This window comes from Mycobacterium sp., from assembly GCF_039583785.1.
In the GTDB taxonomy this organism is placed as follows: domain Bacteria; phylum Actinomycetota; class Actinomycetes; order Mycobacteriales; family Mycobacteriaceae; genus Mycobacterium.
In genome coordinates, this window is the sequence record NZ_JAVKSG010000034.1 from 1 (window position 1) to 40,648 (window position 40,648).

General features: G+C 66.1%; 40 protein-coding genes and 2 pseudogenes. 11 read left to right on the forward strand and 31 right to left on the reverse strand.

What is annotated here, in order from left to right; all coding sequences use genetic code 11:
* From ABDV69_RS11970 to ABDV69_RS11980, 3 genes are all read right to left on the reverse strand, one after another.
* The coding region (locus ABDV69_RS11970) for a hypothetical protein (protein ID WP_343574542.1) at nucleotides 1-299 on the reverse strand (299 nt) is incomplete at its 3' end.
* A gap of 126 nt (nucleotides 300-425) precedes the next feature.
* The gene (locus ABDV69_RS11975) at nucleotides 426-1,664 is read right to left on the reverse strand and encodes an MFS transporter (protein ID WP_343574617.1); all 1,239 of its coding nucleotides are present in this window, start codon (nucleotides 1,662-1,664) and stop codon (nucleotides 426-428) included.
* Nucleotides 1,665-1,708: 44 nt separating this feature from the next.
* On the reverse strand, nucleotides 1,709-1,999 hold the full coding sequence (locus ABDV69_RS11980; RefSeq protein ID WP_343574545.1) for a metal-sensitive transcriptional regulator: 291 nt from the start codon (nucleotides 1,997-1,999) through the stop codon (nucleotides 1,709-1,711).
* Between the two features lie 195 nt (nucleotides 2,000-2,194).
* On the opposite strand from ABDV69_RS11980, the gene ilvD reads away from it, so the two are divergent.
* Nucleotides 2,195-3,901, forward strand: a complete 1,707-nt coding sequence (gene ilvD / locus ABDV69_RS11985; RefSeq protein WP_343574546.1) for a dihydroxy-acid dehydratase — start codon at nucleotides 2,195-2,197, stop codon at nucleotides 3,899-3,901.
* Between the two features lie 3 nt (nucleotides 3,902-3,904).
* Here ilvD and ABDV69_RS11990 read toward each other — a convergent pair whose 3' ends face one another.
* Complete coding sequence (locus ABDV69_RS11990) at nucleotides 3,905-4,561, reverse strand: O-methyltransferase (RefSeq protein ID WP_343574549.1); 657 nt, start codon at nucleotides 4,559-4,561, stop codon at nucleotides 3,905-3,907.
* A gap of 103 nt (nucleotides 4,562-4,664) precedes the next feature.
* Here ABDV69_RS11990 and ABDV69_RS11995 point away from each other — a divergent pair, with 103 nt between their 5' ends.
* Nucleotides 4,665-4,805 (forward strand): metallothionein, encoded by a 141-nt coding sequence (locus ABDV69_RS11995; protein WP_343574550.1) that lies wholly within the window; start codon nucleotides 4,665-4,667, stop codon nucleotides 4,803-4,805.
* On the opposite strand, the gene ABDV69_RS12000 is transcribed toward ABDV69_RS11995, so the two are convergent.
* From ABDV69_RS12000 to ABDV69_RS12010, 3 genes are read right to left on the reverse strand one after another with little or no spacing between them, the layout of a single operon-like run.
* Entirely contained in the window at nucleotides 4,802-5,302 is a 501-nt protein-coding gene (locus tag ABDV69_RS12000; protein ID WP_343574551.1) for a TIGR04338 family metallohydrolase, read from the reverse strand. The two genes, ABDV69_RS11995 and ABDV69_RS12000, sit on opposite strands and share 4 nt — an antisense overlap.
* Nucleotides 5,299-6,048 (reverse strand): DUF2786 domain-containing protein, encoded by a 750-nt coding sequence (locus tag ABDV69_RS12005; RefSeq protein WP_343574552.1) that lies wholly within the window; start codon nucleotides 6,046-6,048, stop codon nucleotides 5,299-5,301. Before ABDV69_RS12005 ends, ABDV69_RS12000 begins: the two co-directional genes overlap by 4 nt.
* A 43-nt stretch (nucleotides 6,049-6,091) precedes the next feature.
* Nucleotides 6,092-6,931: a lysophospholipase gene (locus ABDV69_RS12010; protein WP_343574554.1), complete on the reverse strand. Its 840-nt coding sequence runs from the start codon at nucleotides 6,929-6,931 to the stop codon at nucleotides 6,092-6,094.
* 188 nt (nucleotides 6,932-7,119) lie between these two features.
* On the opposite strand from ABDV69_RS12010, the gene ABDV69_RS12015 reads away from it, so the two are divergent.
* The 3 genes from ABDV69_RS12015 to ABDV69_RS12025 all read left to right on the forward strand — a co-directional run bounded on the left by ABDV69_RS12015 (nucleotide 7,120) and on the right by ABDV69_RS12025 (nucleotide 10,420).
* A complete protein-coding gene (locus tag ABDV69_RS12015) occupies nucleotides 7,120-7,842 on the forward strand; it encodes a pirin family protein (protein ID WP_343574557.1) in 723 nt (240 codons plus the stop codon).
* 27 nt (nucleotides 7,843-7,869) lie between these two features.
* Nucleotides 7,870-9,219, forward strand: coding sequence for an ABC transporter permease (locus tag ABDV69_RS12020; protein ID WP_343574559.1), 1,350 nt, complete (start codon nucleotides 7,870-7,872; stop codon nucleotides 9,217-9,219).
* 82 nt (nucleotides 9,220-9,301) lie between these two features.
* A complete protein-coding gene (locus ABDV69_RS12025) occupies nucleotides 9,302-10,420 on the forward strand; it encodes a phosphodiester glycosidase family protein (protein WP_343574561.1) in 1,119 nt (372 codons plus the stop codon).
* Here the strand turns inward: ABDV69_RS12025 and ABDV69_RS12030 are convergent.
* From ABDV69_RS12030 to fadD5, 13 genes are all read right to left on the reverse strand, one after another.
* Complete coding sequence (locus tag ABDV69_RS12030) at nucleotides 10,417-11,118, reverse strand: mammalian cell entry protein (RefSeq protein WP_343574619.1); 702 nt, start codon at nucleotides 11,116-11,118, stop codon at nucleotides 10,417-10,419. The two genes, ABDV69_RS12025 and ABDV69_RS12030, sit on opposite strands and share 4 nt — an antisense overlap.
* Nucleotides 11,085-11,639, reverse strand: coding sequence for a mammalian cell entry protein (locus tag ABDV69_RS12035; protein ID WP_343574563.1), 555 nt, complete (start codon nucleotides 11,637-11,639; stop codon nucleotides 11,085-11,087). The genes ABDV69_RS12030 and ABDV69_RS12035 overlap by 34 nt, the downstream gene beginning before the upstream one ends.
* Nucleotides 11,636-12,610 carry an RDD family protein gene (locus tag ABDV69_RS12040; protein ID WP_343574565.1) on the reverse strand — a complete coding sequence of 325 codons (975 nt, stop codon included), beginning with the start codon at nucleotides 12,608-12,610 and terminating at the stop codon, nucleotides 11,636-11,638. The genes ABDV69_RS12035 and ABDV69_RS12040 overlap by 4 nt, the downstream gene beginning before the upstream one ends.
* Complete coding sequence (locus tag ABDV69_RS12045) at nucleotides 12,607-13,260, reverse strand: hypothetical protein (RefSeq protein ID WP_343574567.1); 654 nt, start codon at nucleotides 13,258-13,260, stop codon at nucleotides 12,607-12,609. The genes ABDV69_RS12040 and ABDV69_RS12045 overlap by 4 nt, the downstream gene beginning before the upstream one ends.
* Nucleotides 13,230-14,780: an MCE family protein gene (locus tag ABDV69_RS12050; RefSeq protein WP_343574570.1), complete on the reverse strand. Its 1,551-nt coding sequence runs from the start codon at nucleotides 14,778-14,780 to the stop codon at nucleotides 13,230-13,232. The genes ABDV69_RS12045 and ABDV69_RS12050 overlap by 31 nt, the downstream gene beginning before the upstream one ends.
* Complete coding sequence (locus ABDV69_RS12055) at nucleotides 14,774-15,898, reverse strand: virulence factor Mce family protein (RefSeq protein ID WP_343574572.1); 1,125 nt, start codon at nucleotides 15,896-15,898, stop codon at nucleotides 14,774-14,776. Before ABDV69_RS12055 ends, ABDV69_RS12050 begins: the two co-directional genes overlap by 7 nt.
* A 50-nt stretch (nucleotides 15,899-15,948) precedes the next feature.
* Nucleotides 15,949-17,580 (reverse strand): virulence factor Mce family protein, encoded by a 1,632-nt coding sequence (locus ABDV69_RS12060; protein WP_343574575.1) that lies wholly within the window; start codon nucleotides 17,578-17,580, stop codon nucleotides 15,949-15,951.
* Nucleotides 17,577-19,166, reverse strand: coding sequence for an MCE family protein (locus ABDV69_RS12065; RefSeq protein WP_343574578.1), 1,590 nt, complete (start codon nucleotides 19,164-19,166; stop codon nucleotides 17,577-17,579). The genes ABDV69_RS12060 and ABDV69_RS12065 overlap by 4 nt, the downstream gene beginning before the upstream one ends.
* Nucleotides 19,163-20,203, reverse strand: coding sequence for a virulence factor Mce family protein (locus tag ABDV69_RS12070; RefSeq protein ID WP_343574580.1), 1,041 nt, complete (start codon nucleotides 20,201-20,203; stop codon nucleotides 19,163-19,165). Before ABDV69_RS12070 ends, ABDV69_RS12065 begins: the two co-directional genes overlap by 4 nt.
* Nucleotides 20,200-21,510: an MCE family protein gene (locus ABDV69_RS12075; protein ID WP_343574581.1), complete on the reverse strand. Its 1,311-nt coding sequence runs from the start codon at nucleotides 21,508-21,510 to the stop codon at nucleotides 20,200-20,202. Before ABDV69_RS12075 ends, ABDV69_RS12070 begins: the two co-directional genes overlap by 4 nt.
* A gap of 2 nt (nucleotides 21,511-21,512) precedes the next feature.
* Nucleotides 21,513-22,382: an ABC transporter permease gene (locus tag ABDV69_RS12080; RefSeq protein WP_343574582.1), complete on the reverse strand. Its 870-nt coding sequence runs from the start codon at nucleotides 22,380-22,382 to the stop codon at nucleotides 21,513-21,515.
* Nucleotides 22,379-23,185 (reverse strand): ABC transporter permease, encoded by an 807-nt coding sequence (locus tag ABDV69_RS12085; RefSeq protein ID WP_343574584.1) that lies wholly within the window; start codon nucleotides 23,183-23,185, stop codon nucleotides 22,379-22,381. The genes ABDV69_RS12080 and ABDV69_RS12085 overlap by 4 nt, the downstream gene beginning before the upstream one ends.
* 215 nt (nucleotides 23,186-23,400) lie before the next feature.
* Nucleotides 23,401-25,041 (reverse strand): fatty-acid--CoA ligase FadD5, encoded by a 1,641-nt coding sequence (gene fadD5 / locus ABDV69_RS12090; RefSeq protein ID WP_343574621.1) that lies wholly within the window; start codon nucleotides 25,039-25,041, stop codon nucleotides 23,401-23,403.
* A gap of 179 nt (nucleotides 25,042-25,220) precedes the next feature.
* On the opposite strand from fadD5, the gene ABDV69_RS12095 reads away from it, so the two are divergent.
* The gene (locus ABDV69_RS12095) at nucleotides 25,221-25,871 is read left to right on the forward strand and encodes a GntR family transcriptional regulator (protein ID WP_343574586.1); all 651 of its coding nucleotides are present in this window, start codon (nucleotides 25,221-25,223) and stop codon (nucleotides 25,869-25,871) included.
* On the opposite strand, the gene ABDV69_RS12100 is transcribed toward ABDV69_RS12095, so the two are convergent.
* Nucleotides 25,868-26,305, reverse strand: a complete 438-nt coding sequence (locus ABDV69_RS12100) for an SRPBCC family protein (protein WP_343574587.1) — start codon at nucleotides 26,303-26,305, stop codon at nucleotides 25,868-25,870. The two genes, ABDV69_RS12095 and ABDV69_RS12100, sit on opposite strands and share 4 nt — an antisense overlap.
* 21 nt (nucleotides 26,306-26,326) lie before the next feature.
* A complete protein-coding gene (locus tag ABDV69_RS12105) occupies nucleotides 26,327-26,806 on the reverse strand; it encodes a thioesterase family protein (RefSeq protein ID WP_343574589.1) in 480 nt (159 codons plus the stop codon).
* Between the two features lie 14 nt (nucleotides 26,807-26,820).
* On the opposite strand from ABDV69_RS12105, the gene ABDV69_RS12110 reads away from it, so the two are divergent.
* Nucleotides 26,821-27,927 carry an alcohol dehydrogenase catalytic domain-containing protein gene (locus ABDV69_RS12110; RefSeq protein WP_343574591.1) on the forward strand — a complete coding sequence of 369 codons (1,107 nt, stop codon included), beginning with the start codon at nucleotides 26,821-26,823 and terminating at the stop codon, nucleotides 27,925-27,927.
* Between the two features lie 141 nt (nucleotides 27,928-28,068).
* Here ABDV69_RS12110 and ABDV69_RS12115 read toward each other — a convergent pair.
* Together ABDV69_RS12115 and ABDV69_RS12120 are read right to left on the reverse strand one after the other, a co-directional pair.
* A pseudogene (locus ABDV69_RS12115) lies at nucleotides 28,069-28,522 on the reverse strand (hypothetical protein).
* Between the two features lie 79 nt (nucleotides 28,523-28,601).
* Complete coding sequence (locus ABDV69_RS12120) at nucleotides 28,602-29,771, reverse strand: CoA transferase (RefSeq protein ID WP_343574593.1); 1,170 nt, start codon at nucleotides 29,769-29,771, stop codon at nucleotides 28,602-28,604.
* Between the two features lie 34 nt (nucleotides 29,772-29,805).
* Between ABDV69_RS12120 and ABDV69_RS12125 the strand changes: the two are divergent.
* A pseudogene (locus ABDV69_RS12125) lies at nucleotides 29,806-29,986 on the forward strand (hypothetical protein); the annotation flags it as partial.
* A 72-nt stretch (nucleotides 29,987-30,058) separates the two neighbouring features.
* Here the strand turns inward: ABDV69_RS12125 and ABDV69_RS12130 are convergent.
* From ABDV69_RS12130 to ABDV69_RS12140, 3 genes are all read right to left on the reverse strand, one after another.
* Nucleotides 30,059-30,940 (reverse strand): acyl-CoA thioesterase domain-containing protein, encoded by an 882-nt coding sequence (locus ABDV69_RS12130; protein WP_343574594.1) that lies wholly within the window; start codon nucleotides 30,938-30,940, stop codon nucleotides 30,059-30,061.
* A 38-nt stretch (nucleotides 30,941-30,978) separates the two neighbouring features.
* A complete protein-coding gene (locus ABDV69_RS12135) occupies nucleotides 30,979-31,899 on the reverse strand; it encodes an LLM class F420-dependent oxidoreductase (protein ID WP_343574596.1) in 921 nt (306 codons plus the stop codon).
* A 152-nt stretch (nucleotides 31,900-32,051) separates the two neighbouring features.
* Nucleotides 32,052-32,666, reverse strand: a complete 615-nt coding sequence (locus tag ABDV69_RS12140; protein ID WP_343574598.1) for an SDR family NAD(P)-dependent oxidoreductase — start codon at nucleotides 32,664-32,666, stop codon at nucleotides 32,052-32,054.
* Between the two features lie 106 nt (nucleotides 32,667-32,772).
* Here ABDV69_RS12140 and ABDV69_RS12145 point away from each other — a divergent pair, with 106 nt between their 5' ends.
* Complete coding sequence (locus ABDV69_RS12145) at nucleotides 32,773-33,309, forward strand: helix-turn-helix domain-containing protein (protein WP_343574601.1); 537 nt, start codon at nucleotides 32,773-32,775, stop codon at nucleotides 33,307-33,309.
* Here the strand turns inward: ABDV69_RS12145 and ABDV69_RS12150 are convergent.
* Complete coding sequence (locus tag ABDV69_RS12150; protein ID WP_343574604.1) at nucleotides 33,306-34,658, reverse strand: FAD-binding oxidoreductase; 1,353 nt, start codon at nucleotides 34,656-34,658, stop codon at nucleotides 33,306-33,308. The two genes, ABDV69_RS12145 and ABDV69_RS12150, sit on opposite strands and share 4 nt — an antisense overlap.
* Before the next feature lie 35 nt (nucleotides 34,659-34,693).
* Between ABDV69_RS12150 and ABDV69_RS12155 the strand changes: the two genes are divergently transcribed.
* Nucleotides 34,694-35,581, forward strand: coding sequence for an alpha/beta fold hydrolase (locus tag ABDV69_RS12155; RefSeq protein WP_343574607.1), 888 nt, complete (start codon nucleotides 34,694-34,696; stop codon nucleotides 35,579-35,581).
* Between the two features lie 58 nt (nucleotides 35,582-35,639).
* Here the strand turns inward: ABDV69_RS12155 and ABDV69_RS12160 are convergent, their stop codons facing one another.
* The 3 genes from ABDV69_RS12160 to ABDV69_RS12170 are packed head-to-tail and all read right to left on the reverse strand — an operon-like array spanning nucleotide 35,640 to nucleotide 39,972.
* A complete protein-coding gene (locus ABDV69_RS12160; RefSeq protein ID WP_343574609.1) occupies nucleotides 35,640-36,533 on the reverse strand; it encodes a crotonase/enoyl-CoA hydratase family protein in 894 nt (297 codons plus the stop codon).
* Nucleotides 36,530-38,422 carry an acyl-CoA dehydrogenase family protein gene (locus ABDV69_RS12165; protein WP_343574611.1) on the reverse strand — a complete coding sequence of 631 codons (1,893 nt, stop codon included), beginning with the start codon at nucleotides 38,420-38,422 and terminating at the stop codon, nucleotides 36,530-36,532. The genes ABDV69_RS12160 and ABDV69_RS12165 overlap by 4 nt, the downstream gene beginning before the upstream one ends.
* Nucleotides 38,419-39,972 (reverse strand): 4-hydroxyphenylacetate 3-hydroxylase N-terminal domain-containing protein, encoded by a 1,554-nt coding sequence (locus ABDV69_RS12170; protein ID WP_343574613.1) that lies wholly within the window; start codon nucleotides 39,970-39,972, stop codon nucleotides 38,419-38,421. The genes ABDV69_RS12165 and ABDV69_RS12170 overlap by 4 nt, the downstream gene beginning before the upstream one ends.
* A gap of 149 nt (nucleotides 39,973-40,121) precedes the next feature.
* Here ABDV69_RS12170 and ABDV69_RS12175 point away from each other — a divergent pair.
* Nucleotides 40,122-40,648 (forward strand): helix-turn-helix domain-containing protein (locus ABDV69_RS12175; protein WP_343574615.1); only part of this gene is annotated, 527 nt, incomplete at its 3' end.

Consider the following 40,648-nt stretch of genomic DNA (forward strand, 5'->3'; position numbering starts at 1 on the left):
GGACCGGCCGGTCCGGCCGGTGCGGCGGCCGGAACAGCCGGCGGCACTGCGGCCGGGTCGCCGGGCAAAAGCGCGGGCGCCCCGGGCGGCGGTGGTGCGGGGGCGTCGGGCGGCGGGCCGGCCAGCGGGTCGGCGGGAGGCGGTGCCGGGTCGCCGGGTGGCGGCGGGGCCGGGGCGTCCACTCCGGGCGGCGGTGGCTCCGGATCGGCGAGCGCCACACCGCTTCCCATCATCAGCGCGGCAGTCACTCCCACCGCGCTGAACGCAGCGGCCAGAGGAACCTTGGGCCATCGCGACATCTGATCCCCTCCAAGTCACGGTCTGATACCAGTATGCCGTAGCGCAGCGGCCAGCTATTAATCCAGTGCGCGCCGCCCAGCCGGAAAGGGCGCCTCACAGAGGTCGCTGAGCTGGAGTTTCACCTTTCAGGGCCGGTCGTCGGCCGGGACGTCGAAGAGGTGCCGCTCGGCCGTCATGCCGGCCGCAGCAAGGCCGATCAAAGCCGCCGACGCGGCGAACATCGCCAGCACACCGTGCTCGTAGAACAGGCCGCCGGCGAACGACCCGGCCATGATGCCCCCTTGGAAAGCCGCCATGTACAGGCCGGACGCGCCGTCGGGATCGTCGGCACCGGCTCGCATCGCAGCAGCCTGCAGCATCGGCGACACCGCGTTCGCGAAGGCGCCCCACAATGCGATGGTGACGACCCCGACCAGGGCCGTCGCCAACGCCGGCAACCGGTGGAAGGTCAGCATGGTCAACACGAGCTGCGTCAGGTAGAGCCCGACCATGCAACTGATCGCCGCGGCCCGAGGATGGTGATCCAGCGGCCGGGCCACCAGCGGCATCGCGAGCAGTCCCGCGATCCCATAGATGGACAGCAACCAGGCGATATCCGGTCCGCGAATGCCCACCACGTCGCGGATGATCACCGCTATGAATGTGAATGAGATGTAGTGGCCGGTGACCGCGACCATGGTGAGCAAGCTCACGATCACCAGCCGCCGGTTGCGGTGATGCCGAGCACCCCGGCCGACCGAGGCCAACTGCTGGTCACGCAGCGTCATCGGCGGCACGACGACCCGCGCCGCGACGGTCACCACAGCGGCCACCGCGGTCACCGCCACAACGGCGACCCGCCAGTTCCACGCCAAGCTCATCGCCGCCGTCGCCGGGCTACCGACCACCACGGCCAGGCTGATGCCCACGTAGATCGATGTCGTGGCACGCCCGGAGTGGCTGGCCGGGACCAGCCGGATGGCGATCGGCGCAATCACCGAGAGCATCAGACCGTGGGTCACCGCCGAGAGTGCACGGGCGCCGGCGAGCACCACGAAATTGGGTGCAAACGCGGAGATGAGCTGAGAGACGGTCAGGCAGGTCAGCGACAGCAGCAGCGCGCGGCGGCGCGGCCAGTGCGCGGTCCAGCGGACCATCGGAATTGTCGTGACGGCGGCGACCAGCGCATACCAGGCCAGCAGGGTGCCGACCATGGGGATGCTGACGTGCAGGCTCCGCGCGATTGCCGGCAACGCGCCGACCGGCAGCAGTTCAGCCGTGACGTAGGTGAAGGCCGCGGCGGCCAGCACTGCCAGCTGGAGGGCAATTCGGGGAGTCCAGGGCCCGCTGGTAGCGGTTCGCCCTTCGGCGGCACGAGCAGGCACCACGGGCACTACTCAACCACGCGTGGCAACCATCCCGTGAAAGATCAGGACCGGACGAGTCGCGCAATCGCCGCCGATGCCTCGGCGAGCTTCTGGTCGGCCTCCGAACCGCCTTGAGCCACCGCGTGGGTGACGCAATGCCCGAGATGCTCGTCGAGCAGGTTCAGCGCCACCGACTGCAGCGCGCTGCTGGCCGCGCTGATTTGGGTGAGGACGTCGATGCAGTACTTGTCGTCTTCGATCATCTTGGCGATGCCGCGCACCTGGCCCTCGATACGCCGCAACCGTTTGGCGTAGTTGTCTTTCTGGGACGAGTATCCGTGTGCGGGTGCCATCTGCCCCTCCAACATTCCGTCGTGAAGATCGAGCTCGGGGCCATCGGGACGGCGCCGGTGTCCTCACCATTGTCAACCATTGGGCCGTCTGCGCGCCACGCAGGTAAAAAAGCGTCTCGCGTCCAGGACGGATATACCCCACAGGGGTATATTAATGATTTTGGCCGATCTACCGCCACACGCAATACTTGAGTGATGACCGACCAGAGTCCTGCCATCGACATCAAGCCCCGCAGTCGCGAGGTCACCGACGGCCTGGAAAAGGCCGCGTCGCGCGGAATGTTGCGCGCGGTCGGCATGGACGACGACGACTTCGCCAAGCCGCAGGTCGGGGTGGCCTCGTCGTGGAACGAGATCACCCCGTGCAACCTGTCGCTGGACCGGCTGGCCAAGGCCGTCAAAGAAGGCGTGTTCACCGCCGGCGGCTATCCCCTGGAGTTCGGCACGATTTCGGTGTCCGACGGCATCTCGATGGGCCACGAAGGTATGCACTTCTCGCTGGTGTCGCGGGAGATCATCGCCGACAGCGTCGAGACCGTGATGATGGCCGAGCGCCTCGACGCCTCGGTGCTGCTGGCCGGCTGCGACAAGTCGCTGCCCGGAATGCTGATGGCCGCGGCGCGACTGGATCTGGCCGCGGTGTTCCTCTACGCCGGGTCGATCCTGCCCGGCCGCGCCAAGCTGTCCGACGGCACCGAGCGCGACGTGACGATCATCGACGCGTTCGAGGCGGTCGGCGCCTGCGCCCGCGGGCTGATGCCACGCGAGGACGTCGACGCGATCGAACGCGCCATCTGCCCCGGCGAGGGCGCTTGCGGCGGCATGTTCACCGCCAACACGATGGCCAGCGCGGCCGAGGCATTGGGCATGTCGCTGCCCGGGAGCGCGGCGCCGCCGGCGACCGATCGCCGTCGCGACGGGTTCGCGCGGCGCAGCGGCGAGGCCGTCGTCGGGCTATTGCGGCGTGGGATCACCGCCCGCGACATCCTGACCAAGGAGGCGTTCGAGAACGCGATCGCGGTGGTGATGGCATTCGGCGGCTCGACCAACGCGGTGCTGCACCTGCTGGCGATCGCCCATGAGGCCGACGTGAAGTTGTCGCTGGCCGACTTCAGCCGGATCGGCGCCAAGGTGCCGCACCTGGCCGACGTTAAGCCGTTCGGCAAGCACGTGATGTTCGACGTCGACCGCATCGGCGGGGTGCCGGTGGTCATGAAAGCACTGTTGGACGCCAGTCTGCTGCACGGCGATTGCCTGACCGTGACAGGTAAGACGATGGCCGAGAACCTCGCGCACATCGCCCCGCCGGACCCGGACGGCAAGGTGCTGCGGGCGCTGGACAATCCGATCCATCCCACCGGCGGCATCACGATCCTGGGCGGATCACTGGCGCCCGACGGCGCGGTGGTCAAGTCCGCCGGCTTCGACTCCGACGTGTTCGAAGGCACCGCAAGGGTTTTCGAGCGCGAGCGGGCCGCACTCGACGCCCTGGAGGACGGCACCATCACGCACGGCGACGCGGTGGTGATCCGCTACGAAGGCCCCAAGGGCGGCCCCGGAATGCGCGAGATGCTCGCCATCACCGGCGCGATCAAGGGCGCTGGCCTCGGCAAGGACGTGTTGCTGCTGACCGACGGCCGGTTCTCCGGTGGCACCACCGGCCTGTGCGTCGGGCACGTCGCCCCCGAGGCGGCCGACGGCGGACCGATCGCCTTCCTGCGCGACGGCGACCGGATCCGGCTCGACGTCGCCAACGGCACCCTCGACGTGCTGGTCGACGCCGACGAGTTCGCCTCTCGTCGTGAGGGTTTCACCCCGCCGCCGCCGCGCTACACCACGGGCGTGCTGGCCAAGTACGTCAAGCTGGTCGGTTCGGCGGCCGACGGGGCGATCTGCGGGTAGGAGCTACTTCACCCGCGCGAACGCCAGTCCGTCCCAATGCTTGGCGCCGACGGTCTGCAGCACCGCGGTGTCGAGCCGGGGGTGCCGACCCATCAGCTCGAGAACCTTCCGGGTGCCGACCAGCACCGGATCGTCGCCCGGTGAGAGGATCTCCCCCTCGCGAATCACGTTGTCCACCACGATTATCGAGCCGGGATGGGTGAGCTTGACGGCCCAGTCCAGGTAGCCGGGGTTGTTCTCCTTGTCGGCGTCGATGAACACAAAGTCGAACGGGCCGTCGGTCACGGTCGGCAGGGTGTCCAGGGCCGCGCCGACGAGCACCTCGACCCGGTCGCCGACACCGGCGCGGTCGATGTTGGCGCGGGCCACCCCGGCGTGCACAGGCTCGTATTCCAACGTCGTGACTCGCCCCTCCGCGCCGGCGCCGCGGGCCAGGCAGATCGTGCTGTAACCACCCAGCGTCCCGATCTCCAAGATGCGACGCGCCCCGGTGGCGGCGACCAGCAGGTTCAGGAACTTGCCCTGCTGCGGCGAGACGGCAATCTGCGGCAACCCGGCCGCGTCGCTGGCCTCCAGGGCGGCCGTCAACGCCGGGTCGTCATCCAGCACAGTGGCATCCAGGAACTCGTCAACCTCGGCGGGAGTCGGCTGTTGGCTCATGGGTCAAGACTAGCCCGCCCGCCACCGCGTCCAGCTCCTTGCCATATACCCCCCTGGGGTATAGAGTGAGCGCTGTCCGGTACGAATTCCGAGAGGTGGAAAGATGTCCAACGAAGCGGGCACCCTGTTGAGCTGTGGTCACGACGGCTGCGGATGCCGGGTGCGTATCGAGGTGGCCTGCCACTGTTCAGGCGACCACGCCTACATCTGCAAGTGCGGCGACGAGATGGTCGAGGTCAGCTAGCGCACGCCTTCTTTCGCGTAGACCACCCGCAGTACGTGCCCGACTTCGGGCCCCATGACCAGTTCGGCCAGGGTGCACAGCGTCGTGACGTACTGCGGCCCGTGCGCCGGTTGCGCGTGGCAGAGGTGATGCGCGATTTCATGCAGTACGACCAGTTCACGTAACGCCCAGTCGGCGTCCCGATCGTCGGGAACCGCGATAACCGCTGTGCCGCCATGGTTTTCGTAGTGTGCCGCGGTCGACGCACGACGGGCGCGCACGTGCAGCGGTGCCGGGTCGCCCCACTGCCGCTGCACCGTCGACATGGCCAGCACCTCGTCGACGTAGCGTTGCACGGCGCCCAGCGACCCGAACTTTGCCTCCGGCGGCAGTGTCAACTGCGTGCCGAAGAAATCCACACTGCTCGAACCGTGTTCGGCGGCGCGGTCGAACAACGTCCGCACGAACGCCTCGGCGGCATAAACCCTGGAGCGCTGCGAGTCGCGCTCGACGTTCACCGTTCCAGGGCGGTCCGCGCTCCGGACAACTCTGGGCCGCTCCCCAGTCGTGCCCGCTTACCGGCCCGGTCCCCCGCCCGTCGCGCCGCCGACGAATACCCTGCGGCGGCCCGGCTGGACTGCCAGGTGCCGCGGGCCCTCGACGCGGTGCGGTAATAATCGCGCAGCTCTAATTCTTTGTCTCGCAGGGCAATCGCCGTTCCTGGCGGGCGGTGCCGATCATTCTTCGCTTCGCGTCGGGTCTGCTCACGGGCCTCGCCCAGCCGCTGGCCGACCCGCGCACCGAACGCCAGCTGAAAGTTGAGCCGGGCGGTGATCGTCGGGGTGGGTCGGTGCTCCCCCGACGAGATGTAGGAATCCGACGCGCGCACCATCTGCACGACCAGGCTGGCATACAGCGCGTGGGTGGCGTCGATGTCCTCGGCGAACCCGTAGGCGTAGACGAACGTCGAGTTCGACGCGACGTCGCAGCGCACGTCGTTGGCCGCGGCGATCACCACGAAGAGCTGGACATAGGTCCGTAGCCCCTTGGTGCCGGCGGTGCCGATGGTGATGGTGCGCTGCACCGGCGCCTGCGCGGGCGTGCGCTTGTCGGCGTGCGACCGGGCGACGGCCAGGTCGATGGACGTCGCGGTGGCCAGCCGTTGCGCGGCCGACATGAACGCCTCGGCCTCGTGGGCGTTGTCGGTGCCTTCGGCCTGACGCAGCAGGGCGGCGATGCGCGCCAGCATCTTGTCGTCACTCACGGCACCAACCTAAGCGAACTCAAAGCCGTTCCGGTTCCGCCATTCACAGTCGCGCGTTGATCCAGGACACGACGTCGTCGAGTACCTGCTGCTGCTCCGGCTCGTTGAACACCTCGTGGTACAGGCCCGGGTAGATCTTCAGCTCGACATCGCTGCTGCCTATCGCTTCGACCAGTTGCCGGCTGCCCTCGACCGGAATCAGCCGGTCGTCGGAACCGTGCACGACCAGCAGCGGGGCGCTGAGCGAGGGCGCGCGCTGCGGCATCGTCTCGCCGAGCATCAACAGCGCGCGGGCGACACCGCCGGGGATCTTGCCGTGATGGACAAGCGGGTCGGTGTTGTAGGCGTTCACCACGGCCGGGTCGCGAGACACCGCACCGGCGTCGAGCGCCTGCAGCGGAAGTCCGGGCGCGATCGCACCGATGGTCTTGGCGACCCAGCCCAGCAACGGCGATACCGCCAGCTGTGCCGCCACCGCCGGCCCGGACAGCACCATCAGGTCGTAGTCGTCAGGGTGCTCGACGCAGTAGGCGAACACGATGCCGCCGCCCATGCTGTGGCCGAGCACGATGCGCGTGAGGCCCGGGTGCTCCTTGGCGGCGATGCCGACCAGGGAGTCGAAGTCGCCGGTGTACTCGGAGATGTCCTTGACCAGAACCCGCTTGCCGCCGGAGCGGCCATGGCCGCGGTGGTCGAGGGCGTAGGTGATCAGTCCGTCGCGGCCGAACCGCGCAGCGACATGGTCGTAGCGGCGGGCGTGTTCGCCCAACCCGTGCGCGAGGACCACCACCCCGCGCGGCGTCGTGTCCGGAGTCCACACGTCGTAGACGATGCGTACGTCGTCGACACCGTCGAAGGCGTGTTCGGCACGCGTGATTGTCATCAGGGGCAGCGTAGACCCACCGCTGGACGCGGGCCGTAAGGTCCGTCCGATCTTCGCGGCCTGCTGCAGCGGCCCGTTCGCAACTCGACGTCGTACGGTCGAGCGGCCCGCTATGGCCGCTATTTCCCCGAGATGTGTGTCATAACTGGCCACTCGGCGCTAGCTGCAGCCCGGAGTAGCGTGACAGCGTGCCCGCCACTGTTCAGATCCGGCGCGCCGCCGACCGGGCGGTCACCACCACGGCGTGGCTGAACTCGCGGCATTCGTTTTCGTTCGGCGATCACTACGACCCCGGCAACACCCACCACGGCGTGCTGCTGGTCAGCAACGACGACATCGTGGCGCCCGGCGGGGGCTTTGACACCCACCCGCACCGCGATATGGAGATTGTCACCTGGGTGCTGGACGGCTCGCTGGCACACCGCGATTCGGCAGGCAACGAGGGAGTGGTCTATCCCGGCCTGGCGCAACGGATGTCGGCGGGCTTGGGAATCACACACTCGGAGCAGAACGCATCGGAAACCGACCGGGTTCGCTTCGTGCAGATGTGGGTGCAACCCGACGTGGCCGGACTCGAACCCGGCTATCAGCAGCAGGTGATCGGCAACGACGAGCTGAACGGGCGGCTGGTGACGATCGCCTCGGGAATCCCGGGACATGACGCCGCGATCAGCGTCCAGAACCGGTCTGCCGCGCTGCACGGCGCCCGGTTGCAGCCCGGCGACGAGCTGGCGCTGCCGGCTGCGCCGTATCTGCACTTGTTCGTCGCCCGCGGGCAGGTCGGGTTCGAGCAGACCACGCTGCGCGAAGGCGACGCGGTTCGTCTCACCGCGTCGAACGGCCGGCGGGTCGCCGCGCGGACACCGTCGGAATTGCTGGTCTGGGAGATGCACGCGGCGCTCGGCGACTAGGGTGAGCGCGGACGAACAGGAGCCGATGTGTCTGAACCGCAAGCCCGCCACGCATCGCCTGATGTCGCTTACGCCGATGACGACTCCGCTGCCTACCGTCTCGACACGCCGAGATCGACTCGCACCGTGAGATTTTGGGCTCTCCCGATTCTCGTCACAGTGGTGTTGCTGGCGGCGCTGGCCGCCTTCTACCTCGGCGGAATCCTGAAGCCGATGACCAACCTGCGTCATTTTCCGGTAGCGATCACCAACGAAGATGCCGGGCCGACGGGCGCACAGGTGGTCAAGGGCATGTTGGCCGCTTTCGACCACGATGCCTACGACGTCCGAGTGCTCGATCCTGCACAGGCCCGCAAACAGCTGGACACCGCGCAGATCTACGGCGTCGCCGTCATACCGCCGAACTTCTCGTCCAAGCTGCAGGCCTACGCGAAAAGTGCGCTCACCCCCGGGCGGGTCGAACGAGCGGTGATCGTCATCTCGACGAATCCGCGCGCGGGGACCCTCGGCGCCAGCATCGCCGGCCAGACCCTGCAGCGCGAGGTCGCTCTGATCGATCAGCGGGTCGGCCAACGGCTTTCGCAAGAGGTCGCCGAGCAGACCGGCAAGAAGCCCGAGCCCGGCGCCGTCGCGCTGATGCTGGCAAACCCCGTCGAGGTCAAGTCGACGGTACACAACGCGCTGGCGGAAGGCACCGGAAATGGGTTGTCCGCCTTCTACTATGCGCTACTGCTAGTGCTCGCCGGATTCATCGGGAGCATCGTGGTCAGCATGTTCGTCAATTCCATGCTTGGTATGGCGTCGACTGAATTTTTCCCGGTTTCCCCTCCGACCGAGAACGTTTCGCGCTTCCGCACCCTGTTGGTCACGTGGGCCATGATGGCCGTCGTCGCATTACTGGCGTCGGCCGCCTACCTGGTGATCAGCGCCGGTCTGGGTATGCCAGTCCAAAACAAGTTGACGCTATGGCTTTTCGGCGCGTTCGCGATCTTGACAGTAGGCGTCGCGTCGGCGTCGCTGATTGCGGCCATGGGCGCAATCGGGATCGTGGTGGGCTTGTTCGTGTTCGTCATTCTCGGTATCCCGGCGGCGGGCGCGGCGGTGCCGCTGCAGGCCACCCCGGCCTGGTTCGAGTGGCTGGCGAGTTTCGAGCCGCTGCACCAAGTGTTCGTCGGCGCAAGGTCTTTGCTCTATCTCGGCGGCCGCGCCGACGCGGGCCTGTCGCAATCGCTGGAGTGGTCCACGGTCGGCCTGGTGATCGGTGTGCTGTTCGGCGGCGCCGTCACCCGCCTCTACGACCGGCGCGGGCGAACCCCGGCGGTTGCGGCGACCGGAGCCGCTGCCGACCCCGCTGAGGTTCCATACCCGGAGCAGTGAACATCCAGCGGCCGAACGTCATTGGACTGCCGCTGATCCGTCACTCCGCTGTTATGCCCACCGCTGTGTAATACCTTGGGTAATGACGTTCGCGCCGAAGGGGTTGTCAGCTGTGCCACACCTCGCTGCTGCCTTCCGGCGTATCGCGGCCTGTTGCGCCAGCGGCGTGCTGTTCCTGACGCTGGCGACCAGCACGGGCCTACCGGTGGCTCGTGCCGAGGCCCGCGAGCTGCTGGCCAGTGCCATCGCGAATACCCAAGGCTCCTACCTGGTCTACAACTTCGGTGGCGGCCACCCGGCGCCGATGCTCAACGCCGCCGGCAACTGGTATGACGGGAACGGTGGCGGCCACCTGATGATCATCAAGTCCGCATCGCAACGGCTCGAACCACACCTGCTGGTGGACAGCCATCAGGGCTCTCAGTCACGCTGCGAACGCAATCCGCGTGCGCGCACCGGCGACGGCCTGATGCAGGCCTCGGAAACCTATACCGCACGGCAGGCTTGGCAGGCGCTGGGTAAACCGACCATCGCGATCAATGCGAACTTCTTCGACATCCGCGGCCAGCAGGGCGGCTCGTGGCGCTCGACGGGATGCAGTTCCCCGCTGGGCGCCTACGTCGACAACACCCGCGGCCAGGGCCGGGCCAATCAGGCTGTCACCGGGACCATCCCCTACGCCGGTAAGCAGGGCTTGTCCGGCGGTAACGAGAACTGGAGCGCGCTGGCGACCATGATCCTGCCGAATCGCGGCGCGCCATCGGTGTTGTGGCCCAAGGGCGGGCGCGACGGGCATGACTATGACGCCGCCACCGCGGTCGTCAACGGCTTGGTCGATCGCGGCGAAAGATTCGTCGCGGTGAGCGGACTCGGCCTGCTGGCGCCCGGAAACACCGGCCAGCTCCACGACGGTGGCCCGAGCGCCGCGCGGACCGCGCTGGCCTACTCCAAGCCGCGCGACGAGATGTATGTGTTCCAGGGCGGCAGCTACACGCCGGACAACATTCAGGATCTGTTCCGCGGACTCGGCAGCGACAATGCGGTGCTGCTGGACGGCGGGAGCTCCTCGGCGATCGTGCTGCGCCGCGACACCGGCGGCATGTGGGCCGGAGCCGGTGTGCCCAAAGGCAATTGCGACACCTATGAGGTGCTGTGCGACGCGCATGAGCGCTCGCTGCCAGGTTGGCTGGCGTTCAACTAGAACTTGGGTGTCAGATCCAGCGAGGTGATCGTCGTCATCTTGGTCACCAGCCAACGCGCATGTTCCCGCTTCATCGTCAGCCGAAAAGAGAAGTACTTCAGCGACGGAATATTTTTGGTCAGTGGGCTGGTGGAAGTGGTATTGGTGTAGACGATCGCATCAGCGTTGGGCCCGTCGAGTGATTCCACCGCCGCGTCGATCACCAACGTGCTGTTGGTAATTTGGGCTTGCTTGCTCGGCGCGGTGATCTTGTCGATGTACTTTCGATAGTCGGCCCCGAAATCCCCGCTGAGGTATTGCGTTGCACGGTCGGCCAGCTTGTCTACGTTATCCGGGTTGTAGGTCCACAACGTAGTGATCGCGCTGGCGGCGGTACGGGCGATCTGCATTTTGGTGCTCACCGTGGCCCGGTCCACCAGGTAAGGCCAAACGAAGGCGCTCGCGAAGGCAGCAGAACCGACGAACAGGGCAATCGCGGTCCCGACCACGATTGCAAGCCCCCGGCGCGGCCGCCGCACGGCCGGCGGATCGTCTTCGGCCTCGGTGCGCGCCTCGTCGGCGCTGGTGTCTTCGTCGGAGGTTAATTGTTGCCCGACTTCGGCTTCGGTAGGCCCAGCTTCATCGGATGCGGTATCCGCGGACTGGCCGTCGGCAATTCTTTCGCTTACACCACCCGTTGCAGGCTGCTGATTTTCCACTGTCCCCCTTCCTGTTTCGCGGTTAACACCCAACGAGTCGAGTTCTCGAATTCCTGCTTGCCGTCAGGAGATTTTGAGGTGACTGCGGTTGCCACCAGCAAGCTGGCGCTGCCGTCGTCATTCCAGCGTTCTACGCCGGCGTCGAGCACCGCGCCCTTGGTGGGTTCTGCTCTGGCGACACTGAGCAGGATCTCGTTCTTCTTATCCGTGTATTCCTTGGCGAAATCGCCGGTGGCTTGGGTTAGCACCCGCTCGACATAGTCGTTGGCATGAAATGGATCCAACGATGTGAATCCAGCCATGAAGTCGCGGACATAGCTCAAGACCGCTCTGTCACGCCGCGCGCTCTGCTGTTGCGATTCATGAGAAACCAAAACCAGGCTTGACACCGTGACCGCCCCGATTATCAGCGCCGAAGCGGCCGCGACGACCAGCGTTAATCCCCACCGTCGCGACGGCTTTACCGGCGGCACGCAGAACAATGGTTGCTCGTCAGCCTCAAACTTCCGACGTGGACTCATTTTTTACTCTCGGCCTGTCGCGGTTTCGTCAGCACGATGAGGTCGTCAACGAGCCAATTGCCGTCTGCAGCTCTGGCGAAAGCCACTCGAACGGTCGCACTGATATACCGTGCAGCAGGCGGCGCGCCTCGCTGACCCTGCATGAACAGCAGCATCGTGGCCTGAGTCGGCGTGACTGTTTGTATCGCGCTGTCTGTCACCCAATACTCGTTGACGACCGGGTTTGCCTTCTGCACAGCCTGCTGTTGGGCGAGAAGTTGGCCACGGTATTTCTCGGTCGTCAGCGACAGGGCGTGCGCGAAATCGTCGTGCAAAGATTTCGGATCGTAGGTCAGCAACGTCTCGACGATCTTGGGTCCTTGCAACACGATCTGAGCGCGGGTCCGGTCGACCGCTCGGTCATGCCGATACACCGCCACATAGCTCACCGCGGACCCTGCCGCGCATACCAGTGCGGCCGTCAGCACCGCCACCGCGATCAGTCGCCTGGTGTCACGGGCTCGCTGGTCCGGTTCGACTCTTCGCGCTTCTGTCCCCAGCAGCATGTCTGCGAATGTCCGGTGCCCAGAGTCCCACAGCGGCCAAAGCCAGCCCACCATCACCGATGCCGTGTCGAGCAGGTGAGCGACGTCTCTGGCAAGCAGTCGCCACGGTCCCGCGGCGCTTCCGCCTCGCCGCACCACCGTGATGTGGAAGAAACTACGACCCAGACTTTCACTGATTGTCGGTAGCAATATCCGGTTGACCGTCGTAAGCAGGTTAGCGACGCCAGCCACCGATACACACACCCACCACCACCGACTGCGAAATGGCACCGTCATCGCGACCAGCGCCATCGTCGCGATGACCGCGACGCCCGGCAGGATGTCGATGGCCAACGCGCCCGCGCGGAAATGCCACGGCGCCAGGTTGCTGGACGAAGCCTGCTGAACCGTTGGCGTGACTTCGGTCTCCTCGACCACAGCCGTCACTTAGCCACCTGGTCCAGACTGGCGATCTTGTAACGGCCCTCGTCGCGCGCCATCTTCACCCGCAAGCGGTAGCCCGCCTCCTGATTTTTCAACTCGATATCGGAAACCTTCACGCGCAGCGCCACCAGCACGTCGACCGAACCGTCGTCGTTGTTGCGGTCGACCGCGGCGCGCATGTCCGACACCTGCAGATGTACGTTCGCAGCTTGATATGCCTGCACGAGCAGGCCGCTGTAAAGCACAGCCTGCGTGCGGAAATTACCGGTGCCACAGTCGATGATCTTCCGTTCGCTGGCGGCCATGGTGGCAATGTCGGGTGCCTGCGTCGCCGCGATGCAATCTTTCGCCGCTTCGACGGCCGCGGCGTCGTTGCGAGCGATGATCTCGCTGTCGCGATGCCAACCGAAGCTGCGGTAGCCAGCCCATACCAGACCGCCGCTCAGCACCACAAGAGCTGCCACAATCGCGATTGACCAGCCACGACCCACCCGAGACGCACCGTGAACGGCTTGCGGGTCGGGTGCGGAACCGTCGGCCGCCTCGTTGCTGGCACTCTCCGCATTCACCTCATCATCGGCGCCGACTTCCGATTCTGGTGAATCGTTCGCGTCGGTGGGGCTCAGCTGGCTGGCGCCAGCATCTCCTTCCATCCGTCGTCTCCCGTTTTGTTCGAATTTTCGACCGAGTACTTGACGCCGTCCGGCCCTGACACCTCACCGCTCTGCGGACTGTAGGTTGCGGCGGGAGGCCCGCTCGGAGTGTAGACACATGGATTAGGCTGCTGCCCGTTGCACTGCACGCTCCCGGATCCCGGTCGCTGCAGTGGATCGCTGACCGGAGGCGGAGTCCCCGCCACCCGATTGGCGGGCGCCGGGTTGATACCGTTGTTGATCGACGGCGCCTGTATCACGTGGCCCGGATCGACCGGCTGATCGCAGCGCGCTCCCGGTGCCGGGCAGTTGCGGATTTGGTTCGGATCGCCGTACCACGGGTTGGTTCCGGCCGGAACGTAGGGTTTGGGGTCACGACACTCGCGCGGTGTCGCCGCACGTTTGCCTGGAACATCGACACAGGGCGAATTACGCACTCCGCGTACCGAATTGGCCGGGGTGTCCTGCGGGATCTTGCAGTAGTTTCCGACCGGCAACGGCGGCAGGCTGGTGTCGGCTGGCGAGCGCCACTCGCTCGCCGGAATGAAGCCGGTCAGACATGGTGGTGGATAGTTGACCGCCAGGCCCAAGTCCAGCGCCGCCTTGCCTGGATACGGGGTGAGAAGCGTCTGCGCGAACGCTGCGCCCTCGGGTATAAACACCAGTACCTGTTCGATGTTCTTGTTGTACCGCTTGAGCATGTCGAGCACAATCTCGGTGTTGGCCAGGGTCTGCGGCAGCGTTTCGCGGATGTCGCCGAACACCGCGGTGATCTGATCTGCGGTCGGCGGCGCCTTTGAAAGAATATTTTTGACGTTTTGATCTTGAGCCGCTGTCTGGGCGGCGAGGACATTCAGGTTGCGCGCCCACTGTTCAATGGATTTGCCCGAGACGACCTGGCTGTCGAGGATCGGTTCAGAGTTCTGGATGAGCGAGTTGACGTCAGCGATGTTGGTCTTGAAGCCGCCGACGATCGCCTGGGTCGAGTCGACCAGTCGTTGCAGCGCCGGCCCCAATCCGCCGACAGCTTCCGAGGTCTCGTTGAGCAACGCGGCGAGCTTACCCGTGGGTAGCACGCTCAGCGCCCGGTTGGTGGCGTCCAGCGCCGGTCCGATCGGAGCGGGCACCGTACCGTTGGTGATGGTCTGTCCGGGAGAGAACACCTTGCCGGGGTTGCCCACCGAAACCAGGTCCAGATACTGCTCGCCTACCGCCGACACCGAATGCACGTTCGCCGACGCGTCGACCGGGATTTTGTAGTGACTGGCGATGCTCATGGTGGCCCGGGCACCGTGTTCGGTCGGCTCGACTGCGGTGACCTTGCCGATCGTGATCCCGCGGTATGTCACGTTGGACGTGACATACAACCCACCCGAAGCGGGCAGGTCCGCATTCAGCGTGTACTGGCCGATGCCGAGCAGGGTTGGGATGCGTAAGTAGTACCAGCCCAGCACCAGTAATGCGACGACCGTCACGACGCCGAAGGCGACGAGCTGGCGCCGGACGCCACGAGTTAGCAATTCCGGTCCCCCCTTTCAACGAGCGGTCCCCCGGGAGCGTCGTTCGGGTTCGGCGTGTAGCGCACGTCCGGAATCATCGTGTCCGGATCCCGACCGAACGACTGCTCCAAGGCGCGCAACGAACCGGAAAGCCCGGTCCCGGTGAGGAACCCGTTGTCGACAGACGACAAAGTCGAGTCGAGTGTCAGCGACACGTTGAAGAAGTCGCCGCGCAACGATTTCGGAACGGCGTCGATGTCGAACGGTAGCGTGCCGAGGAGTTTCACCGCCCCGAGTAGGTCAGGCGCGGCGTGGCTGAGTTCCTTCAACGGGCACTGAAGTGACTGCAGGTCCTGATGAAGATCTTTCCGCGAGGTGCCCAACGACTGGTCAACCACGTCGCTGAGTCGGCCGACGGCATCGACGGCGTTGATCAGGAGCTTCTGATAATCCTTGTCCGCGAAATGCTGGATCAGCGGCGGGACGTCGATCAGCACTTGGTTCAACACATCGGACCGGTTGGCGGCGTAGGCCAGCAGTCGGTTGGTGGAATCGATGGCGTGGTTGATGTCATCGCGTTGTTGATTGACCTGGGTGACGAAGGTGTCCAGTTTGCCGAGGAAGGCCCGGATCTGCGGCGCCCGCCCGACGAAGATGTTATTGACCTCGTTCTGCAGAACTTCGAGGTTCGGGATTCCGCCGCCGTGCAGCACCAACGCCAGGCTGGCCAGGGTCTGCTCGGTGGTGGGATACGCCGACGAATTCTTCAGCGGGATGGTGTCGCCGTTTTTCAGCCGCTGCGGCGACGGGTCCGCCGGTGCGGCCAACTCGATATGCTGAGAGCCCAGCAGGCTGGTCTGTCCGATCTTGGCGGTGGCGTTCTTCGGTAGCTTGACGTGTTTCTCCACGCCCAGGGTCAGGGTGGCCACCCAATTCTTCAGGTCGATCGACTTGATTGTTCCGACCACAACATCGGCCACCATGACCTGGCTGTTGCCGTTGATCGCCAGCGTATTGGGCACTTGAACGTACAGCGTGTAGGAGTCGGCTCCGGTGCCCGGCCCGCCAGGTACTTCCAGGTTGGAGATACCGCGCCAGCCGCACGAGCTCAACATCAGCGCCGCCACGACGAGAGCCATCCCTTGCCAAACGCGATGGCGGACGAGACGCCTCGGGCTCAGTGCCGGCCTCACGAGCCCGCTCCGATCGACAGGCTGGCTTCAGCGGGCAGCGGAGGTCCACCCGGTCCCGGCGCGGGTCCCGAGACGGGTGCCGGCGTCGGCGCGACCGGGCCGGGAATTACCCCGGGTCCGGGCGGGGGCGGCGGTATCGGCATCGGATTGCCCGGCACACCGATGAATGGCAATGGACCTGGCTCCTCGTTGTATGCATTCGGCGGTCCCGGCGGTGTCTGCAAATTCGATTGCACAGGTCCGATGTCGGGGCCGCCCATGAGCTCGGCCAGCGAATCGGGGGTCAACAGGCCCGCTGTGATCGGGCCCACCTGGGTGCCTTGCATGCCGGGCCCGACAATCCAGCCGTGCTGGGTGTTGCGGTGCGACGTCGGGGTGTCTGGCGACCAGATCCCGGGGACAGTGGTGTCTTTGTATCCGTTCGGCGGCTGCAGCCGCGGTTCGGAGTAAGCGACCTCTTTGGGAAGTATCTCGGCGGTGTGGAACAGGTTCAAGCCGAACGGCAAGTAGTTGAACTTGATCGAATCGAGGACCGGCGCCAGGTACTCGGCACAGAGCTCGGCCGAATCCTGATAGCCGAGTCGGCTGCCGGCCTGGATCGAGCTGCAGATGAACTCCATCGGGTTCGCGAAGTTGCTGAGTGCCAAGTTGGCGACGAGGGCGCCGTGCGCCGGATAATAGACATTCTCGAGATTGACTGCCGCCGTCGGGGTGACGTGCAGTGCGGTCTCCAGACCGTTCAACGCCTCAGGCTGGACCAGCGTCGTGGTCAACTCGTCGAGGTTTTTGATGTCATGAGACAGCACTTCGCGATTCTTGGCCAGGAATGGGCGCAGTGTGGTGAGAAGACCGTCGGTTTGTTGGATTGCACTGGCCAGCGCCTGATCGGAGTGCGCCAACCTGCCGGTGAACTGCGCCAGGTTGGTATTGAGCGCGACGAACTGCTGATCGTCGGCGTGCAGGGCGTTGACGAACAGCGCCAGGCTGCGTACCACCGCGAAGAAGTCGCCACGCTTCTCGTTGAGCGCGTTCAGCGCCTGGGACAGGTTGTTGAACGTGGTGTTGATCTGCTTGCCCTTGCCGGCGAGTCCGTCGGCGAAGGATTCGATCACCTCGCCGAATGGCCCCTTGGGCTGCTGCGGTGTGGGGCCGAGCTTGTCGACAAGGTTGGACACGCTGTCGCGCAGCTGGTCCCACTCGGTCGGCACCTGGGTGCGGTCAAGCGGGATCACCGCGTTGTCGGCCATCACCGGACCGCCCCGATAAGCCGGCTCCAACTGAATGTCCCGGGCAGCGACCAACGTCGGGTTGATGATCACTGCAGAGGCGTCCGCGGGCACCTTGTACTTGTTGCTGTAGTGCAGGGTCACCTTCATCTTGTCGCCGGCGGGTTCGATCTTGTCGACCGAACCCACCTGGACACCCATGATTTTGACCTTGTCCCCGGCGTAGAGCGCGTTGGCCTCGGAGAAATAGGCGACCACGGTGTTGTTGGTGAGCCTCTGGTAGAGCCGCCAGCCCGCGAATGCGGCGGCGAGCACCAGCACAACCACTACTGATCCGAGGATCACCGACCGGCGCGAACGCTGCGGCAACCGCAGGTTACGGATATCAAAGACAGTGCTCATTGACTACCTCTCCCACAACAACCGCCTCCCCCTCCGCCGGGCTGGCTTCCCAGCACACCCGGGTTGATGAACGGCGCCGGTAGCTGGTCCCCGGGCCCCGGTGGAGCGGGCGGTCCCGGCGGGAGTGCGGGCGCGAACGTCGAGGGCGGCGGTGTCGGACCGGCCGGCGCCAGATTTTCGGTACGCGCCCCCGGCGGGGCGTTGGGCGGCAGCGGCACCGGCGTGCCCGGCAGGTCAGGGGCTGGATCCCCCGGCCGGCCGGCGATCGGGATACCTGCTGTCGGCGGCAGACCGTTCGGGTTCGGCGGCGACATCAACACGTCGGGCAATGTCGGGTACGGCCCATTAGCGCCGAACGGGCCCTGATCCTGGGGCAACCCCGCGCACGGCAGCGGGTTGCCCGGGCGCGGCAGGGTTTCCGGCGACGGGGTGTAGGAGCACGGCGACCCAGGCGCCACGGCGGGTCCCGGGTGATCCGGGGTGCCCTCCAGCACTGGCGGTGCGGGCGGTGGTGCGCCGTTGGGGAAGCGGGTTCCGTTGGGGTCGGGGAACCGGAACGCCGGTAGTCCCGCGCTGCGCCAGAAGTTTTCCGGATCGATTCCGCGCTTTTTGAACGAGGCATCGACGTATGGCTGCAGCAACTGGTATGGGAGCAGGTTGGCGATGGCCGCCTTGAAGAACGGGCCCGAACCGATGGTCTCCGACAGGCCCAGGAAGTACGACGACACCTCAGAGAGGCTGCTCGCAAGGTCATTCTTGTGTGCGACCAGCAGGTCACTGACGGAACGCAACTGCTCCAGGACATGGTTGAGGTTGGGATTGTCGTTGATCAGCCCTTGCACCTGAGTGGAGAAGGCCGAGATGTTGCCCAGCAGCGCGTCGACGGCGCGTCCACGTTCGTTGAATGCCGCCAATAGTGTCTTCGTGTTGACCAGAAGTCGATCGACCTGTTCACTACGGTCACCCAGCACGCTGGCGACCTTGTTGGCCTGTTCGAGGAGATGCTTGATTTGCTCGTCGCGTTTACCGATGGTGTCGGAGAACTTGGCCACCCCGTCGAGCGCGGAGCTCAGGTGCGGGTAGGTCTTGTCGATGGTCTGCGACAGCACGTTCAGCGATTGTTTCACCGTGTCGATGTCCCAGCCGGCAGCGGCCTTGGTCAGGTCGGAGAACGCATCGTAGATTTGATACGGCGCAGCGTTCTGACCCAGCGGCAGCACACCGTTGGGGCGCAACGTCTTGGCGCCACGCGAGTCGATCTCGAGGACCTTGCGCCCCAGAATGGTGTCGGTCTTGATGGCCAGCCGGCTCTCGGTGCCGATCGGGTTGGCGCCGGTCGAAAACTTGATCACGACGTGGTCGCCGGCAATCTTGATTGTTTCCACTTTGCCGACGTCCAAGCCGGCGATGCGCACTTTGTCACCCTCGTTGAGCCCGCCGGCGTCGGTGAACTCCCCGGCATAGCTCGGTTTGGCGAACAGCATCGGGACACTGGTCAGGGTCTGGCCGAAGCCGATCATCAGCACCACCACAACCAGGCCCATCAGCCCGATCCGCCGCCGATTGGACGGTTCCAAGGTCCTCATTGCGGCGTGCACCTGCCCGTCGGTTGCTGGAAGAGCTTGACGGTGCGCACCGGACCGCCGGGTTGGAGCCCGTTGGTCTTCAGGATGATGTCGCACGCGTAGAAGTTGACGAAGTCGCCATAGCTGCCGATGGCACGCCCGATCTGGTTCAACGAGCTCGGGTAGGAGGCCAGGAACTTGTTGTACTGATCGGACTGGTCGACGATTGCTTGCGCAATGGGGTCAAGGTAATTGATGGTCTTGTGCAGCAGGGGCCGGTCGCTAGCGAGCAGATCGGCCACCGTGCCGGCGGCGTTACTGATGTGCGCCACGCCCGCGGCCAGCTGAACGTCATGGTCTTTGAGCCCGGTGATCAGTTTTTCGAAATTATCGACAGTCTGGTCGAACTCCTTGCGATGCTGGACGGTGGTGTCCAGCACGATGTTCAAGTTCTTGACCACCTCTCCGATCGTTTGGTCACGCTCCGCGATGGTCGAGGTCAGTTGTGCGGTTTGGTCGAGGATGTCGTTGATGGTGCCGCCCTCACCCTGGAACACGGTGATGATGCCGGAGGCAATGGTGTTGACCTTGTCCGGACTCAGCGCTCGAAACAACGGCTTGAAACCACCGAGCAATGCATCGAGATCCAACGCCGGCGACGTGCGCGACAGCGGGATGAACCCGCCCACCGGCAAGACCCGGTCAGCCCCTTCGCCCTCACCGCGCTTGAGTTCGAGATAGCGGTCGCCGATGAGGTTGAGATAGCGAATCTGTGCGGTGGTGGACTGGTAGAGCGGTATAGAGCGATCGACGTCGAACTGCACCCGCACCCGATGGCCACCGTCGACCAAGGCCACCTTTTTGACCTTGCCGACCTCTACCCCTGATGCGCGGACGAACTGGCCGTTGCGCAGCCCGCTGGCGTTGCTGAACTCGGCGGAGTAGCTGGCGGTTCGATCGAAGCGCAATTGACCGAACACCACGACGAGCGCGAAGGTGAACAGCAGCAGCACCATCGCAACGGTGCTGAGCTTGATGACGGTACCGGTGATTTTCATGGGTTGATCGTGTTATCCCCTACCTGACGGCCCCAGACGTACTCGACGGCGTAGGGCGAACCAGTGTCGATGTGGTTGTAGGGCACCAGGCTGGCGCCGGCATCCATCACCAGATACGGCGCCGGCCACAGCTGCCGGGTGATGGGCTGCCAGCAACCCGGCGCACCGCCAGGACCGCCGTGGGCGTTCACCCGCGGCAGATTGTCGGGATAGACGTAAGGATTCGGCGATCCAGCGACCAGAGCTGACAGTCCGGCCAGCGCCCCGGTTGCCAGTGTGATACCCAGCCCTGGCAGCGATAGTGCAAGCCCCGCCCCCGATAGCAACTCGCTCACAGTCCTCAGCGAGTAGCCGTTCCCGGTGCCCTCCGCAGCGCCGGCCGCGGGCTCGACGTCGTGGTAGTTGCGGATGGTGCAGTACAGCTCCGGGCTGTACGTGTCGAGCAGCTTGGCGCTCGGCACCAGGTCCGCGATTCCGCGCACGAAATAGGGCTGGCCTCGTTTGAAGAGCTCCTCGCCGGTGTTACCGAACCCGACCGCCGCGAGCAACGTGGTATCCAGATCATGGAGCTGCTTGTCCAGCGTGCGTGCCGTGACCACAGCGTTGCTGAGGAAGTCGAATAGATCCGGCGACGCGGCGGCGTAGGTATCGGCGAGCGCCGCGAATTTCTGGATGTCGCGACGAACCTGCGGCTGTTGAGGGTTGACGTCGTCGAGGATGGCGTTGGCGTTGATGATGGACTGGCCGAATTTGTCGCCCAACCCGTTCAACGCATCCGCGGCCGCGCTCAACGTCAGATTCAGTTTGACCGGATCCACCTTCTGCGCGATCGAGGTGACGGTCTGGAACAAGGTATTGATTTCCACCGTCACCGAGCGGGCGTCGATCACCTGTCGCGGCGTGATCCGCTGCGGCGTCGGATTCTTCGGTGAAGTCAACGACACGTACTTGTTGCCGAACAGAGTGGTCGCCTCGACCTTGGCGACCACGTTTGCCGGAATCAGTTTCAGGTATCTCGGATGCACGTCGAGGGTGAACTTGGCTGCCGGTTCGCCGTCGTGCTGCACTTCGACGATTTTGGCCACCCGGCCGATCTGCACGCCGTTGTAGGTGACCTTTGAGCCGGAATCCATCACCAGGCCCGCCCGAGACGCCAACATCTGTAGCGGCGTCATCGGCGTGAATTCCCCTTTGAACTGCATGTATACCAGCCCCAGCACCAGTGCGGCCGCCAAGAAGACCACCACGCCGGCCAACCTGTAGGGCGGAATCCGGGGCTTGTTCAGCTTTCCCTGCGGCATCGTCATGGCTACACCGTGAAGCTGAAGTTGGGGTTGACGCCGTATAGCGCCATCTCGGCCAGGAGGATGACGACATTCGTCGACACCAATGAGAACCGCATCGATTGACCCACCGCTGCGCCCACCCCGACTGGGCCGCCGCTGGCCCTGTAGCCGTAGTAGCAGTGGCTCAACATCACGACCGCCGCAACAATAATGACCTCCACAAAAGACCAAAACACATCGTCTGGGCGCAAGAATGTCCGGAAGTAATGCTCGTAGGTGCCGTTAGCCTGTCCGTACAAGACCGTGGTGACGACCTGCGGGGCCAGGAACGACATAATCAAGCCGACCGCGTAGAGCGGAATGATCACCGCCAGTCCGGCCAGCATCCGGGTTGACACCAGGTAGGCCATCGAGTTGATGCCCATTACCTCCAGCGCATCGATCTCTTCGCTGATCCGCATGGCGCCCAGTTCGGCGGTGGCGCCGGCACCGACGGTGGCCGCGAGCACGATACCGGTCACGACCGGGGCGACAAGGCGGACGTTGATCAATGCGGCGACGAAGCCCAGCAGCGCTTGGATACCGATCTGGCTCAAAGACGCGAAACCCTGCAGGGCGACCAAGGAGCCGGCGGATAGCGTCACGAACGCGATGATCACTGCGGTGCCGCCGACCACGGCCATCGCGCCAGTGCCCATACCGACCTGCGCGATCAGCCGCAATACCTCCGCACGGTAACGGGTCAGCGCCCACACCACGTCGCGGGTGCCGATCACCGCGAACCAGCCCAGATTTCCGGCCCCCTCGAGCGGCCGGGTCGCAAGATCGCGGTAGCGACGAAGGTTGCCAACCGCCCGGGGGAAGCGGGCGTTCAGGACACCGGTAGTAGTCATGACACCGCCGACGTTCCGAATTTCACACCGATGGTGGTCAGCACCACGTTGACCGCGTACAGCGCGACCACGGCTAGCACCACGGTTTCGTTGACGGCAGTGCCCAACCCTTTGGAACCCCCGCTCACGGTCAGCCCTCGGTAGCAACCGATCAGCCCGGCGATCAATCCGAAAGTCATGGCTTTGATCGTCGCGACCACCACTTCGGGCAGCCCGGTGATCAGGGTCAGAGTTGCAAGGTAGGCGCCACCCGACACATTCTGCAGAAAGACCCCGAAGATATAGCCGCCCAGTAGGCCGACCATGCTCACCAGCGCGTTGAGCAGGGCGGCGACCAGAGTCGCGGCTAGCACCCTGGGCACCACCAGTCGGTGGACGGGGTCGATGCCGAGCACCTCCATCGCATCGATCTCCTCGCGAATGGTGCGCGCGCCCAGGTCGGCACAGATAGCCGTCGCCCCCGCACCGGCAACCACCAGCACGGTCACAATCGGTCCGATCTGGGTGATCACCGCAACGCCCGCGCCCGCCCCCGAGATGTCAGCAGCGCCAACCTGCAGCAGCAAGATGTTGAACGTGAAGATGAACAGCACCGTAATCGGCACCGAGACAGCCATGGTCGGCAGAAACGCGACCCGGATGAGGAACCAGCACTGCAAAACGAACTCGCGCCACTGGAAAGGGCTGCGAAACAACGCCTTTCCAGTCAGAGTGCACAGGCGGAAGAACCCGCCGACCAGGACGAGCGGCGGACCCACTCTGTCACGGACGTAGTCGATGAGCCGTGGCTCGACAGTCGTCATCGCTGACCCCTCACCACCGATTGGAGCGACTCGTGACTTCGCGGCGAATTGTCTCGCACGCCGCCTCCCTCCCTCGACCCCCGGTGCGTGATGCCCGTCTCACTATCGGCTAACAGTAAGTCGGACCACAGGACTGTACCCGATGGTCTGGCGGGCGTGCATGGCATTGGGGTTATTAGCCTCTCGTCAAATTGACCGGCGGGTTTTCGGTTATGTCAGCTTGGTCTCGTCGGGGCCGAATCGGTTGATGTGGAACCGTTTTGAGCGACGGGCGAACCGCCGTACCGCGCCCGCAATTCGGTCTTCAGCACTTTGCCAGCGGGGTTGCGCGGCAGTGCGTCGACGATCTCCAGGCCCTTCGGGTGCTTGTATCGGGCAAGCCGTTCGCCGAGGAACTCGTCGAGGTCCGACAGACGAAAGTCGCTTTCGGTGACCGCCACAACCGCGACGGGCACCTCCCCCCATTTCGGGTGGGGCCGGCCGATGACCGCGACCTCGACGATCGACGGGTGAGCGGCCAGCACGTTCTCCACCTCCGCGCAGTAGATGTTCTCGCCGCCGGAGATGATCATGTCCTTCTTGCGGTCGACCACCCAGACGTAGCCCTCGTCATCCATCCGGACCAGGTCGCCGGAGTGGAACCAGCCGCCGTGGAACGCCTCGGCGGTGGCCTGCGGGTTGTTCCAGTAGCCGCTCATCAATGTCGGTGCCCGATAGACGATCTCACCGACCTCGCCTCTTGCCACGTCGTTCATCTCCTCGTCGACCACGCGGGCGGCCACCGTCGGGATCACCTTGCCGACGGAGCCGAGCTTTCTGATCGCGTCCTGGCCGAGCAGCATGCACGTCACCGGAGACATCTCGGTCTGACCGAACGCAGCCAAGATCTGCGTTCCCGGGAAGGTTTCCGACATCTGTCGCAGCAGGGTATCGGACGCCGGCGCGGCACCCCAGGAGATCACCCGAAGCTTCACGTCGCGTGGATTGGCCTGCTGCGCAGCACATACCGCCTGCCACTGGGCCGGGACCAGGAAAATCCCGGTGACCTTTTCGGCGGCCAGGACGTCGAGAAGGTGTGCGGGGTCGAACGCGCCGAGCGGATGAATGACCGTGGGCAGACCCATCAGCATTCCGGTCAGCAGGTTGCCGATTCCGGCGATGTGGAAGAAGGGGACGCCGATGAATCCGACGTCGTCGGCGGCGACGCCGTGGGTGAAAAGGTTGGTCATCGTCTGACCGGTCAGGTTGGTGTGGGTCAGCACCGCGCCTTTCGGCCGGCCGGTGGTGCCCGAGGTGTACATGATCAGCGCCGGCGAATCGTCGGGGACGTCGGCCGGCATGGCCGGGTCACCCGGCTCGTCCACCAGATCCTGGTAACCCAGCTGACCCTCGCCGGCAGGGTCGCCGGCGACCACGATGGTGTGCAGCACCGACGTGACGCCGCGGACGGCGGCGGCCACCGGCGCCAGCACCGGTTCGGTGATCATCACCCGGGCCTCGCAGTCGTCGACCAGGAAGGCGATCTCGGACGGGGTGAGCCGGAAGTTGACCGGGACGGCAATCGCGCCGATCATGTTGGCCGCCAGCACCGACTCGACGAACTCGGTTCGATTCAGCATCAGGATCATCACCCGGTCGCCGTTTTCGACTCCGCGGCGGCTCAGCGCTCCGGCCAACGCGGCGACGCGGTCGCGCAGGCCCGCCCACGTGACGGTGTTGCCCATAAATCTCAGCGCGGTCGCACCCGGCTGCATGTAGGCGTGCCGCTCGAGCTGGTTGACCCAATTCTGTCGTCGCGCCAGATACGGCTGCTCGCTCGAGGCGTCGTCGGTGTCACGGGCGCCGTGGCCGGTCAACTGCGCAGTCAACTGGTCGCTTCCCTTCTGGTCAGCAGGTGGATCAAGTTGATATTTGATAAAATCCCGTGTTGTCTGGGTCACACTATGGTCTCGGCCGCACGAAGACAACCCCGGTGACCTCGCTGAGCGAACCGACACTAACGCGCCTCTCCGCGCAGCGGGAAGGGCGGCTTCGGTTGGGTCGGGCGCAGCTGTCCGACCAGGTGGCGGGCCATCTGCGGGCCGCGATCATGTCGGGCGCGCTGCGGCCGGGGACGTTCATCCGGCTCGACGAGACCGCGGCCAAACTCGGCGTCAGCGCGACGCCGGTGCGCGAAGCGCTGCTGAAGTTGCGCGGCGAGGGCATGGTGCAACTCGAGCCGCACCGCGGACACGTGGTGTTGCCGCTCAGCCGCCAGGACGTCGACGACATCTTCTGGGTGCAGGCGACAATCGCCACCGAGCTGGCCACGTCGGCAGCCGAGCGGATCTCCGACGCGGAGATCGACGACCTCGCACACCTCACCGACGTGCTGGCCGCAGCCGTCGACGCCGCCGACATCGACGCGATCGCCGCCACCGAGTTCGCATTCCACCGCGTCTTCAACCACGCCACCGGGCGGATCAAGCTGGCCTGGTTTCTGTTGCACGTCGCCCGGTACATGCCGCTGATGGTGTACGCCGCGGACCCGCAATGGGGTGCTACCGCGATTGCGAACCACCGCGAGGTGGTCGCTGCGCTGCGGCGCCGGGACACCGCCGCGGTCGTCGAGCACACCACCTGGCAGTTCACCGACGGCGCCCGCCGGCTCACCGAACGGCTGGACAGCAGCGGGATCTGGGATTAGCTCCCGAGGTCCTCGGCGCGCTTCTTGAGGTTCTCGGCAAGGTAGTCGATGACGTTGCCGGCCAACTGCTTCACCATCGGCGCCGGAATCGGCAGTGACGGCTCGACGTCCAGATCGACGGTCAGCAGCGACGAGGAGCCGGTGTCCACCACGCTGAACAGCTGCTCTTGCTTCTTGAAGAGTTTGCCCTGCTGCAGCACGGTCTGGATCTGAGTCGGGCTCGGGTAGTAGACCGCCTGGATCAAACTGTCCTCGAGCGCTTCGTATTTGGCGTCGAGACGCAGCTGGCTGGGCCGCCCGTCGTCGTAGCGGGCCAGCACCCACAGGCCCTGGACTCCGTCGTTCCATTCCGGGTAGCGCTCGAAGTCGGCGACGATCGCCAGGATCGAGTCGGCGTTGGCGGCAACCTCAACGGTCTTGCTGACGAAAGGCATTGGCCGAGCATAGCCAGTCCGCTAACTGATGCAGGCGGTCGACAGCAGCGCGCGGATGTCGTCGGGAATGGGCGTCGGCCGGCGGGTGGTCTTGTCGATGTAGACGTGCACCCAGTGGCCGACCGCGGCGATCGCCTGCGGCTCGGTGTCTTCTGCCGCCCCCAGTCCGCTGCCGGCCCGAAAGACGCCCAGCCGATACGTCACGCTGCTGTTGCCGAGCCGGGTCACGGCCACGCCGACGACGAGTCGTTCCGGGAAGTGCAGTTCGGAGAAGTACCGGCAGCCAGATTCGGCGACGATGCCCTGCACCGGCGTGGTCACCGGGTCCAGCGTGACTCCGGCCTGGATCCAGCCGTTGATCGCGGTGTCGAAAAGTTGGTAGTAGACCGCGTTATTCAGGTGGCCGAACATGTCGTTGTCGGCCCAACGGGTCAGCACTGGCCAGTGCACTGGGAAGTCAGAACTGGTGAGCCCGTCGGGTGCGTTCGGAACCGAACTCATGGTTGTATTCGACCATGCTGGAAATCCGGGGTGCCGTTCTGGAGCAGATCGGATCGCCTCGGCCCTACGCGCAATCCCGGCCCATCGCCGTCGCCGACATCGGATTGGACCCGCCCGGCGCCGACGAGTTGCTGGTGCGTATCGAGGCTGCGGGCGTCTGCCATTCCGATCTGTCGGTGGTGGACGGCAACCGGGTGCGGCCGACGCCGATGCTGCTCGGGCACGAGGCCGCCGGAATCATCGAGCGGGTCGGTGACGGCGTCAACGATGTCGTGGTCGGTCAGCGGGTGGTAATGACGTTCCTGCCGCGGTGCGGTCACTGCGCGGCGTGCGTCACCGACGGGCTGACGCCGTGCAAACCGGGCAGCGCGGCCAACAACGCCGGAACGCTGCTCGGCGGCGGAATGCGCCTGACCCGCGCCGGTGACAAGGTTTTTCACCACTTGGGGGTGTCCGGTTTCGCGACGCACGCGGTGGTCAACCGGGCCAGTGTCGTTCCGGTGCCCGACGATGTCCCGCCCCCGGTCGCCGCGCTGCTGGGTTGCGCGATGCTGACCGGCGGCGGCGCGGTGCTCAATGTCGGCAAACCCCAGCCGGGGCAGACGGTGGCGGTGGTAGGCCTCGGCGGTGTCGGCATGGCCGCGGTGATGACCGCGCTGTCGTATGCGGGCGTGACGGTGATCGGCGTCGACCAGTTGCCCGAAAAGCTCACCGGTGCAACGTCTCTCGGTGCGCACGAGACTTACATCCCGCAAGAGGCCGTCGACGCCGGAGTGCAGGCGGACGTGGTCGTCGAGGCGGCCGGTCATCCCGCCGCCCTGGAGACGGCCATCGCGCTCACCGGCGCCGGTGGCCGGACCGTCACCGTCGGCCTGCCGCCGCCGGATGCCCGGATCAGTGTGTCGCCGTTGGGATTTGTCGCCGAGGGCCGGTCTTTGATCGGCAGCTACCTGGGCTCTGCGGTGCCGGATCGCGACATCCCGCAGTTCGTCGAGCTGTGGCGGTCCGGCCGACTGCCGGTGGAATCGCTGGTGTCGTCGCGGATCACCCTCGACGACATCAACTCCGCGATGGACAATTTGGCCGACGGGATTGCGGTCCGTCAGTTGATCAGCTTCTAAAGCCCGCCGAATGTGAACCTGACGACGCCTCAGCGGCGTGTCGCGTCGCCTCGTTCACACTCGACGCACCCGCAGCCCGAACCACATCTCAGACCTCCCAGTCGGGCAGCAGCGAGTCGAACCCGTGGCAGTACTTGCGCGTCAGCACAGCGGGATCAGTTCGGAATCGACCGGCAGGGAAGCCTTCATGTCGCTGCGCAGCGTCTCGGTTGGGCCGACCGGGGCTGCGAGGCCGGCGGCTGCCAGCGCGTGACGCTTGAAAGCGCGTGCGGCGCCGGAGAGCACGGGCTGGACGGTGGTCGTGCGATGTCCGACGGTCAGCGGCCAATTATCCTGCCAGAGAGTCACTTCGGTCATCCAGCGATCCAGCGCCACCATGACTTTCTGCCGGATTCGCGGATCGGCGGCGAACATGCCGGCGGTGGTCGCACCGATGCGCCAACAGCACGTGGACGTCCCAGCCGGCCCGCACCCGGTCGTAGAGCCAGCCGCCGATCGAGCCCACCACGTCGGCGGCGCTGGAGGCGACGACGTCGAGCCGGTAGCCGACCAATCCAGCGTGCGGGCGCGGCTGCTGTTCCTCGAAGGTCCCCATCGCATCCCTGCACGCGTCGTCGATACCGCGGCCAACCCAGCGTGACACTTTTAGGGCAATCTGTAAAATTTTGATTCCATCAAGACCGGCGGCGGACCTGTAACTCCGCGAGGACCTCGTCGGTGTGCTGGCCGAGCCGGGGTGCGCACCACCGCGGTGCCCACGGCGTGCCGTGGAAGTCCGCCGGCGTGGCCACCATTGGCACAGCACCGGGGCCGTCCGGCACGTCGACCATGCCGCCCGCGGCGTGGAACTGTTCGTCGGCGACGACGTCTTCGATGGTGTTGACCGGCGACCAGAAGAAATCCGGCTCACCCGCGAAGATCTCGGCCCACGCGTCCAGGGTCTTGGTGGCGAAGATCTGATCCAGCTCGCCGATCAGCTCGACGGCGTTGACGGCGCGGGATCGCGCGTCGGCGAACCTCGGGTCATCCCGCCAGTCGGCCTTGCCGACGGCGCGGCACAGCGGGGGCCAGTGCCGGTCGACTTCCAGCCCGACGATCCAGAACCGGCGCCCGTCGGCGGTGGCGTAGTTGTTCATGCACGGGTTGAACATCGTCTCGCGCTGACCGATCGCGATCGGCTGACCCGACATCAGGTAGGTGTTCAGATCGAAGCTGACGGTGTAGGCGCCCTGGCGGTAGAGCGAGGTGCTGACCAGCTGACCAGACCCGGTGCGGTCGCGGGCCACCAGCGCGGCGCAGACAGCCGCGGCCAGCGTCATGCCGGCGGAGTGGTCGCCCATCCCGCCGCGCTGGAACGGCGGCGTTTCGCCGGGCCGGGTCAGCAGGTGGGCGAGTCCACCGCGGGCCCAGAACGCGGCGACGTCGTAGGCGGCCCGGTCGGCGTCCGGGCCGGTCTCGCCGTAGCCGGTGATCAACCCGTACACCAGTTGCGGGTGGTCCGGGGCCAGCGACTCGTAGTCCAGGCCGAGCCGCCGCAGCGCACCGGGCCGCACGTTGGTGATGAAAACGTCGGCGCCGCTGATCAATTCGAGCGCGATGCGGCGACCGTCGTCGGTGGTCAGATCGACGACGACGCTGCGCTTGGACCGATTGTCCATCTCGAATGGCGGGCTGACGTCGACGTCGAGGCCGAGCATGCGGCCGAACATCCGGGCCGGGTCGCCGGTGGGCGGCTCGATTTTGACGACGTCGGCACCCCAGTCGGCGAGGATGCCGCCGGTCGCGGGCCCGGCTACCCACACGCCGAGCTCCACGACACTGATGCCGTCCATCGGTCCAGCCATGCCACACACCATGCCACGCGTACGCTTCGCCTCCATGAGCATGGCGACCGGGCACGGGCCGCTGAGCAGTGCTCCGGCCGGCTGGTTTACCCCGCCGGTGCCTGACGGGCGTGGTGTACGTCGAGCCACATCGCCGGCGGGTGCACGCGGTCAAAGCCGGGCGCACGGTCATCGACACCGAACACGCGTTGCTGGTGCATCGGCCAGGTCGACCAGGAACGACCGCAGCCGGTCGCGGAATTCCCGGTCGTCGGATGCGAGGTCGACGCAGGAGAAATCCAGCAGAGTTACAGCCGCGCTTCGGTTTTGATCGCGGTGTCGGTGGTGCGCAGCGGACGGATCAGCGCGTCCTGGGCGAACGAGGCGATCAGCTCGCCCTCCTCGGTGTGCACAGCGCCGCGGACGTAGGACATGCCGGCACCGACCTGGGTGCTCTCGTGGGTGTAGAGCAGCCACCCCGTCCAGGTCACCGGCTCGTGGAAACTGACCGAGATCGTCATCGGCGCGGTCGACACGGTCTGGTGCGACTGGGCGGTGCCGATGCCTTCGTGCGCGCGCATCGTGGTCGAAATGCCAAGGTGGCCGGTGAAATACCCGACCAAAGCCTTAGCCAGATCGTCGCGGCTCGGGATCGGGTCGTAGTGCAGCCAGGCATACAACTCCGGCGGGCCGACCTCGTCGGGGCTGTTCACGTCGACCACGTCGACCAGTCGGAATTCCCGCCCGGCCATCGGCATGCCGCCGTCATTGGCGTCGCGGGGCGCGGTCACCTCGGGGCGCGGCAGGTGGTGGCGGATGACGTCCTCGGACGGCACGTCCAGCAGCGTGGTCACCGTGATCGCACGGCGTCCGTTTTGCGACACGCCGACCACCGCGCTGGCCGTCGAGCGGCCCTCGGCGACGACGTCGATGTCGATCTCGACCGGTGGGCCGACCAGCACGGCCCGGGCGAACACGGCGTGCACCGAGCGGACCGACTTCTCCGGAAACCGTTTGGCGACAGCGACAATCACCTGCGCGAGCACCTGGGTGCCCTCGACCACCTGACGCTCGTCCTCGGCGGCGATGCCGGTGTCGGCGATGAACCGGCCGTCCTCGCCCGGGCGCGCGTCGAACAAGTCCAGCAGGCCGGCGACCGACCAGTGCGTCTCCTCAAAGCCTGTTGCCATTCAGCGAGAATGACATTCTCGCTGAAACTTGTAAAGCCTCACAGGACGTCGACGACCAGGTTCTTGAACCGGTCGATGACCTCCAGGGCGTGCGTCAGGCTGTCACCGGGCAACCCCACCTGCACCCAGGTGACGCCGAGCTTGCCCAGCCGGTCCAGTCCGGCCAGGTACGCGTCGGCGTCGAAATCGTCGTTGGCCGGACTGCCGCCCGCGAAGTTGCCGAAGACGATGTCGATTGTCGAAGGGTCCCGCCCCGCCCGGTCGAGGCGGCGGCGCAGGTCGTCGATGCCCTCGGCCAGGGCTTCGACGGAATCCAGCGACGCCGTGCGCGCGGTCTGAGCCAACGCGGGAGGCGCGGCAAACGGGCACCAGCCGTCGCCCTTTTCCGCGACCCGACGCCGGGCCGCCCCGGTGTTGCCGCCGATCCAGATCGGCGGATGCGGCTCGCTGACCGGACGCGGATGCGCAGTGATACCCCGCGCGCTGAAGTGCTTGCCCTCGAAGCTGACGTCGTCGCCGGTCCAGATGGCCCGGATGACGTCGAGTGACTCGTCGAACAGGGCCGCACGCTCCTCGAAATCGACTCCGAGGGCGGCGAACTCGCGCTTGAGGTAGCCGACGCCGACGGCCAGCGTGAACCGGCCCTCGGACAACACGTCCAGCGTCGCGCCAGACTTGGCCACCACGAACGGGTTTCGGTACGGCAGCACCACGATGTTGGGTATCAGCCGAAGCGTGGTGGTGCGGGCAGCGGCGAATCCCAGCGCCACGAATGGGTCCAGCGCGTCGTGGCCGCCGGCCTCCAGCCAACGCTGCGTGGGTGCGGGATGGTCGGTGAAGCCGAAGCCGTGGATGCCGGCGGCCTCGGCAGCGGCGGCCACGGTGGCGATGCCATCACCGCGGACCAGTTCCGGGTGGTAGGGGTGGCTGTGCATCGGGTGGGTGATGGTGAAACGCATCTGCCATGTCCTTCGCTGAGCGCCGACGATGTCCCCGCAACCTATCGCGTGACATTTATACGTTGATCTGTAACGGCAAGACTAATGTGGCCGCCGCGAAGGAGCGACGACGTTGGACACCCTGTTCGACGAAACCGCGGCGGTGGGCGCAGCTAGCGAGTCACCCCGTCGATAGGTGCACTCTCGCGGTGGGATGGAATGACATCGACGACGCGCAGGTGCATGTCCGGCGACGTGAGCATCGCGGCGATCAGACCGCCGGCGTCCTCGGGTGGCACCACCCCGTTGGAGCGAACGATCGATGCCCGCACGCCGGTTCCGACGAATTCGGCATCCAGTCCGCCGATCCATGCGTCGAGCATCCGGTCCGCCCCAGCCGGCGACGGGCCGACCAGCTCCGGGCTGAGCAGCACCACGTCACCACGTCCGTTGTCGAGCATTGGCGAAACAAGTTGCGTGACAAGGTGTTGCGCGCCCACCCAGGATCTCTCGGCGACACCTGCGCTGCTGATCAGCCCGTCGACGTCACCGATCAGATACTGAACCGACTCCAGGAACCCGTCGATGGACAGCGGGTCGGCCAGGTCCAGGTGAGCGGCGAACGCCGACGCGCCGCGGGCCCGCAACCGGGTGGCCAGATCTTCGCCGACGTCCGGTCGAGGGCTGCCCATCAACACGGAGTGCCCGCCCGCCGCCAACCGCGTTGCCGTGGCGAATGCGAGCAGCGACGAAGCTTCGGTGATGACCACCGCTCTGGCGTGGCTCACCGCAGACGCCCGTCTTTCGGCGTTTGCCCGGCTAAGCTGGCCAGGAAACAAGGCAGTGGCACAAAAGTAGCGTGACACTGCGGTCTAATTTTGTAAAGTTGCGGGTATGGATCAGACGTCGACCATCGAGGGAGACACCTCGACGCAGCAGCGGATCCTCGCTGCCACCGCTGAGGTCCTCGGCCGCAACGGCAAACGCAAGCTCAGCCTGTCCGACGTCGCCGTCCAGGCCGGGGTGTCCAGGCCGACGCTGTACCGCTGGTTCGCCTCGAAGGAAGACCTGCTCTCGGCGTTCTCCACATACGAACGGCTCACCTTCGAAAGCGGCATGAGCGCGGCGACGGCCGGACTCAAAGGTGTCGACAAACTCGACGCCGCGTTGCGGTTCATCGTCGACTACCAGCACTCCTACACCGGTGTGCGGATGGTCGACATCGAGCCCGAGCACGTCATCGCCCAGTTCGCCGGCGTAATCCCGCAGATGCGCGACGGCCTGCAGCGGCTGATCCCCGGCCCCAACGCCGCCGTCAAAGCCGCGACGGCGATCCGGGTGGCGTTCTCGCACTACATGATTCGCAGCGACGACGCCGACGAATTTCTGGCCCAGCTGCGCCACGCGGTCGGCATCAAGGCTGGCGGCTAGTCGAACAGCACCGCGGCGTTGAGGTAGCCGGTCGGGTCGAACGCCGTCTTCAGTGTGCGCATCGCCGCGATATCGGTGGCATCGCGGGACATGCCGAGGTAACGGCGTTTACGGCTGCCCACCCCGTGTTCGGAGCTGACGTTGCCGCCGCAGTCGGTGATCAGGTCCATCATCGCGGCGTACAGGCTCTGCTCCTGCTCTGCGCCGCAACGCAACACGTTCACGTGCAGGTTGCCCTCGCCGATGTGACCGAACAGCACTCCGATGGCGTCGGCAGCGTGCCGCCGCACGAGCGCCTCGGCGTCGCGGGCGAACCTGTCGACCGCCGGCAGCGGCAGCGACACGTCAAACTTCAACGGCGGTCCGAACACGCCGACCACCTCGGCCAGCGATTCGCGCAACCGCCAAAGCCGTTGCCGCGCGACGAGATCGACGCCCACCGCGGGCTCGCCCGCCCCAGACACGTCGTCCAGCGCGTCGGCGAGCCGCTCGGTCTGGTCGAAGTCGGACGCCAGCTCGACCAGCAGCAACCACCGACCGTCCACCGGCGGCGGCACACCGAGATGCTCGCCGGCCAACGCACCGGCCCGCCCGTCGACCAGTTCGAGCGCGGCGATGCCGTCCAGGTCGCGAAACAACCGACCGGCGTCGACTAGCGCGCCCAAATCGTCGAAGCCGCAGACCGCGGTCACCCGATGCGCCGGGTCCGGATGCAGGCGTAGGTCGAGGGCGGTGATCACGCCGAGTGTGCCTTCGGCGCCGACGAACAACGACGGCAGGTCGTAGCCGGTGTTGTCGGCCCGTACCTGCGAGTGCCGTCGCACCACCGACCCGTCGGGCAGCGCGACGTCCATCCCGATGACCTGGTTGCCCATGTTGCCGTAGCGCACGGTGCGCAACCCGCCGGCGTTGGTCGAGGCCATCCCGCCGATTGTCGCGGTGTCGCGTGCCGCCAGGTCGACGCCGAACACCAGGCCGGCCGCGCCGGCCGCGCGCTGCACCGCCGCCAACGTCACGCCGGCCCCGGCCTCGACACGGCGCTCGGTGGTGTCGACATCGCTGATGCCGCAGAGCCTTTCGGTGGATAGCAGCACGTCGCCGTGCTCGGGAACGGTGCCGGCCACCAACGACGTCCGGCCGCCCTGGATCGTCACATGCACCCCGGCGTCACGGCACACCCGCAGCACCCCGGCGACTTCGTCGGCCGAACCCGGACGCGCCAGCGCGCTGGCGTGGCCCCGGTAACGCCCGGTGTAGTCGACGACACGGCCGGCCAGCACATCGGGATCGGTGCTGACATAGCTGGCCCCCACCACCGACGACACCTGCGCCACGACATCCCGGGACATGGCGCCGGTCTACCACACTGATGCAGGATGTGGTCATGCAGCGAGAAGACCTCTGGTTCAACTCCGGCAGCGACCGGATCAGCGGGTGGCTTTACCGACCGGACGGCGACGGTGACACGCCGCTGCTGGTAATGGCGCACGGACTGGGCGCGGTCCGCACGATGCGCCTGGACGCCTACGCCGAACGCTTCGCCGCAGCCGGTTACGCCTGCCTGGTGTTCGATTACCGCAACTTCGGCGACAGCGAAGGCGCGCCCCGTCAACTGCTCGACATCCGAATGCAGTTGCAGGACTGGACAGTTGCCACCGCCTTCGCCCGTACCCTGCCGGGAGTCGACCCGCGTCGAATCGGCTTGTGGGGCACCTCGTTCAGCGGCGGTCACGTGATCGCCACGGCGGCCCGGGTGCCGGGTATCGCCGCGGTGGTTTCGCAATGCCCGTTCACCGACGGCGTCGCGTCGCTGGGCGCCATCAACCCGCTGATCAGCGCGCGCCTAACCGCGCTGGCGACCCGCGACATGGTCACCTCGCGCTTCGGCGGCACCCCGGTGATGGTGAAAACGGCCGGTCGGCCGGGTGAGGTCGCGCTGATGACGTCGCCCGACGCCTATCCCGGCTATCTGGCTCTGGTGCCCGACGGCGTCGAGATGCGCAACGAGGTCGCCGCGCGGATCGGCGCGAAAATCCTGCCGTACCGGCCGGGTCGACTCGCGTCGAAGGTGGCCTGCCCAATCCTGTTCTGCATCTGCGAAACCGACACCGTCGCGCCGTCGGGACCGACTCGCCGCTACGCCGCGACGGCGCCCCGCGGCGAGGTCAAGCTGTATCCGGAAGGGCATTTCGACATCTATGTGGGCGACGCGTTCGAGCGCGTCATCGCCGACCAACTCGAATTCCTCAGGCGGCATATCCCTCGCGGATGAAGCTGACACCGCTCGATCGCCTTGATCGTGATGGCGACGCTGCCGGTGGCCATGCCGGCTATGGGCACGAGTGGCTGGGCTGCGATCCGTGTTGCTCGGGGAGTGGTCCCCCGCCGTCGGGGATGGTGGCGCCGGAGTCGCGCCAGGCGACGGCGGCGTGGAAGCCGTCGCGTTCGGCGAAGTCCTTGAACCAGCGTCCTTCGGCGCTGTGGCGGGTGATGCCGTCGAACAGGGTCGCCAAAACTTGGGTGCCGTGCAGGCCCATGTTGTCGTAGGCCTGGTTGATCATCAGTTTCTGCATGACGAGTTGGTTGATGGGGATGCCGGCGATGCGGTCGGCCAAGGTTTCCACCGCCGCGTCCAACTCGTCGACGGGCACGGCCTGCAGGGCCAGGCCCCATTGGGCGGCGGTGGTTCCGTCGATGGTGTCCCCGGTAAGCAACATTCGTTTGGCGTGCTGGGCGCCGAGGCGGTACACCCACATGGCGGTGGTGGGACAGCCCCACACCCGGGCTGGCGGGTAGCCGATCCGAGCGTCCTCCGCCATGATCAGCATGTCGGCCGACAGCGCGATGTCGCTGCCGCCGGCCACCGCGTGCCCCTGCACCTTCACCAGGGTGGGTTTCAGGGAGCGCCACAGCGTGAAGAAGTCGTCGGTGTTTTGCTTCATCGCCTTGTAGTCCTTGATCGGATCCCACACTGGACCTTGGCTCCACGCCGCTTCCCCGCCGATTTCGGCGTAATCCTTGAGGTCATAGCCCGCGCAGAACGCCCGTCCGGCACCTTGGAGGATGATCACCCTTACCGCGTCGTCGTCGTTGGCGCGGGCCACCGCGGCGTTGATTTGTGCGGGCATGGCGTCGTTGATGGCGTTGAGTCGTTCGGGTCGGTTCAGGGTGATGTAGGCCTTGGCGTCGCGGACCTCGTAGAGCACCTCCGGGGGCGAGGTCATCGATCGGCCGCCGTTTCCAGCGTGCTCAGGGCGGTGCGGTAGGCGCTGGCGTCGACGATTCCGCCGTGGAACAGGACCGCGAAAAGCTCCGGTACGCCAACGGATTCGTCGATCACGGCGCTGCGCCGCGTGTGCGCGGTGACCATGCGGCGGGTGAACAGTTCGGCGAGGATCGCCTTGCGGTGGTCGCCGTCGGTGCGAACGTCGGTGTCGATCTCGGCGGCCATCGCCGTCACCGCGACGGTGTCGCCGAGCAGGTCGGTTAGCCGTCGCGCCTGCTGGTCTTGGCGGGCCCGCGAAGCTCCGGCGAGGCTGGTGATCGCTTCGCGGGAATCCTTGATCGCGTGCAGGGCGGCTTCCCCGACCCGTCGGGCTGGTTCGGTCACCAACGTGGCGATCACCTGTTCGCAATGATTGAGGACGGGCTCGTGCCCGTGCTGGCGGGTGATGGCGCGCCACAGGTCCAATGCGCAGATGTTGCTGGTGCCCTCCCAGATCGGGTTGACCTGGGCGTCGCGCAGCAGTTTCGGGGTGCCGAAGTTGGCGATGTAGCCGTTGGCGCCCATCATCTCGATCGCGGCACGGGCGAAGTCGACGCACTGTTCCCCGGAGCGGTATTTGATGACCGGCGCCAGTGTGCGGAACCGCAGCGCGTCCCCGTCGTCGTTGCCGGTTTCGGCGGACTCCAGGGCGTGGGCGGTGTGCATGAGCAAGCTCAAGGTGGCCGTCAGGTCTACCTCGAGCCAGATCAGGCGTTCCCGCATCATCGGAAAGCTGTCCAGAGTGGTGCCGAAGCTGGCGCGCCGCGCGGTGTAGGTCGCGGCTTCCAGCAGGCTGCGGCGCATGATGCCGACCGAGCCGACGGCATTCCAGAACCGGGTGTGGTTCAGCATTTCGGCCATGTAGGCGAAGCCCTTGTCCGGTTCGCCGATCAGGATCGCGTCGGCGTCGGTGAACAACAGCTCGCCGGTAGGCACCCCGATGGTGCCCATTTTGTCCTTGAGTCGGCGAACACTGACCCCGTTCGGTGCGCCGTCGTGCCGGATTCGGGGCACCACGAACATTGCCAGGCCCTTGGTGCCGGCCACGTCGGGATCGACCCGGGCCAGGGTGACGATGAGGTCGGCGCCGACGTTGGAGGCGAACCACTTCTCGCCGGTGAGGACCCACCGGCCGGTGACCGCGTCGTGGTGAGCTTCGGTGCGGGTGGCGCCCACGTCGGATCCGCCGGTGATTTCGGTCGCGACCTGGGCGACCTGCAGACGCTGATCGGCGCGGGTCGCCACGATCGCGGGCAGGAGTTCATCGCGCTGCTCGGCGGTGGCGAAGCGCTCCACTACCGCGACGGTGCCGTGGGCAAGTTCCAGCGGACAGCACAACGCCATGTCCGCCTGCCCGACGAGGTAATCGAAAGCGGCCAGCAGCGGGACTGGCGCCCGACCGTACCGCTGCAACCGAGCGGGGTCGTGATTCCAGCCGACCAGACCGTAGTCGAAGACCTCGTCGAGGTTGGCCAGCCAGTCCGGGTGGTGCTCGACGCGGCTGACGTCACGCCCGAGCTTGTCGTAACGGGTCAACACGTGTCCGGTCGCGTCGTAGACGTCAGCTCGTCGTACCAGCTCGTTTCCAGCCCGCTCACCCAGTTGCGACAACGGCTTCTCGGCCCACCGCCGGACTGTAGCGGGCAGGTAGGTGGCCAAGGTCCGAGCAAGGTTGGGATCGGCGGTGAAGTAATTCACTCCCCGCCCCGACTCCAAGTGGCGGTACCAGCTGGCGCTGGTGGCGGCGTCCAGCGCGAACGGTGGATACACCTGGGCGATCGGCGACGGGTAACTGGCGCGGTGATCGGCCGGGGTGTTCGCAGACTTGAATGACGACACGTCCATCATCGGGCGCTCCTCACGTTCGGGATCGGACCGGGAACTGACCCGGGCGGGCTCGGTGGCGGTGGGGGCTGGCAGCCGGTGGCGCAACACTTGCCGGGCTGCCGCGTCGACATTTTCCGGCCGCCGGCGGCCCCGCGGTCGATCAGGTTGGCCACCAGCTCGGTCTTCTCGGCGACCGGATACTGGCGCCAGATCTCGCGTTTCATCGCCTCCGGTGAGCCCCCACCGTGCAGGGAAATGATCGAATACCAGCCGCCCTGATAGGAGGCCGTCAGGTCCTCGATCAGCCGTGACATCTCCAGGCGTTGACGCGCCGGGATGTCGTCGCGCCCGCCGAGCACCGCGGCCAGCGCGGCCGTGGTCACCGGATTGTGGTCCTCCTCGGGTCCGGGCAGGGCGACGACCAAGCCGCCGGACACGTAGTGGGCGAGGCGGTGCATGTCATAGATCTGGTTGGCAAGCAGGAGTTTGCCGATGTTGGCGAACACCGCATCGGGGGTCACGGTCCCCGACGGTTGAGCAGCGGCGTAGGTAGAGGCCGCGACACCGCACGCGTAGAACCCCTCGACGATGGTGATCAGCTCGACCATCGCCTCCCGGATGTGGCCGTGGACGTTCGGGTCCAGGCCGTTCGCCTCGATCATCAGCGCGCCGGCGCCGATCAGCAGATCCCCGAAACCGGCGCGGGCACCGATGCACGAATGCCGGTGGTGGGTGGCGTAAGTGGTGGTCAAGGTGCCCCCAAGTTCGTATTCGCCGTCGAGGAACACCCGTTCCCAAGGGACGAACACGTCATCGAAGATCACCACCGCGGTGGATTGGCCGTACCGGGACGAAAACGTCGCCGCCCGCTCTCCTGGGCGCCCCGCCGGGCGCGCCACCATGGTGATGCCGTCGGCGTCCACCGGGACCGCGCAGGCCACCGCGAAATCGGCGTCGTCCGCGGTCATCGTGCGACACGGCATCACCAGCAACTCGTGCACGTACGGGGCGCCGGTGACGATGGCCTTGGTGCCGCGGATCACGATGCCATCGGCCCGGCGCTGCGTGACGTGGACGTAGACATCCGGGTTGTGCTGTGCGCCGGGCCGTTTGGACCGGTCACCCTTCGCATCGGTCATCGCCACCCCCAGCGTCAGATCCGCATTCTGCACGCGCGCGAGATAGGCGTTTAACCGTTGGTGGTAGTCGGTGCCGTGTTCGGCGTCGGCCCGATACGTCACCTGATCCAGGGCGGCCAGCCCGTCGTGACTGAGATACCTTTGTGCGCAACCGGATTCCTGGCACACCAACCGGACCGCCTCCAGCTTGGCCAACAGGTCAGTCGGCGAGGCGTCGAGCGCCAGCATCCGGTTCACCGTGCGCCCATCGGGCGTGGACGCGGTCATCACCTCCCGGTAGGAGGCCTGGTGGGCGAAGTCATAGGTCACCCCGATCGCCGCGATCCCCGGCGCCAACGACGGCTCGTCGGCCACCGACACGACCTCGTGGCCGTCGACGAACACCCGTGGGGCGTAGCCACGCAGCGACTCCCGGTACTGCTCAGCGGTCATCAACACAGGCACTCCTCATCGCATGTTCAAGATGGCGCAACACGTTCAGCATATTTTGGAACATTCATTAAAGTAAACAGTGTTCAGAAAATAACATGAGTAGTTTGCGAAGCAAACTCGCTGAGTACACGAACGCTGGGGAGCAGTGGATGAGTGAGGCAGGCAGGGCGCGGCGCCGCGCAGCGGTGGTGGAGTTCAAGGCCTCGGCGATCCTGGATGCCGCCCGCGATGTCTTCGAAGCCGACGGTCTGGAAGGCGCGAGCATGCGGGCCATCGCCAAGGCGGCCGGCTACACGCCGGGGGCGATCTACGCCTACTTTCCGTCCAAGGAAGCGCTTTACGCCGCGTTGCTCGACGAAACCCTGGACCGACTCACCACCGCCATCGACACGGCGTCCACCGCGGCCGAAACAGCGGCGCAGCGATTTCAGGCCGCGGTGCTGGCGTTCTACGAGTTCTACGATGAGAACCCGCGCGATCTGGACCTGGGTTTCTATCTGTTCCGCGGTGGCATCAAACCCCGCGGACTAAGCGCTGAACTCGACACCACACTCAACGCCAAACTCATTGCCGCCCTGCAACCCATCACCGACAGCGCTGCCGAGCTCGGCGCCGCTCCGGACGCCGCCCGGAAGGTCACCGCCGAAGCCTTCGCCCACGCCACCGGGCTCCTGCT

What these genes read in the sequence shown, in the direction of transcription:
- ABDV69_RS11980 (WP_343574545.1), bottom strand. Translation starts at nt 1,999, where the DNA reads ATGGCACCCGCACACGGATACTCGTCCCAGAAAGACAACTACGCCAAA.
- ilvD (WP_343574546.1), top strand. Translation starts at nt 2,195, where the DNA reads ATGACCGACCAGAGTCCTGCCATCGACATCAAGCCCCGCAGTCGCGAG.
- ABDV69_RS11990 (WP_343574549.1), bottom strand. Translation starts at nt 4,561, where the DNA reads ATGAGCCAACAGCCGACTCCCGCCGAGGTTGACGAGTTCCTGGATGCC.
- ABDV69_RS11995 (WP_343574550.1), top strand. Translation starts at nt 4,665, where the DNA reads ATGTCCAACGAAGCGGGCACCCTGTTGAGCTGTGGTCACGACGGCTGC.
- ABDV69_RS12010 (WP_343574554.1), bottom strand. Translation starts at nt 6,931, where the DNA reads ATGACAATCACGCGTGCCGAACACGCCTTCGACGGTGTCGACGACGTA.
- ABDV69_RS12025 (WP_343574561.1), top strand. Translation starts at nt 9,302, where the DNA reads ATGACGTTCGCGCCGAAGGGGTTGTCAGCTGTGCCACACCTCGCTGCT.
- ABDV69_RS12035 (WP_343574563.1), bottom strand. Translation starts at nt 11,639, where the DNA reads ATGAGTCCACGTCGGAAGTTTGAGGCTGACGAGCAACCATTGTTCTGC.
- ABDV69_RS12045 (WP_343574567.1), bottom strand. Translation starts at nt 13,260, where the DNA reads ATGGAAGGAGATGCTGGCGCCAGCCAGCTGAGCCCCACCGACGCGAAC.
- ABDV69_RS12055 (WP_343574572.1), bottom strand. Translation starts at nt 15,898, where the DNA reads ATGGCTCTCGTCGTGGCGGCGCTGATGTTGAGCTCGTGCGGCTGGCGC.
- ABDV69_RS12060 (WP_343574575.1), bottom strand. Translation starts at nt 17,580, where the DNA reads ATGAGCACTGTCTTTGATATCCGTAACCTGCGGTTGCCGCAGCGTTCG.
- ABDV69_RS12065 (WP_343574578.1), bottom strand. Translation starts at nt 19,166, where the DNA reads ATGAGGACCTTGGAACCGTCCAATCGGCGGCGGATCGGGCTGATGGGC.
- ABDV69_RS12070 (WP_343574580.1), bottom strand. Translation starts at nt 20,203, where the DNA reads ATGAAAATCACCGGTACCGTCATCAAGCTCAGCACCGTTGCGATGGTG.
- ABDV69_RS12075 (WP_343574581.1), bottom strand. Translation starts at nt 21,510, where the DNA reads ATGACGATGCCGCAGGGAAAGCTGAACAAGCCCCGGATTCCGCCCTAC.
- ABDV69_RS12080 (WP_343574582.1), bottom strand. Translation starts at nt 22,382, where the DNA reads ATGACTACTACCGGTGTCCTGAACGCCCGCTTCCCCCGGGCGGTTGGC.
- ABDV69_RS12085 (WP_343574584.1), bottom strand. Translation starts at nt 23,185, where the DNA reads ATGACGACTGTCGAGCCACGGCTCATCGACTACGTCCGTGACAGAGTG.
- ABDV69_RS12100 (WP_343574587.1), bottom strand. Translation starts at nt 26,305, where the DNA reads ATGCCTTTCGTCAGCAAGACCGTTGAGGTTGCCGCCAACGCCGACTCG.
- ABDV69_RS12105 (WP_343574589.1), bottom strand. Translation starts at nt 26,806, where the DNA reads ATGAGTTCGGTTCCGAACGCACCCGACGGGCTCACCAGTTCTGACTTC.
- ABDV69_RS12110 (WP_343574591.1), top strand. Translation starts at nt 26,821, where the DNA reads ATGCTGGAAATCCGGGGTGCCGTTCTGGAGCAGATCGGATCGCCTCGG.
- ABDV69_RS12120 (WP_343574593.1), bottom strand. Translation starts at nt 29,771, where the DNA reads ATGGCTGGACCGATGGACGGCATCAGTGTCGTGGAGCTCGGCGTGTGG.
- ABDV69_RS12130 (WP_343574594.1), bottom strand. Translation starts at nt 30,940, where the DNA reads ATGGCAACAGGCTTTGAGGAGACGCACTGGTCGGTCGCCGGCCTGCTG.
- ABDV69_RS12135 (WP_343574596.1), bottom strand. Translation starts at nt 31,899, where the DNA reads ATGCGTTTCACCATCACCCACCCGATGCACAGCCACCCCTACCACCCG.
- ABDV69_RS12145 (WP_343574601.1), top strand. Translation starts at nt 32,773, where the DNA reads ATGGATCAGACGTCGACCATCGAGGGAGACACCTCGACGCAGCAGCGG.
- ABDV69_RS12150 (WP_343574604.1), bottom strand. Translation starts at nt 34,658, where the DNA reads ATGTCCCGGGATGTCGTGGCGCAGGTGTCGTCGGTGGTGGGGGCCAGC.
- ABDV69_RS12155 (WP_343574607.1), top strand. Translation starts at nt 34,694, where the DNA reads ATGCAGCGAGAAGACCTCTGGTTCAACTCCGGCAGCGACCGGATCAGC.
- ABDV69_RS12160 (WP_343574609.1), bottom strand. Translation starts at nt 36,533, where the DNA reads ATGACCTCGCCCCCGGAGGTGCTCTACGAGGTCCGCGACGCCAAGGCC.
- ABDV69_RS12165 (WP_343574611.1), bottom strand. Translation starts at nt 38,422, where the DNA reads ATGATGGACGTGTCGTCATTCAAGTCTGCGAACACCCCGGCCGATCAC.
- ABDV69_RS12170 (WP_343574613.1), bottom strand. Translation starts at nt 39,972, where the DNA reads ATGACCGCTGAGCAGTACCGGGAGTCGCTGCGTGGCTACGCCCCACGG.